Origin of the sequence: Desulfitobacterium sp. THU1, from assembly GCF_038181555.1 — a bacterium.
Taxonomy (GTDB): domain Bacteria; phylum Bacillota; class Desulfitobacteriia; order Desulfitobacteriales; family Desulfitobacteriaceae; genus Desulfitobacterium.
Genome location: NZ_JBBWUA010000018.1, coordinates 1 through 57,671 on the forward strand (window position 1 = coordinate 1; position 57,671 = coordinate 57,671).

Annotated in this window: 50 protein-coding genes and 1 pseudogene (1 of these 51 running past the window's edge); 40 read left to right on the forward strand and 11 right to left on the reverse strand. The window is 43.9% G+C overall.

The genetic code is table 11. The features are described from left to right. A pseudogene (locus AAC978_RS12775) lies at positions 1–237 on the reverse strand (hypothetical protein); the annotation flags it as partial. Between the two features lie 403 nt (positions 238–640). On the opposite strand from AAC978_RS12775, the gene abc-f reads away from it, so the two are divergent. The 4 genes from abc-f to nagZ all read left to right on the forward strand — a co-directional run bounded on the left by abc-f (position 641) and on the right by nagZ (position 4,794). Next, a complete protein-coding gene (gene abc-f, locus AAC978_RS12780) occupies positions 641–2,305 on the forward strand; it encodes a ribosomal protection-like ABC-F family protein (RefSeq protein ID WP_341548502.1) in 1,665 nt (554 codons plus the stop codon). Between the two features lie 345 nt (positions 2,306–2,650). Beyond that, positions 2,651–3,130, forward strand: coding sequence for a DUF6530 family protein (locus AAC978_RS12785; RefSeq protein WP_341548450.1), 480 nt, complete (start codon positions 2,651–2,653; stop codon positions 3,128–3,130). A gap of 4 nt (positions 3,131–3,134) precedes the next feature. Beyond that, positions 3,135–3,485: a GIY-YIG nuclease family protein gene (locus AAC978_RS12790; RefSeq protein ID WP_341548451.1), complete on the forward strand. Its 351-nt coding sequence runs from the start codon at positions 3,135–3,137 to the stop codon at positions 3,483–3,485. A 40-nt stretch (positions 3,486–3,525) separates the two neighbouring features. After that, the gene (nagZ, locus tag AAC978_RS12795) at positions 3,526–4,794 is read left to right on the forward strand and encodes a beta-N-acetylhexosaminidase (RefSeq protein WP_341548452.1); all 1,269 of its coding nucleotides are present in this window, start codon (positions 3,526–3,528) and stop codon (positions 4,792–4,794) included. A gap of 462 nt (positions 4,795–5,256) precedes the next feature. Here nagZ and AAC978_RS12800 read toward each other — a convergent pair whose 3' ends face one another. Both AAC978_RS12800 and AAC978_RS12805 read right to left on the reverse strand, forming a co-directional pair. After that, positions 5,257–6,966 (reverse strand): LolA family protein, encoded by a 1,710-nt coding sequence (locus AAC978_RS12800; RefSeq protein ID WP_341548453.1) that lies wholly within the window; start codon positions 6,964–6,966, stop codon positions 5,257–5,259. After that, entirely contained in the window at positions 6,963–7,439 is a 477-nt protein-coding gene (locus AAC978_RS12805) for an RNA polymerase sigma factor (RefSeq protein ID WP_341548454.1), read from the reverse strand. The genes AAC978_RS12800 and AAC978_RS12805 overlap by 4 nt, the downstream gene beginning before the upstream one ends. Before the next feature lie 143 nt (positions 7,440–7,582). On the opposite strand from AAC978_RS12805, the gene AAC978_RS12810 reads away from it, so the two are divergent. The 3 genes from AAC978_RS12810 (at position 7,583) to AAC978_RS12820 (ending at position 10,477) form a co-directional block, all read left to right on the forward strand. Beyond that, positions 7,583–8,104, forward strand: coding sequence for an RNA polymerase sigma factor (locus AAC978_RS12810; protein ID WP_341548455.1), 522 nt, complete (start codon positions 7,583–7,585; stop codon positions 8,102–8,104). Between the two features lie 31 nt (positions 8,105–8,135). Next, positions 8,136–9,032, forward strand: a complete 897-nt coding sequence (locus AAC978_RS12815; RefSeq protein ID WP_341548503.1) for a DUF3298 domain-containing protein — start codon at positions 8,136–8,138, stop codon at positions 9,030–9,032. A gap of 194 nt (positions 9,033–9,226) precedes the next feature. Beyond that, a complete protein-coding gene (locus AAC978_RS12820) occupies positions 9,227–10,477 on the forward strand; it encodes an MFS transporter (protein WP_341548456.1) in 1,251 nt (416 codons plus the stop codon). 259 nt (positions 10,478–10,736) lie between these two features. Here AAC978_RS12820 and carB read toward each other — a convergent pair whose 3' ends face one another. Beyond that, positions 10,737–13,982 carry a carbamoyl-phosphate synthase large subunit gene (gene carB, locus AAC978_RS12825; RefSeq protein WP_341548457.1) on the reverse strand — a complete coding sequence of 1,082 codons (3,246 nt, stop codon included), beginning with the start codon at positions 13,980–13,982 and terminating at the stop codon, positions 10,737–10,739. A 293-nt stretch (positions 13,983–14,275) separates the two neighbouring features. On the opposite strand from carB, the gene AAC978_RS12830 reads away from it, so the two are divergent. The 3 genes from AAC978_RS12830 to AAC978_RS12840 all read left to right on the forward strand — a co-directional run bounded on the left by AAC978_RS12830 (position 14,276) and on the right by AAC978_RS12840 (position 17,753). Further along, a complete protein-coding gene (locus AAC978_RS12830; protein ID WP_341548458.1) occupies positions 14,276–15,208 on the forward strand; it encodes a DUF2275 domain-containing protein in 933 nt (310 codons plus the stop codon). Positions 15,209–15,354: 146 nt separating this feature from the next. Next, positions 15,355–16,557, forward strand: a complete 1,203-nt coding sequence (locus AAC978_RS12835; RefSeq protein ID WP_341548459.1) for a M20 metallopeptidase family protein — start codon at positions 15,355–15,357, stop codon at positions 16,555–16,557. 2 nt (positions 16,558–16,559) lie between these two features. Then, positions 16,560–17,753: a MalY/PatB family protein gene (locus AAC978_RS12840; RefSeq protein WP_341548460.1), complete on the forward strand. Its 1,194-nt coding sequence runs from the start codon at positions 16,560–16,562 to the stop codon at positions 17,751–17,753. A gap of 128 nt (positions 17,754–17,881) precedes the next feature. Here the strand turns inward: AAC978_RS12840 and AAC978_RS12845 are convergent, their stop codons facing one another. Beyond that, positions 17,882–18,763: a LysR family transcriptional regulator gene (locus tag AAC978_RS12845; protein ID WP_341548461.1), complete on the reverse strand. Its 882-nt coding sequence runs from the start codon at positions 18,761–18,763 to the stop codon at positions 17,882–17,884. Between the two features lie 131 nt (positions 18,764–18,894). Here AAC978_RS12845 and AAC978_RS12850 point away from each other — a divergent pair, with 131 nt between their 5' ends. From AAC978_RS12850 to AAC978_RS12905, 12 genes are all read left to right on the forward strand, one after another. Next, positions 18,895–20,577, forward strand: coding sequence for an FAD-dependent oxidoreductase (locus tag AAC978_RS12850; protein WP_341548462.1), 1,683 nt, complete (start codon positions 18,895–18,897; stop codon positions 20,575–20,577). 51 nt (positions 20,578–20,628) lie between these two features. Continuing rightward, complete coding sequence (locus tag AAC978_RS12855; RefSeq protein WP_341548463.1) at positions 20,629–21,105, forward strand: FMN-binding protein; 477 nt, start codon at positions 20,629–20,631, stop codon at positions 21,103–21,105. Positions 21,106–21,468: 363 nt separating this feature from the next. Further along, complete coding sequence (locus AAC978_RS12860) at positions 21,469–21,696, forward strand: type II toxin-antitoxin system Phd/YefM family antitoxin (RefSeq protein WP_341548464.1); 228 nt, start codon at positions 21,469–21,471, stop codon at positions 21,694–21,696. Beyond that, complete coding sequence (locus AAC978_RS12865; RefSeq protein ID WP_341548465.1) at positions 21,680–22,093, forward strand: PIN domain-containing protein; 414 nt, start codon at positions 21,680–21,682, stop codon at positions 22,091–22,093. Before AAC978_RS12860 ends, AAC978_RS12865 begins: the two co-directional genes overlap by 17 nt. Before the next feature lie 357 nt (positions 22,094–22,450). Beyond that, on the forward strand, positions 22,451–23,086 hold the full coding sequence (locus tag AAC978_RS12870; RefSeq protein ID WP_341548466.1) for a hypothetical protein: 636 nt from the start codon (positions 22,451–22,453) through the stop codon (positions 23,084–23,086). Positions 23,087–23,293: 207 nt separating this feature from the next. Next, positions 23,294–24,901, forward strand: a complete 1,608-nt coding sequence (locus AAC978_RS12875) for a DUF5301 domain-containing protein (protein WP_341548467.1) — start codon at positions 23,294–23,296, stop codon at positions 24,899–24,901. A gap of 112 nt (positions 24,902–25,013) precedes the next feature. Next, positions 25,014–25,226, forward strand: coding sequence for a hypothetical protein (locus AAC978_RS12880; RefSeq protein ID WP_341548468.1), 213 nt, complete (start codon positions 25,014–25,016; stop codon positions 25,224–25,226). 176 nt (positions 25,227–25,402) lie between these two features. Further along, a complete protein-coding gene (locus AAC978_RS12885; protein ID WP_341548469.1) occupies positions 25,403–26,122 on the forward strand; it encodes a putative ABC transporter permease in 720 nt (239 codons plus the stop codon). Further along, the gene (locus AAC978_RS12890; RefSeq protein WP_341548470.1) at positions 26,073–26,663 is read left to right on the forward strand and encodes an HD family phosphohydrolase; all 591 of its coding nucleotides are present in this window, start codon (positions 26,073–26,075) and stop codon (positions 26,661–26,663) included. The genes AAC978_RS12885 and AAC978_RS12890 overlap by 50 nt, the downstream gene beginning before the upstream one ends. Then, complete coding sequence (locus tag AAC978_RS12895) at positions 26,656–27,237, forward strand: TetR/AcrR family transcriptional regulator (RefSeq protein WP_341548471.1); 582 nt, start codon at positions 26,656–26,658, stop codon at positions 27,235–27,237. Before AAC978_RS12890 ends, AAC978_RS12895 begins: the two co-directional genes overlap by 8 nt. A gap of 27 nt (positions 27,238–27,264) precedes the next feature. Next, positions 27,265–28,512: a methyl-accepting chemotaxis protein gene (locus AAC978_RS12900; protein ID WP_341548472.1), complete on the forward strand. Its 1,248-nt coding sequence runs from the start codon at positions 27,265–27,267 to the stop codon at positions 28,510–28,512. A 280-nt stretch (positions 28,513–28,792) separates the two neighbouring features. Then, complete coding sequence (locus AAC978_RS12905; RefSeq protein ID WP_341548473.1) at positions 28,793–29,776, forward strand: Abi family protein; 984 nt, start codon at positions 28,793–28,795, stop codon at positions 29,774–29,776. Between the two features lie 90 nt (positions 29,777–29,866). Here AAC978_RS12905 and AAC978_RS12910 read toward each other — a convergent pair whose 3' ends face one another. From AAC978_RS12910 to AAC978_RS12925, 4 genes are all read right to left on the reverse strand, one after another. Beyond that, complete coding sequence (locus AAC978_RS12910; protein WP_341548474.1) at positions 29,867–30,730, reverse strand: methyl-accepting chemotaxis protein; 864 nt, start codon at positions 30,728–30,730, stop codon at positions 29,867–29,869. Between the two features lie 43 nt (positions 30,731–30,773). Next, positions 30,774–32,780, reverse strand: coding sequence for a sigma-54 interaction domain-containing protein (locus AAC978_RS12915; RefSeq protein ID WP_341548475.1), 2,007 nt, complete (start codon positions 32,778–32,780; stop codon positions 30,774–30,776). A 130-nt stretch (positions 32,781–32,910) separates the two neighbouring features. Then, complete coding sequence (locus AAC978_RS12920; protein WP_341548476.1) at positions 32,911–34,152, reverse strand: MFS transporter; 1,242 nt, start codon at positions 34,150–34,152, stop codon at positions 32,911–32,913. 248 nt (positions 34,153–34,400) lie between these two features. After that, positions 34,401–36,410, reverse strand: a complete 2,010-nt coding sequence (locus tag AAC978_RS12925; RefSeq protein WP_341548477.1) for a sigma-54 interaction domain-containing protein — start codon at positions 36,408–36,410, stop codon at positions 34,401–34,403. Between the two features lie 414 nt (positions 36,411–36,824). On the opposite strand from AAC978_RS12925, the gene AAC978_RS12930 reads away from it, so the two are divergent. The 9 genes from AAC978_RS12930 (at position 36,825) to AAC978_RS12970 (ending at position 46,251) form a co-directional block, all read left to right on the forward strand. Further along, positions 36,825–37,976, forward strand: a complete 1,152-nt coding sequence (locus AAC978_RS12930; protein ID WP_341548478.1) for an acyl-CoA dehydrogenase — start codon at positions 36,825–36,827, stop codon at positions 37,974–37,976. An 18-nt stretch (positions 37,977–37,994) separates the two neighbouring features. Next, complete coding sequence (gene caiB, locus AAC978_RS12935; RefSeq protein ID WP_341548479.1) at positions 37,995–39,215, forward strand: L-carnitine CoA-transferase; 1,221 nt, start codon at positions 37,995–37,997, stop codon at positions 39,213–39,215. A gap of 250 nt (positions 39,216–39,465) precedes the next feature. Then, positions 39,466–40,233 (forward strand): electron transfer flavoprotein, encoded by a 768-nt coding sequence (locus AAC978_RS12940; RefSeq protein WP_341548480.1) that lies wholly within the window; start codon positions 39,466–39,468, stop codon positions 40,231–40,233. A 13-nt stretch (positions 40,234–40,246) separates the two neighbouring features. Then, positions 40,247–41,173: an FAD-binding protein gene (locus AAC978_RS12945; protein WP_341548481.1), complete on the forward strand. Its 927-nt coding sequence runs from the start codon at positions 40,247–40,249 to the stop codon at positions 41,171–41,173. A gap of 134 nt (positions 41,174–41,307) precedes the next feature. Then, positions 41,308–42,849, forward strand: coding sequence for a class I adenylate-forming enzyme family protein (locus tag AAC978_RS12950; RefSeq protein ID WP_341548482.1), 1,542 nt, complete (start codon positions 41,308–41,310; stop codon positions 42,847–42,849). A gap of 2 nt (positions 42,850–42,851) precedes the next feature. Further along, positions 42,852–43,838: an MBL fold metallo-hydrolase gene (locus tag AAC978_RS12955; RefSeq protein WP_445900309.1), complete on the forward strand. Its 987-nt coding sequence runs from the start codon at positions 42,852–42,854 to the stop codon at positions 43,836–43,838. Positions 43,839–44,060: 222 nt separating this feature from the next. Then, the gene (locus AAC978_RS12960) at positions 44,061–45,356 is read left to right on the forward strand and encodes an FAD-dependent oxidoreductase (protein ID WP_341548483.1); all 1,296 of its coding nucleotides are present in this window, start codon (positions 44,061–44,063) and stop codon (positions 45,354–45,356) included. Beyond that, complete coding sequence (locus tag AAC978_RS12965; protein ID WP_341548484.1) at positions 45,353–45,643, forward strand: ferredoxin family protein; 291 nt, start codon at positions 45,353–45,355, stop codon at positions 45,641–45,643. Before AAC978_RS12960 ends, AAC978_RS12965 begins: the two co-directional genes overlap by 4 nt. 167 nt (positions 45,644–45,810) lie before the next feature. Further along, positions 45,811–46,251, forward strand: coding sequence for a MarR family winged helix-turn-helix transcriptional regulator (locus AAC978_RS12970; RefSeq protein WP_341548485.1), 441 nt, complete (start codon positions 45,811–45,813; stop codon positions 46,249–46,251). A gap of 136 nt (positions 46,252–46,387) precedes the next feature. Here AAC978_RS12970 and AAC978_RS12975 read toward each other — a convergent pair whose 3' ends face one another. Continuing rightward, on the reverse strand, positions 46,388–46,615 hold the full coding sequence (locus AAC978_RS12975; protein WP_341548486.1) for a DUF1659 domain-containing protein: 228 nt from the start codon (positions 46,613–46,615) through the stop codon (positions 46,388–46,390). Between the two features lie 170 nt (positions 46,616–46,785). Between AAC978_RS12975 and AAC978_RS12980 the strand changes: the two genes are divergently transcribed. Continuing rightward, entirely contained in the window at positions 46,786–47,514 is a 729-nt protein-coding gene (locus AAC978_RS12980; protein ID WP_341548487.1) for a DUF3102 domain-containing protein, read from the forward strand. A 179-nt stretch (positions 47,515–47,693) separates the two neighbouring features. Here AAC978_RS12980 and AAC978_RS12985 read toward each other — a convergent pair whose 3' ends face one another. After that, positions 47,694–48,677: a LysR family transcriptional regulator gene (locus tag AAC978_RS12985; RefSeq protein WP_341548488.1), complete on the reverse strand. Its 984-nt coding sequence runs from the start codon at positions 48,675–48,677 to the stop codon at positions 47,694–47,696. Positions 48,678–48,822: 145 nt separating this feature from the next. Here AAC978_RS12985 and AAC978_RS12990 point away from each other — a divergent pair, with 145 nt between their 5' ends. From AAC978_RS12990 to AAC978_RS13025, 8 genes are all read left to right on the forward strand, one after another. Then, the gene (locus AAC978_RS12990) at positions 48,823–50,001 is read left to right on the forward strand and encodes a pyridoxal phosphate-dependent aminotransferase (protein WP_341548489.1); all 1,179 of its coding nucleotides are present in this window, start codon (positions 48,823–48,825) and stop codon (positions 49,999–50,001) included. A gap of 39 nt (positions 50,002–50,040) precedes the next feature. Next, entirely contained in the window at positions 50,041–50,937 is an 897-nt protein-coding gene (gene dapA, locus AAC978_RS12995) for a 4-hydroxy-tetrahydrodipicolinate synthase (protein ID WP_341548490.1), read from the forward strand. 26 nt (positions 50,938–50,963) lie between these two features. Beyond that, entirely contained in the window at positions 50,964–52,172 is a 1,209-nt protein-coding gene (gene thrC / locus AAC978_RS13000; protein ID WP_341548491.1) for a threonine synthase, read from the forward strand. A gap of 15 nt (positions 52,173–52,187) precedes the next feature. Next, positions 52,188–52,646 (forward strand): RidA family protein, encoded by a 459-nt coding sequence (locus AAC978_RS13005; RefSeq protein ID WP_341548492.1) that lies wholly within the window; start codon positions 52,188–52,190, stop codon positions 52,644–52,646. Between the two features lie 115 nt (positions 52,647–52,761). After that, positions 52,762–54,003 (forward strand): MFS transporter, encoded by a 1,242-nt coding sequence (locus AAC978_RS13010; RefSeq protein WP_341548493.1) that lies wholly within the window; start codon positions 52,762–52,764, stop codon positions 54,001–54,003. Between the two features lie 58 nt (positions 54,004–54,061). Beyond that, the gene (locus tag AAC978_RS13015) at positions 54,062–54,907 is read left to right on the forward strand and encodes an enoyl-CoA hydratase/isomerase family protein (protein WP_341548494.1); all 846 of its coding nucleotides are present in this window, start codon (positions 54,062–54,064) and stop codon (positions 54,905–54,907) included. Between the two features lie 112 nt (positions 54,908–55,019). Continuing rightward, positions 55,020–56,477 (forward strand): amidohydrolase, encoded by a 1,458-nt coding sequence (locus AAC978_RS13020; protein ID WP_341548495.1) that lies wholly within the window; start codon positions 55,020–55,022, stop codon positions 56,475–56,477. 2 nt (positions 56,478–56,479) lie between these two features. Next, a protein-coding gene (locus tag AAC978_RS13025) for an MFS transporter (RefSeq protein ID WP_341548496.1) crosses the window boundary here: on the forward strand, positions 56,480–57,671 show its 5' portion. The gene runs 32 nt beyond the window's last position; the window shows 1,192 of its 1,224 coding nt (coding positions 1–1,192); its start codon is at positions 56,480–56,482; its stop codon lies off the right edge, out of view.

Sequence of the window (57,671 nt, forward strand, 5' to 3'; positions counted from 1 at the left end):
AATATCACTCTTCATGGAAGAGATATCGTCCTTCATAGAGACAACATCATGTTGGAGTGAGGAAATATCACTCTTCATGGAAGAGATATCGTCCTTCATAGAGACAACATCATGTTGGAGTGAGGAAATATCACTCTTCATAGAAGAGATATCGTCCTTCATGGAGTGGATATCTTCACTCATCGCCGATTGACCATGAAGTATCTTGTTTAGGATTTCGCGTATTTCCGGATCCATTTCGTTTCACCGCCCTGTTAATAATATAACATATTTTGGATGATATTCAATAAGAATGTGTTGGATTGACATGGCGATAGGGTGGCTTATATAATATGAACAGAGGCCTTTGTTGGGCCTATCTTAATGAAAGGTAAGGTATCTGCAGAAAATGAAGTAATTCACTTTGCAAGAAAAATATGCTTTGAGAAAAGTCGTAGTAACGGCTTTGAAACGCATGCATTTTTTGACTGTGAGTGGATAGTGATTGTTCTGTGGATAGCTTTTCATACAACGGCACGTTGACTGTATATTCTATATGTCCTATGACTGAAAAGGGTCTTAGGACAGGTGGAATTATAGTTGCTGTGGTTGTAATCTGGAATGACACTATCCTCTCCGCTAACAATAGGAGGGGTTTTTTATTTTATTAGTCGAGTGCAGCAATGTTAAAAAATACTATGGAGACCGCCTGGTTATTGATATCAAAAAGCTGAGTCTTTACTCAGAGGATAGGATCGGCATCGTTGGCACAAATGGGGTAGGGAAAACCACCTTGCTCAACTTACTCAGCCAAAAGCTTCTGCCCGACGAAGGGTGGGTGAAGCTCTATAGTCAATCTTCAACGATTTCTCAGCTTGAACCGCCTGAACAGGAAATGATCAGTCAGGAAATGGCGTCGAAATTCAAAATTCCTACGATCTACAGCGAGAAGTTGAGCGGCGGCGAAAAGACTCGTTTTAAGCTGGCGGTTTGCCTAAGCCAAGACAGCGCTATGATCTTTGCTGATGAGCCCACCAGCAATATGGATATGGAAGGAATCGAGCAGATTGAGCACTACTTTGCGGAGTATGACGGTGGTCTATTCCTTATTTCTCATGACCGCAGCCTCCTCGATGGTTTATGCAATAAGATTCTGGAGCTAGAGGATGGTCAAGTAAAGATTTATTCGGGTAATTACAGCAGTTATTGTGAACAGAAGGCTCGTGAAAGAGAACGAGCTCAGTTTGAATATGAACAATACGTTTCAGAAAAAAAGCGCCTGGAGCGAGTCGTGATTGAGACCAGCGAAAAGTCAAAGTCGGTACGCAAGACTCCTCGCAGGATGGGAAACTCAGAGGCCAGACTGCACAAGATGGGGAACCAAAAAGCTAAAGCCACCCTAGATCGAAATAAGAAGAGTGTCGAGACTAGAATTGAGCAATTGGAATTCAAAGACAAGCCCAAGAAGATCGAGAAAATCAAGCTAGACCTTGCAGAGATCCAAAAGCTGCATAGTAAAGTGATCATTGAAGGAAAGAACATCAATAAAGCCTTTGGTAATCGCCTTATATTTCGCGAGGCAGGATTTCAGATTGAAAATGGAGCAAAGGCAGCCTTAATCGGGCCTAATGGGTGTGGAAAAAGTACCTTACTGAAAATGATCATGGAGGGAGAGGAGTCCGTAAGGATTGCCCCCAGCGCCAGAATCGGTTATTTCAGCCAGGATTTGAGCATCTTAGAGGAGCAGAAAAGTGTCTTGGATAATGTTATGGCTGAAAGCATCTATGCTGAGAGCTTTGTCAGAAGTTTATTAGCTCGGTTGCTTTTTAAAGGAGATCAGGTGTATAAGAGGGTCAGTGTGCTGAGCGGGGGAGAGCGGGTGAAGGCTTCCTTTGCTAAAATCCTTTGCCAAGATTATAATCTCTTGGTGCTCGATGAACCAACCAACTACTTGGATATTAACTCTCTGGAGGTCATTGAAGAGGCACTACAGAATTATGATCGATCTTTGCTTTTTGTTTCCCATGACCGCCACTTTATTAGTTCTGTGGCAAACTTCATTCTAACCATCGAGGGTCATAAGATTGTCAGTTTCAAAGGAAGCTATGTTGAATTCCTAGCAAACCTGAAGAAGGTTCCGAATAGCGATAAGCAAGATAGCGGAGAGGAAGAAGTCGCCAAGAAAATCATTGTGCTGCAAAACCGCTTAAGTGAGGTGGTGGGCAAAATTTCCCTGCCCTCGAAGAAAGACAACCGCGAAGCCCTAGACCAAGAGTATGACGAAATACTCGCTGAGTTGAAGCGACTCAGGGCCTTGCTAGAATAAGATGTAAGATCATCTCCATATTAATATTTCAGTTAGCGAAAAGCAGACTCTATGACAGGGTCTGCTTTTCTTATAGTGTCATTGTTACAAATGTTTGTTTGACAAATACTATTAGTGCAGGTATAATTAACTAGTAAGTTACTAGGCCAGTAAATTAGTAAATTAGTAAATTAGTAAATTATCAAATAATAAATGACTGGGTTGGTAAGCGCAAATCAAGCATGAGTCCATATCCATAAAAGTAAATGGAAGAAACAAGAAGAAAAGTGAATCCGGAAAAGCAAATCAAGATAAGCAAATCAAGATAAGCAATATTATTAAAAGCAAATGTATGGAGGTTAAGCCATGAAAATTCCTACAAGTTTAAAACATAAACCTGTCATTGTATCGGAAAACTATGAGAATGTGGATGGCCGTTACGCTTATGGGTCAGATGCCAAAGGCCTTTCCTTGGGTCTAGCTCAATGGAATGATCGGGGGAAGGTCGATATTTCTGCTAAAGTTTGGCGCTATACAGGTGAAAAGTGGTCAAGGCAATCGGAGGAACTACCCTTGCACAGGGTGCTCGATCTAGCGATTCTCGTCTGCCGAACCAAGCTCCACTTCCAGGAGGCTTATCGGTATGAAAAGCTCTATGACCCAGAAAACCCTGTTATTGACCGAGTCGGTTTGCAAGGGGATGCCATGACAGTGGCTGTTTGTACTGATAATGATAAGATTGATGAAGATATCAAGCTATTTAATCAAGCTCTCAGTAATGACGATGAGCTCATGGGTGAGCGCTTGCGGACGCTTTCTAGACTTCTTAAGGAGATGGGATATTAAAGTTATGGATAGAAAGAAGGAGCTTAAAGAACAATATAAGCAGATGAGATCAGATATGGGCATCATGGGCATTCGCTCCAAGCTCGATGCTTGGTGTTATATTGAAGGAAGTCAGAATCTGCGTGCTGTCCTCAACGGAGCCCGCTTCAAACTGGAAACGAATTACCATCCAAGTCGCGAGCTATTGAAAAAGTGGCAAGAGTTGGGAGCGGAGAATTTCACATTTGAAGTGCTGGAACAGCTAGAGTATGATAAAGATGAAACGAAAACCGATTATACTGATGACCTGGAAATTTTGTTGCTCGAGTGGGAAGAAGAATTAGTGAGTCAAGGCATCACCGTGGTGAAAAGATAACTACACCGAATTATCACATAGCAAAGGTCTGATGTGGAAAATGCACAAACGAAGAATAATCACCTTGGCTATTGCCATCCTTGCCCTTGTCTTGGGAATTCTCTATGCCCTCTACCAAGGGGGAAATTCAAACAATAACAGCGCCTTGCCTAATCAACAGGGAGGTAATAATTCCTCCATGCTCCCGAATGCTCCACCCAAGGTTGACCCCATCGCCGAACAGCTGAAAACCATGTCCTTAGAGGAAAAAGTAGGGCAACTGGTGATTGTCGGGACTGATGGCTATGAGATCAATGAAAATACCCAGCGGCTGATTCAAACCTATCATGTGGGTGGGTTTATTCTTTTTCAGAAAAATATCAGGGATACTCAACAGATGTTAGATCTCGTTAACTCTTTGAAGAAGACGAATGCCATTAATGAGACTCCGTTGTTTTTGGCTCTTGATGAGGAGGGCGGAAGAGTATCCCGGATGCCTGCTGACTTGCAGAAGATGCCTACCAGTCAAAAGGTGGGAAAACAGAATAACCCTGATTTAGCGAACCGTGTAGGAGAAATCCTGGGGCAAGAACTAAAGGCTTTTGGTATGAATGTTGATTTCGCTCCAGTTTTAGATATTTTTAGCAACCCTCAGAACACGGTCATCGGGGACCGAGCCTTTGGAAGTACATCTGAGCTGGTTAGTGAGCTGGGCATTCAAACGATGCAGGGAATCCAAGCGCAAAGCATCATCCCAGTAGTCAAGCATTTTCCGGGACATGGCGATACCACGGTGGATTCTCACGTGGGTCTACCCAAAGTTGAATATGACCTTGAACGCTTAAAAAACTTCGAGCTCATTCCTTTTTCTAATGCCATAGCCCAGGATGCGGATGCCATCATGCTGGCGCATATCCTGATACCACAGCTTGATCCTGATTATCCCGCTTCCTTTTCGAAAACCCTGATCACCGACATTCTACGTGATGATATGGGGTTTGAGGGGGTCGTCATCACAGACGATATGACCATGGGGGCTATCCTAGAGAATTATGAGATCGGCCAGGCGGCGGTAAAATCCTTGCAAGCCGGGAGCGATATCGTCTTGGTTTGTCATGACTTTGCCAAAGAGGAAGCGGTGCTGCAGGCAATCCTGACAGCTGCCCGAACCGGTGAAATATCGACCGGTAAAATCGATAAAAGTGTGTATCGGGTGCTGGCCTTGAAGAAAAAATACGCCCTCTCTAATCAGTCCGTGGAATCAGTCGATGTTCAAAAGATCAACGCTAAAATCGCAAAGCTGTATGAGGATTATCCTGCGCTGAAGTAGGAGAGCGTGTTTCACACCAACGGGTTCCGTTTTGAGGTGCAAAACGTCAGATTAGCATCAGAAAAGGTAGATGAATTAGCAATAATTTCGTCCACCTTTTTTGGTTCTATTTCAGGCTTTCGGTCATTTTGAGTGCTATAATTGGTAACGAATTGGTAAGCATGTTTAAGTCCCCATAAATTAGGTGGATAAAAAATAAATTGCATTATTCTTATTTTGCGACAAAGAGATTCCATACAAAAAGGGCGGCTAATTGATTACCAATAAGCCGCCCTTTCGTGCTAATTTTATATCTAAATTAGGTCTAATTTTAGTGCCAATTCGTATATGATTTCAGTAGTTTGCACCTCGAAAGAGAACCCATTGGTTACACATGTCCCTTCTAACTACCAATAGTCAGCCCATTTAGTCTTCTGGGATAGAAAACTAAGGAACGGAAAATATCACTAGAGTGCAGCAATGCTAACGAGCAAGATAACCGGTTACGGTCCAAATGCCTGTCTCATCTTGACGGATTAAGCGTTCCAGATATACGGTTCTTACCGGACCCTCCGAGGCTTGGATGACTGCTCTCTTGCCATCATTTTCAGTCATCCTCAGGGTATCATAGTCCAGAGGCGGCTCGCCAACGATCCCTTCGGGGGAAATCTGCAGGGCGATGAAGGTGAAAGCGACTTGGACAGGATCAAGCTGCCAAGGGCTGCTTCCCGAATCCACCTGTTGTTGGTTGTTTTTCACGACTTCCAGATCAATAGGGACCTTGTTGATGGTCTCTTCGGGAGGTAGTGGCCTGGCTTGAGGGGTGAGGTCTAGGGTGGGGTTTAATTGTTGGGCCAGCTCTTTAAAGCGCTTACCTTGAACTTGAATTTCCAGATCCTTTTGCTGCCAGCGTAGGCTACTGGACAGGATTTCCAGAGGCCCACCTTCGGCTTGGCCTAGAGCTGCTTGGGGATCGATAACCAGCGCCCCAGTAGCTTTTGTTTGGACGATGATCGTATCTTCGAAGTCAAAGACAATACGCTGTGGTGCCGCAAAAATACGCCGTGGGGTAGCAGAGAGTTCTAGGGGAGCTAAGCCACTGACTCGGATGGCTTCCTCAAGGCTAGCAACAAGTTGGTCGTTCCTGTTGTCTACCACTCGGTAATCTGGTGGTGGATTATAAGTGAAGATTTCTTCGGAAATGGTGGTATTGGTTTCTAAGCTAATATAGGTGTAGGTGGTTTGCAGAGATTTCTGCATTGCAGTTTGAAGTTGGATAGGCAAATGAGTTTCTTGGTCAATCCAGAGAGAATAGGGCAGTCCGCCGGGAGGTTGAATCTCGAGATGGGTGGCAGCTCGTCCGGCAATAGTTTCCTCGCCGAGGATTTTATGGGGATAGCTTAAGGCTTTGGCGGCCTCACTCCGAAGATCGAAGTCATGGGGGTCTGCATAAATGGGAAGAAGGGAGATTTCTTTGGTAGTGAAGTTGGTGCGCCAACGGGTCTTGCCGTTGTTTACGGTAAGAAAACCATCTTGGTTTTGCGTCGCATATTTTTCTCCGTCAGACCAGATCTCGGTGCGGATCTGGAATTGACGCTCACCTGCTTCGTTGGTGGTGATTTTTTCTAGGATACCATGGTAATTCTCAAGCTTTTTAACTGATTCCTCCATGGCGAGGACGATGTTTTGCGAAGAGCCTGACCAAGTCGAGAACAAAAAGAAGAAGACGAGGATGCTTGCCACAAGTCCGGCCCAGGGGAGGAGTTTTTTCTTCACCGGGAGTGGGCTGGGGTTTCGTGAGGGGTTATTATTTGCACCCAGTGAGCTAGCATGATGTTTTTTTCCTTGGACGTTTTCGAAGGGCTCAAGCTTTTGCCAGAGGTTAGCTACGAAATCTTCACTCGGTTCTTGTATAGATGAGGATCCCTTTTTTATGATTTGGGCGATGGCCGTGAGCTCTCTTACTTCAGTGTTTGCATCTTTAGATGCTGCATAAGTCATATCATCAGGCACATCTTTAGTTGTTTCATTAGTCCCTTCATCAGATGCCTCATAAGCGTCTTCAGGCATTTCTCTGGTGTCTGTTGCAGACATATCCGTCTCTAACCATTGCCCTTGATTGAGATCATTGATGAAGTCATCCACGAGAGCTTCTGCCGAGAGCGAATTTCTTTGCTGATTGTCGTTGGTCACGATGCTCCTCCTTTCTGTTCGTTGTTCCGCATCAAATCCCGTAAGGCTTGCAGGGCTCGATATTGAAGACCGCGAATGGCATCCTCACTGCGTCCCAAAAGAGCGGCAGTCTCCTTGCGCGAGTAGCCTTGAATAATGCGGAGTTCAATGGTCTGCCGATAATCGGGGGGGAGTTGTGCCATGAGTTCTTGGATTAGGGCCTGATTCAACCAATCTTCTTCAGGAGAGGGGGACTCTTGGCTGGGTGCTTGGTCGAGATGGCTTTGGGCTCGGCGTGTCGTTCGAAAACGATCAGTGATGAGATTGCGCGCAATTTGCTTAAGATAAGCATAAGGGGGAAGGTTTTCTGGATGCTGCCTCAAGCAACGCAGATAGGTTTCTTGAGTAATATCTTCAGTCTCTTCGCGATTTTGGACTTGGGAGTAAATGAATCGATACAGCTTTGTTACAGTTTCCCGGTACCAGGTCTCCACATCTTCACCTCCTTACTAGCTAAAACGATCAATAAAACAAAATGTCACGCGAAAATTTAAACTTTCCTCTGGGGGTTGTGCGTCTATACTATAGGAGAGGATAATTATCCAAGAATGAAGTGCACTACAAAGGAGTAGGAGTTATGTTACATAAAAAGTCCGCTCGCGAGCTTGAGGACTACTTATTAGCGAATCAAGAGTACATTTATCGGCTGGCTTACAGCTATGTTAAAAACCCTGAGGATGCTCTGGATCTCGTCCAAGAGTCCATTATTAAGGCGATATCTTCAGCCGAATTGCTGAAAGATCCTCAAGGGATGAAGAGTTGGGTCTATCGCATAGTGGTCAACACGGCGCTGGACTTTCTGCGCAAGCAAAAGCGTACGGTGGTGGTCGATCAGGAGACACTTAATTCCTATACTGAGTCTGTGGCTGGTGTGGATGATTATTCCGATCTCGATTTAGCTAAGGCCATCGAGGAATTAACGCCCACGGATCGGACTCGGGTCGTGCTCCGTTATTACGAGGACCTAAAAATTGAAGAGGTTGCCTTTATTTTAAAGGAAAATGTAAATACCACAAAATCTCGTCTTTATGGGACTCTAAAAAAGCTTCGATTGCAGATGGAAGAACCTATCGATGTACAATCCCTACAGGAGGTGTAGTATGAGCGAGAAAAATAGAAAAGAAAACAATATGAACGAGAAAAAGTTTGATGAACTCAAAGAAGAATATGAGAAGGTGGCTATCCCGGAAGAATTAGACCAAGTTGTCCGCAAGGCGATCCAGTCCGGCAAAAAAAGTCGGAAGAATCGTCAATGGTTGCATCGTGTGTCAGCAGTGGCCGCTGCCATCGTCATCTTTGTGGGGGGCATTAATATCAGTCCCACCATGGCTAGTGTTTTAGCTGAGGTGCCGGGTATGAAGAACTTGGTTCAAGTGTTGACCTTTCGGGATTATCAGTTTGATGATGGGTTGCATCAAGCCAACATTGAAGTGCCGGCTATTACCGGCCTCGAAGAATCTGGCTTAGGTGATGCCTTAAACCAGAAGTATCTTGAAGAGAACCAAGCGCTTTATGAGCAATTCATGATCGACGTGAAAGAAATGGAAGCACTGGGGGAAGGCCACTTAGGGGTGGATAGCGGTTATATGATCAAGACAGATAATGAACGTTTGTTATCGATTGGCCGCTACGTAGTCGAAATGGTCGGTTCTTCGTCTACAGTAATCAAATATGACACCATCGATAAGGTGGAACAAGTCCTCATTACTTTACCCAGTCTTTTTAAAGATGATCAGTATGTGGCGGTTATCAGTGACTATATCGTTGACCAGATGAACCAAGCCATGGATAAAGATCCGAACATGATATATTGGGTTGAAAGAGAGGGTCAAGAGGAAGTGTTGTATTTTGAGCCCTTCCGACAGATTTCCCCTGAACAGAGCTTCTTCATCAATCCGGATTACAAGTTGGTCATATCCTTTGATAAGTATGAAGTCGGTCCCGGGGTTATGGGGGTTCAAGAATTTGTGATTCCGACCGAGGTCATAGCTGACCTGCTAGTCAGTAATGAGTATATTAAACCTTAAAAACAACTATAGCCACTCTAATGAAAACCCAGTCTTCTGTGAAGCTGGGTTTTCTTTTATATCGGTTGATAGTATAACTCAACGAAGGTAGCTGCCTTCGTTCAGAAGGTATCGTTCAATAATAGTAGAAGTGATAACGGAGTGAATCTATAGTATAATGATATGGCTTGTAGTTTAGTTAAGAATTTTCGAGTATGGGAGCGGTTTTTCTGGATAGTAAGCAAGGTTGGAAAAAGAATATAATTTTGTTCTTAACAAGTCAGACCATATCCCTTTTTGGCTCATCATTGGTGCAATACGCTATTATGTGGTATATCACCTTGAAGACCCAATCGGGAGTCATGATGATGGTCTCTATTATTTGTGGTTTTCTCCCCACCTTTTTTCTTTCGCCCTTTGCCGGGGTGTGGGCAGATCGGTATAATCGTAAAACCCTGATTATCTTGGCTGATTCCATGATTGCTACCTGTACCCTTATTCTTGCGCTCTTGTTTTATGCTGGATATGAAATGATGTGGCTGCTCTTTGCCATGTCAGCGATTCGCGCTCTGGGAGCAGCTGTGCAAATGCCTGCCATTGGAGCCTTTCTTCCCCAGTTGGTTCCTGAGGAGCAATTGACTAGGGTGAATGCGGTCAACGGCAGTATCCAATCGGCGGTTATGCTGATTTCGCCCATCGTAAGTGGTGCCCTAATGAGCGTGGCCTCTCTCGAGATGATTTTCATGATCGATGTGCTGACGGCCACGGTTGCCATTGTATTCCTGCTACTGTTTTTGCACGTGCCTGCCCACCGCAAAGCTCAAGAAAAGCAGCCTGTAAGCTATTTTGGCGATATGGTTGAAGGAATACACTATATCAACGATCATGCATTCTTGAAGAAGTTTTTTATTTTCTGCGCAGGGTTCATGATTCTAGCGGCTCCGGCAGCTTTTCTGACACCTTTGCATGTAACGCGAGCCTTCGGGGTTGATGTCTGGCGCTTGACAGCACTAGAAATGACCTTTTCCGTAGGTATGATGGCAGGTGGAATCCTGATGGCGGTCTGGGGAGGATTCAAGAATCGGGTGTATTCCATGACGCTAGGCACACTCATGTTTGGAGCCTGCACCGTAGCTCTTGGGGTGACTCCGAATTTTTGGATATACCTTTTGTTTATGGGTTTGATTGGAGTAGCCATGCCGATCTTTAATACGCCTTCTTATGTCATGCTTCAGGAGAAGGTTGAACCGGATTTTCTCGGGCGAGTTTTTGGTGTGCTTTCCATGATTTCCAGTACTACGATGCCCTTAGGTATGCTGGTTTTTGGACCCTTAGCAGATGTTATTCCAATAGAATATATGTTGCTCGGAACCGGAGTGTTGATATTTATTGAAAGCTTTTTCCTTATCGGTAGCAAAGTGCTGGTGGAGGCAGGGAGACCGAACATTAAGGCTGATCCGTCGTAGTGAATGAAAAGTGGACAGATGAGTGCAGGATAGGTTCAGGAGGATTGGCAGAGGAATGATGACTCAGAAGGAAGGATTGACTCTGAAGAGGGTTGATTTTAGAGGATAGACTCAAAGTGACAGTGTGAAATTATATTCTTCACCCTGCCACTTTTGCTTCGCTTACATATTTGCTTTTTTTACTTACTTACCTACTTACTTACCTACTTACTTACCTACTTACCAACTTACCTACTTACCTACCTGCTTACTCACTTACTTACTTTTCTTCGATAGTCGGGTTCAACTGAGCATGATATTCCTGCAAAGATTTCACAACGGCTTTGATGTCGGCTGCCTCGCGATGAGCGGCAATTCCTTTGGCACTGGCTAAGGCAGCGGCTGTGGTAGTGATGTATGGGATTTTGTGTTTAATAGCTGTCTTGCGGATATAGGAGTCGTCTTGTAGACTGCGCTTGCCGGTGGGTGTGTTAATTACTAATTGAATCTTGCCATTCATGATTTCATCAGGGATATGGGGTCGGCCTTCAAAAATCTTATAGATATACTCTGCGTCGATACCATGGTCTTGTAGATATTGCCTGGTTCCTTGAGTTGCTTTGATGGTAAAGCCTAATTTCAGGAACTCTTGGGCTGTTTCGGCGACGATGGACGAACGGTCCTGCTCAGCGATGCTCATGAGCACGGTTCCGGCAGAGGGGAGAGGGGACTGGGTTGCTTCCTGAGCCTTATAATAAGCCAGACCAAAGGAGTCGGCCATGCCTAGGACTTCTCCTGTCGAACGCATCTCCGGACCAAGCAGAGGATCGACCTCTGGGAATTTATCGAAGGGGAAGACCGCTTCTTTTACGCCAAAGTGCTGAAGCCCGCTGGGTTTAAAGTTGGTCACCGTGTCGGTTTCAATGCCGGCATAATCAGCCATTACTAACTCTGTGGCTAAGCGGGCCATGGGGATATTGCAGACCTTGGAAACCAAGGGCACAGTACGGGAGGCGCGCGGATTGGCTTCCAGTACATAGACTTTATCATCGGCAATAGCGTATTGAATATTCATCAGCCCAATGACATGAAGCTCTTGGGCAATTTTTTGGGTGTAATCGATGATGGTTTTCAAGTGGTTTTCCGGAATGCTTATAGGCGGAATGACGCAAGCAGAGTCTCCCGAGTGAATTCCCGCCAATTCGATATGTTCCATGACAGCAGGGACGCAGGCATGCTTGCCGTCGGAAACCGCGTCGGCTTCTGCTTCGATGGCATTGACCAGGAACCTGTCGATGAGAATCGGATTCTCCGGTGTCAGATCTACTGCCGCGCTTACGTATTCTTGAAGCTGTTCTTTATCGTAAACAACTTCCATACCTCGCCCGCCCAGGACAAAGGAAGGGCGGACCATGACGGGATAACCGATACCTTCTGCTGCTTCCAGTGCTTCCTCTAGGTTGGCAGCCATACCGGCTTGGGGCATAGGGATGTCCAATTGCTCCATCATTTTGCGGAACTGATCCCGATCCTCGGCTAGATTAATAACTTCCGGAGGAGTACCCAGTATTTTTACACCTGCATCCTGTAATTGGGTGGCAATATTTAAGGGGGTTTGACCGCCAAATTGGACGATGGCGCCGAGGGGCTGCTCTTTTTCGTAAATACTTAAGACGTCTTCCACGGTAAGGGGTTCAAAATAGAGTTTATCTGAGGTGTCATAATCTGTGGACACAGTCTCCGGGTTGCAATTGATCATGATGGTCTCGTACCCTAAATCCCGTAAGGCAAAGGCAGCGTGGACACAGCAGTAATCAAATTCGATCCCTTGACCAATGCGGTTCGGGCCACCGCCCAAAATGAGGACTTTTTCACGGTTGCTGGTGCTTACTTTGTCCGGAGCGTTATAGGTGGAGTAGTAATAGGCAGCATTCTCCACCCCGCTTACCGGGACACTATCCCAGGCTTGAGCTAGGTTTAAGGCCAGACGTTGCTTGCGAATTTTGGCTTCCGGCACATGTAAGATGTGCGCCAGATAGCGGTCTGCAAATCCATCTTTCTTGGCTTGCAGCAGTAGATGACCGGGAAGCTCTTGATCTTGATAAGTTAAAATCTGTTCTTCCAGATCCACGAGTTCTTTCATTTGCTGGATAAACCAGAGTTTTATATAGGTGATTTGGCTTAAGACTTCAGGATCGGCACCCTTGCGCAAGGCTTCATACATAATAAATTGACGCTCACTGGAGGGTTCTTGCAGCAAAGAGAATAGCTCTCCTAAGCTTTTGTTGTGGAAATCCTTAGCGAAGCCCAAGCCGTAGCGGCCGATTTCCAGAGAACGGATTGCTTTTTGCAGAGCTTCCTTGTAGTTTTTGCCGATGCTCATGACTTCCCCGACAGCGCGCATTTGCGTGCCGAGCTTGTCTTCCACCCCTTTGAATTTTTCAAAAGCCCAGCGGGCAAATTTGATCACAACATAATCGCCGTAGGGTGTATATTTATCCAAAGTCCCGGCGCGCCAGTAAGGTATCTCATCGAGAGTGAGTCCCGCAGCCAGCAGAGCAGAGATTAGGGCGATGGGAAAGCCGGTAGCTTTGGAAGCCAAGGCTGAGGACCTGGAGGTCCGGGGATTGATTTCAATGATGACGACCCGCCCTGTGGCTGGGTTATGTGCAAACTGAACGTTGGTTCCACCGATGACTTCGATGGCTTCCACAATAGAATAAGAGTATTTTTGTAAGCGGTCTTGGAGCTCCTTGCTGATGGTCAGCATCGGTGCACTGCAGAAGGAATCACCCGTGTGAACGCCGACGGGGTCAATATTTTCAATGAAGCAAACGGTAATCATCTGGTTCTTGGCATCACGAACCACTTCCAGCTCCAGCTCTTCCCAACCCAGCACAGATTCTTCAATCAGAACTTGCCCAATCATGCTGGCGGCAATACCACGGTTGCAGACGGTTCTTAGCTCTTCTACATTGTAAACCAGGCCGCCACCGGTGCCGCCCATGGTGTAAGCAGGACGTACAACGACAGGAAAACCTAGCTCCTGAGCGATTTTTTCTGCTTCCTCGACGCTGTACGCGGGGCTGCTCTTTGGCATGTCAATGCCTAACTTCTCCATGGTCTGCTTAAAGGCGATGCGGTCTTCGCCACGCTCGATTGCGTCTAACTGAACCCCAATGATCTGCACCCCATATTGATCGAGGATACCTTCCTTAGCTAGTTCGGAACTGAGATTTAAACCCGTCTGTCCCCCTAAATTAGGTAGGAGGGCATCGGGGCGCTCTTTTTCAATAATCTCGGCTATTCTCTTGACATTAAGTGGCTCAATATATGTGGCATCAGCCGTGGTAGGATCAGTCATAACGGTGGCAGGATTGGAATTCACGAGGATTACTTCATAGCCCAGCTGTTTCAGTGCTTTACAGGCTTGGGTTCCTGAATAGTCAAATTCTGCTGCTTGTCCGATCACAATAGGACCCGAACCAATAATCATAATCTTATGGATATCATTTCTTTTGGGCATGTGTATGATCAACTCCTTGTTTAAGTAGTGGGGAATTCCTCAGGAAATTTCTAAGAGCTGGTATTGTATAATTATACATTGAAGAGCATAAAAATAACAATACCTTTTTCGTTACTTTCGGATAAATTTATATTGTAGGCGGTGCCTTCGGTTGTCGGTAAACTTTCTTTGTTGACAGGGCAAGAGGGTATTCAGGAATGAACATAGAAGATAGTATTCCAAAGTGACTTAACAAAATTCTTGACATCAGGCCGACTATTAATTGCGAAGAGTTTTCAAGGGGAGGCGGGAAAGTGATAAAGAGATCGATAAGGGGTTTGCGGATGGGCGCCTTTGTGGCTCTGTTATTTATTGCTGTGGGTGTGATTGGGGTCAGTATGGTAAATAATCGAGCAGGGACATTGACAGATCAGGACATTTTTAAGACGAAAGATGTGGCAATGGTTCTGAAAGAAGCCGGGCTTGATCTTAAGATCTCTAGAGAGCCAGCTTTAGCCCCCAGAGAGTGTGCTCTTGGGGGTGTGGAACCGAAAGTTTTTGATATGGGTGATGGTCTTAGCCAGTTGTATATCTATGAATTTGCGTCTGCTTTGGACAGGCGAAATACCCTAGATGAACTATCCGGAAGGGGAGAGACTAATTTCCAAGACCCCTTTTCTCGTGATCCTTTTGCTAAGGCGCAGAAGTTGAGCCGAGCTTATGGTGCTAAGAATATGGTGATGGTCCTAGTCTATAATATCACTTTTGAAAATATGGAAAGAGAAAATATTAACCTAACCCCTATCACCTTAACAGTGGGAAGAACAATCTTTTACGAGTTAAATCAAGGGAGGAAATTTGTCCTTCAGGGTGAGGGAGAGCACTGGGAAGGTAAGCTTGTGGTGTCAGTCTACGAAGAACAGTGGACTGATGAGAGAGGGTATGCAAGAACACAAAGGAATTCGATTGAATTGCCTTTAGTTCGCTATAAAGGTAACCCAGAAGAGGTACGTGATTATACCTATAAATTTGAATGGCCTGGTGGGGCATCTGGGGTAACATCTGAAGATGGATTTCGTCAAGGCAATTTTGATGACGAGCGGTCGAGTGTCTATGGAGGCTCAAACCTATGGTGGGGGAATTTTGGATTCGGCACAGGTAGTGTTCCGAAGGAGGACGATACCTGTGACTTCTCAGCTCAATGGAATGGGGGAGCAGAAGAACAGTTCACTTTGAAAGCGCAGTAAAGCAAAAGGTTGGGTAAGAGGAAAGTCTCTGCCCAGTTTTTTTGCACCTATTGTGAGGTGAATTCAGCTACCTATGTATGGTAATATTACAGAAGAATGAGTTAGAATGATCTATTCTAATTGATGGGCATAAAGGGGGAAGCGTATTGCTGGCAAAAGTGATGCAGACTGCACAAGCCATTGAAGACGTACTTATAGCCATAAGACGAGATATTCATAGGCAGCCCGAATTGGCACTGCAGGAAGATAAAACGGCAAATTATATAGCAGATAAACTTAGAGCCTTAGGGTGTGAGGTCACTGAGAATGTCGGAAAAACTGGGGTCGTCGGGCTTCTCAAAGGGAGTGAAGCAGGGAGGACCCTAGCCATTCGTGCTGATATGGATGCATTACCTATTGAAGAGGAGACGGATCATGGGTTTTGTTCCGCTGAAAAAGGAGTCATGCATGCCTGTGGTCATGATGCCCATATAGCTGTTGTTTTGGGTGCTGCGCAGATACTCTCCGGCATGAGGAATTCCTTTGCTGGTAATATCAAGCTGATTTTCCAACCCAGTGAGGAATCGCCTATAGGGGGAGCGGACGAGATGATTCGCGAAGGGGTGCTGGAGAATCCAACAGTTGATGCAGCAATGGCACTTCATGTCAATCCGGGTTTAGCCACTGGTCAGATCGGTTATAAAGAAGGTCCCTTCTTTGCCACGGTGGCTTACTTTACCATTGAGATTTTAGGAAAAGGCGGCCATGGAGCATTGCCCCATCAATCGGTTAATCCGATTCTGGTGGCTGCCGAATGCATTCAAGCCCTCCAAACCATTGCTTCAGCTCAAGTAGATCCTATGGAGCCTTTTGTCTTGAGCATAGGCTCGATTCATGGGGGACAAAAATCCAATATTATCCCTGAAAAAGTCTCTATGGAGGGAACGGTACGTTGCTTTGGGGATGACTTGATGAATCGTACAGGCGAGATTATGGAGAACATCCTGCGTTCCATCACGGCGGCTCACGGGGCCGGGTATACATTAAAGTTTAAATCAGAAGTAAAGACATTAATCAATGACAAGGCCATGATCGAGCTCATCAAGGAGGCAGGGGAGGAAATCCTGGGAAAAGAGAATGCTCTGGCTGTTTCGCCGGTTCTCTTGGGCGACGATTTCGCGTCCTTTAGCCAGCTTGTTCCATCAGCTTATGTTTATTTAGGTGTTGGATTCCCCTGGCAACCGAATTTCGCCCTTCACCATCCGAAATTTGACCTGAATGAGAGAGCATTGCCCCTTGGAGCAGCCTTGCTTAGCTACACTGCTCTCAAGTTTCTTGGCGCCTCTGATTTGATCGTTAAGGGAGTATAGTTATGAATTATAATTTTGATGAATACATTGACCGCTACGGAACAGAAAGCTCCAAATGGGATGGCTTCGAACATCGCTTTCCAGGCTTAGATGCTCAGGGCAGTATTCCTATGTGGGTTGCGGATACGGATTTTCGTGCACCCCAAGAGGTCATCGATGCTATCGTAGCGAAAGCTCAGTTCGGTATCTTTGGTTACCCTAAAAGCAAGGGCGAAGCCTTTGATAAGGCAGTCATTGACTGGATTTTCAAACGGCATGGTTGGCAGCTTGATCCAAAATGGATCGTGCCTACGGCTGGGGTAGTTCCTGCTATTACCCATGCTATTCAAGCGTTTACCGAGGAAGGGGATGGGGTTCTCATTCAACCCCCGGTCTACTATCCCTTTAAAAAGACAATCCAGAATAATAAACGCAGGGTCATTGAAAATCCTCTACTATTGAATGAAGAAACAGGGCAGTACGAAATCGATTTTGAAGACTTTGAGAATAAGCTTAAAGACCCTAACACAAAAATGTTTATCCTATGCAATCCTCATAACCCTGTAGGGAGAGTGTGGTCTGAAGAGGATTTGCGAAAAATCGGCGAATTATGTCTCAAACATCACGTCCGGGTGTTTTCTGATGAGATTCACTCTGACTTGATTTTGCAGGGGAGCCGTCATCTTCCTCTCGGAATGTTGGATGAACGGTTTAATCAACATGTCATTACGGCCTATTCAGCCAGTAAGACCTTTAATCTCGCGGGATTACAGACTTCGGTGATCATCCTTCCCGAAGAGGAAAGCCGCAAAAGGTTTATTGAACAATTGGATATTAATCAGGCACGAGACATCAATATTTTCGGCACCATCGCTTTAGAGGCTGCCTACACTTATGGTGAGGGCTACTTGAAGGGATTTATTGAGCAGATTGAGAGTAATATCGATTATGCTACCGCTTTTGTTGAGGAAAATCTCCGAGGCGTTCGCATTATTAAACCTCAAGGGACCTATCTGGTATGGTTTGATTTCCGAGGGACAGGTCTCACGGCTGATCAAATCGACGCCCTGATCATTGAGAAGGCCAAGGTGGCAGTGGACTTAGGGCGCTGGTTTGGGGAAGAGGGAGCAGGCTTTTTACGGTTTAACTTTGCTTGCCACCGCTCAACACTGGTAAAGGCCCTTGATCAAATCAAGGAGGCTATGAGTTCTTTGTAAGATCTAGCATCTCCATATAAGGACTCGATAGAAAGATCCTCGACAAAAAAGATCTCCTAATCGCCTGATGGGCGAAGAGGAGATCTTTTTATATAAGCAGAGTGATGCATTGATGCTTTTTCTTGAAGTTAAGACTGATAGATTCTCGAAGCCATAGAAATAAAATCCCTCATTACTTTTGAAGCATCTTTATTGGCCGCTATTCCGAAGTTTATTGTAATATCGCTTTGGAAAGGTATCGACATAAGGCCTGGGCGTTTTGGTGCGGAGGAATCGGGAACAATTGCAATTCCCATATATGAGTTAATAAGACCAATACAACTTTCCGGATCAGATACTTCTAACAGCCTAAAATCTTTAACAATATTTGTAATGAAGGATCTAAGTTCCAAATTGTAAGGGGGGGCAGCTTCTTCGGGAGGGAAAATAAGATTACAATTGTATAAATCACGGGTAGTAATAATTTTTCTACTGGCTAGGGAGTGATTCTCATGCAAAACACAACAGAGATTAGCCTTATATAAAAAAGTAAAATCCACATCGTTCATACCAATAATAAAATCTTCCGGAATAATCAGAAGCGAATTTTTTTCTTGTATAACATTACTTAATAGTTCCAGTGGCGGGCTGATTTGGGATAAAATTACATTTATTTGGGGGTGCTTCTCTCTATACTCTTTTACCAGCATAGGTGCACAGTCTTCTTGCAGAGTTGCAAAAAACTTAACCTTTAAGGTAATTCTTGAATTATGGTCGATTAACGTGGTTTCCCTGATTGCAATTTCCGCCATATCCACAATTTTTATAGCATAGTCATAAAAATGTCGACCGGCATCCGTTAACTCAATTTTCCTATTACTACGGTTAAAGAGCTTTATATTCAATTCTTCCTCTAACGCATTCATCTGATGGGATACTGCAGGTTGTGTAATATAAAGCTTTTCCGCTGCCCGAACAAAACTTTTATATTCAGCTGCTAAAACAAAGCATTTTAATTGCCTAATATACAATTAATGCCCCCCTTTTGTAGTTATAAGATAAACAACGTTTATCTTATAATAAAGCATTGTGAATATGCCTTCAATCCCAAGTTGATATAATTATGGCATAAAGAACTTACAAAATTCAAAGGAGGATTAACATGTCTAAAAACTTTACGAGGAGAGATTTTCTAAAAGTTGGTGCTGGTGCACTTACCCTTACCACTATGAGTGCCTTAAGTGGTTGCAGTTCCAATGAGGCTACATCATCTTCAAGTTCCTCTGATACGTCTGGTGTAACGTATAATATGCCCGAATCATGGGATTACACTACAGATCTTGTGGTAGTAGGTACAGGAACAACAATGTATGGAGCGATTAAAGCGGTAAAATCTGGTTTAAGCGTCATTGCCCTTGAAGCATACTCAAGCCCGGGAGGCGCAACTGGTTTCTCCGGAGGTGCTGCATGGCTTCCACTGAACCGATTCTCCATTGAACAGGGAGACACTAAGGAAGCTTGCATGACCTATTTGCGCAAAATTGCCAGAGAAATTCCCATCGAGGATAAGGTGCTTGAAGCTTATGTAGACAATTCCAATCCAATGTTTGAATTTATGGAAAGCCATTTTAAGGACTATGGAATAGTTGGCAACTCAGGTGGAAAAAATGGTTTCGGCGATTATCATGCCGAATGGAAAGGTGGGCGAGCTGATGCCTATCGCACTATAGGCTGGCGCAAGTCTGATGGGGCCATGGACGTCGCTGCCTGGAAAGATGCTTATACCAAAGGATTCGAGGAAATAGGTGGGAAAATCCTGCTATCAACTAAGGCCACAAAATATGTCTACAAATATGATGAGATGGGTGTGCCTGTGGTGCTTGGTCTTATTGCTGAACAGGACGGGAAGGAAATCTCTATTCAAGCCAATAAGGGAGTCCTTGTGGGAGCTGGAGGTTTTGAATGGAATGAAAAGGTTAGGAACTCTTTCCTAGCCGTTGAAACTCCTTATGCCTGCTCACTTCCCACAAATGATGGGACAATGCTTTTGTCGACGATGGGACTAGGAGCAGACCTTATTAACATGTCGGAATGCTTCGGTATGCTTACCTTCCGGGAAAAGGCTGATGAGCAGAAAAAGAATGGCCAGCCATGTAATATTATTTTTGAACGTTGGTTCCCGCGTCAGATTATCGTTAACAAATATGGTAGGCGCTTCATGAATGAATCAGTAAGTTATGACGATGCCTGGTTGCCTTTTGCCACCTACGATACTTCTGGACAAAATGAAAAAATAAACGTACCTGCTTGGCAAATCTTTGATAGAAAGTTTGTAGATGAAACCGGTTTTAAAAAGTCATACTTTATCGGTGCCGTGGATAAGCGCGGAGTACCTCCCTATTTCAAAGAGGCAAACTCTTTAGAAGAGCTTGCCGACATCATCAAAGTAGATAAAAAGGGTCTGGTTGAAGAAGTTGCAAAATGGAATGAGTTTTGTAAAGCGGAAAAAGACCTGGATTTCCATCGAGGCGAAAATTATATGGATCAAATGTTTGCCAGAATGCGGGATATGAGCCTGCCCTTGATGCACAATTTGGGACCTATTGATACAGCACCCTATTATGCTGCAGAAATCGCACCGAATACTCTCGGTACCAACGGTGGTCCAAAAATCAACGAAAACGCTCAGGTTATGCATGTCAGCGGAGTTCCCATTCCCAATCTTTATGCATGTGGCAACTTCGCAGGTTTTGGAGGACCTGGGCGTGGCTATCCAGGTGCTGGCGGTACAGTTGGCCCAGGACAAGTTATGGGATTCGTTGCCGTAAATCATATTATTGGCTAATAAGACAAACCCAGAATCACCCTAGATATTAGATAAAGAGGAGATCGTGAAATGATGAAAAGTTACTTTAAACCACTATTGATTGCTATTCCCTTATTATTTATTACATTCACAGGCGTTGGATGTGGAGCTTCACAAACGAATCAAGCAAAAACTCCCTACGAAGCTGCGAATCAACCAGCCACTGCTCCAGTAGCTTCACCAGTCCCTGAAGCGTCTTCTACTCCTTCACCTGAACTGGCCTCTCAAACAGCTATAACTTATAAGGATGGCACTTATCAGGGTGAAAGTTTGAACGGGATCAATGGCGCTGTAAAAGTTGAGGTTAAAGTAGCCCAAGGTAAAATTGCCGAAGTTACAGTCAGTGAACAACATGAAACAGAAGATATTGGGGGTAAGGCGGTCAAGGAGCTTGCGGTTGAAGTAGTTAAAGCTAAAACGACAGAGGTTGATGATATATCTGGAGCAACTATTACATCCAAAGCATTTAAAGAAGCTATTGTAAAGGCTCTGGAACAAGCGAAGTAGTTCAGTCTATTAGCTATATGGAATAAAAACTCTCAAAGTTTAAACTAAAAACTGTGCCCTGTAGTTGAAGACTGTAAAAGCTGTGTTCCAACTATAGGGTACAGTTTTGTTTTGTACGTAGAATTCACTACAAATTTATACAATCATTACCAATGTAAAGATTGCGAAGTTGAGTATTTCTGATCGTTCACAGTTGGTGGATCATATGATGGGAAAGCATTGCCAGATCATAGTCAAGGATGTACGAACTTTATCAGATAAATTGTATGAAGAATATCTAATTATTTCGTGCGAAACATGGTATAATAAAGTTGATGGATGATCAAAGTGAATCGTAGATTTTTTGAAAAGGGAGCGTTGTGTATGCTGATTACAGCAACCGAGCTTAAAGAAAATATGGGGAAGTATTTAGCTTTGGCCGCAACAGAGGAAATCATAATAACTAAGAATGGTAAGAGTATTGCTATGCTAACTTCTGCTTACGAAGATAAAGTAGAAGTAGCCAAATCGCTCTTTGGTATTCTCCCTGAAGAGGCTTCATTAGGGCAGACTAGAGAGGAGCGTTTAAGTAGGCATGAAAGTATTGATTGATACGAACGTAATTCTCGATGCTCTAGTCGGACGTGTTCCCTATAGCGTTTCGGCTGAAAAACTCTTTTTACTGGTTGCTGAAGATAAATTAAGTGCTTTCATTACAGCAAGCTCTGTTACTGATATATATTATTTATTACGCAAATATCTCCATAATGAAAACCTGTCTAGGGAAGTGCTTCTCAAGTTGTTTAACCTATTTGAAGTAATTGAGGTTACGGGAAGCGATTGTGAGAAAGCAATGAGCATACCTATCAAAGACTATGAAGATGCCTTGCTTGCAACATGTGCACGAAGAAAAAAGCTTGATTTTATTATTACGCGCAATACTAAAGACTTTATTGGCTCTCCGGTGAAAGCAGATGAGCCAGATGGCTTCTTAACGCGGTATTTTTAAATAAAGAGACCTTTGCTAGGTGATTTTCCCCAAGCAAAGGTCTCTTTATATATTTGTGCTTCTACGTTATCCGATTCGTTTTAATAAATCGCAGCGCTTAGCTAGGTGTTCGTTATCAATCTCTATCAATTTTTGTGTGGTTTGTAATGATATCTGGAGTTGTCGCGCGACTTTCTCCAACTTTCTTCGTTTTCCATTTTGAAAGTTCCTTCGAATTCCTATTATTTACATCCTAACAAAGCTTGTTCAATACGACAATAAATCTTTTGACGTCAGAATCAAACATCTTACCTCGTCTAATAGAGCAGTTGTACAACTAAATAATGCTGAGAGGTATATAACTGGAGGGGATTCAATATGGTAAAATTAAAAATTGCAAAGTCATTAGTTTTGGGAATATGCTTAACTTTAGCTTCTTCGGGAGCTGTTTATGCAACTGACGATAAAACTGCTGCAGAAGCTGCCGGACAAATTCAGCCCGCGGCCGCGAGCACCATGCTTGCTCCTGATACAGCTGTCTCAAGTCCTGCTAACCCGGGTCCAGAGATCCCGGCGGACCTACTCAAACTACAAAGAGAAATTGATCAGTTTGTTTTTGATCAGCATCGCGGGGAGTTTGCCGAGAAGGGCTTTTCAGTGACTCATACCGGCCCAATGGCAGATTATGTGGAGATCGGTATCCAACCTTATAGCGAAGCAAATGCCATATATCTTTATGGCATGTTTGGTAAGGAGAAGGTCAAAGTCGTGGAAGGTCAATTTGCAGTCACTTTAGCCGCAAATACGGGTGGAGCCGAACCAGCAATGGATACCCCTCTCTCAGCACCTGTTGGAGAGATTGCTACTGACGCAAAAATTACCTCCGCTGAAAGTGACAATAAAGGAGCGGAAGACAATGCGTCATCCAATACCTTGCTTTACGGAATCGGTGCTGTTGTAGTCCTTGGGGCGGGAGCCTTTGGGATTAAGCAGATGCTTCCCCAGAAAAAGTAAATAAATTAACACGGTTGCAGCGATTCACGTTGATATGGTAGGTTTACTGCGATAAACTTGTAATGAGTTTATCGCGGTAAACCTTTTTGATTTGTTGGTATTATATTTCAAAGATAAAGAACATCTCTAATAGTATGTGATTCATAAATGGGAGGGATAGACAACGGAAGCCGAGCAAATTAAGAAGATGATCGAGGAGGCGACGAAATGAGTGGGAAGAAGCCTGTTGTTTGGGTTATGATCGCTTTGGCTATCGCTATAGGCGGTATGGCATTCACATTAATATCTAATCCTGCTAATAAGGAGCGGGATCTATCCTTTCTCAATCCGGATAATCTAGCAACTCTTCTTATGCAAGGGGAAGGAGTACAGATTGACGAAGCAGGCTATCCTTATCCCATCGTTGTGTCCGGTGTGGAGTTAGGAAAATGGCTGTATTCGGCGACAGATGAATGGAAGGGAAAAAAGGTCTCTTCACCCTATGAGCTTACGCCTTCCCTCTCGATTAAAGTTAATGAGGATAACGAAATCCGTTTCTTTGCAGCGGAACCAACTCTGGCCATGATCCAATCCGGGGATCAATATCGATACTATGTTATACCTAAGGAACATTTCCGAGTTATCCAAGAAGTCGCATTGCTTGGCTATCCAAAAATGCAAAGCTTGACCCTTACTGAGTGGAAAGGGGGAGAACCGACTACTCCCGTTACCATTACTGACAGTTCAATTATGGAAATGGCTGTGCTTTTGGCGCAAGGAGAGGAGAATTTCCTTGCCATGAAATATTCCAGCGTGAACGATACCCCTATTGTCGATGAATATATCCGAGTGGACCTGCTAGGTCAGGAACCTTCTCAGACTTATTACATTTATACCAAGGACGGGAAGAACTATTATATTGAAAGGCCCTATCAAAGGATCAATAGAATCAGTTCGGATACTGCCCATACAATCCTCAGTATTATTGCAAAGGCTGGAAGCAAGCCAAAGGAAGCCTCCACTTTTGATGTAGAACATAGTCTTACAATCATTTTGTCATCACCACTAAGCTCCTCCAACCCACAGGATTATATCCGTGCTCATGAGGATGAATATGAAAACATCCTGAAATTAGGTGGCGAAGAGGCCATGCAATATATGCTCTATCAGTTCGAGCAAGGGAATGGTGAGGGGCTAAGGGGACAGATCATGATGCGCCTTTGCAAAGATATCTTAGGAACGAGAAATACCATTATTGACGAATCACTTTCTCCCCAAGAATGGTATACCGCCTATTCCAAACAAGAAATGATGATGCTCCCGGATTATACCTATGACGGTGAGGATGAGCTGGAAAAGCTCGTTTATACTACTGAAACAGCACGCTATTCCCAACCTCAACGGGGCTTTACGGTGGTTGCACCCAAAATATTTAAGAGTTCTGAGGAAGGGGATTTACTGAAGGTATTTGTGACTACCTATAGCGCAACCTACATAATTAACGCTACTTCTAATAATGCTTCTATCAGGGAAGTAAGTGGGGGTATTATTCCTTCGGCTATTACTTTTAAAAGGAATGGGGCCAGAAACTACGAGTTGGTCAGCTATGAGCAGGCCAAGGATGGTTCCGAATGGCTCCCTTCGATTCGCAGATACTGCACCACCCCTGTATCAGGAAAAGAAATCTCCGGCTTAGCCGATGAAATCATTAGTCATTATGGAGATTATGAGGATCTTCATAGGCTGCAGAACGAAAACCTGCTCAGGCACCTGCAGAAAAACGGGGTTAAGAATCCGGTTATCGTTAAGCCATGGGGTAGCGTAGGTAATAGTTAAAAAGAGTAGGAGCGATTTGTCGCTCCTACTCTTATTTGGGAGGATAATTTTTCTTCAGTGCCTCGTTTTTATCTTAAAGCAATTACATCCCCGGCATTCCTGCAATCTGATCATGCATAACACCGTAGCTATAAGCAAGATCAGCATAGATATTCGTTCCGGTAACGATCTAGGAATCGTCGAAGACCAAGAACAATATGGAACCGGCCACTTCCTCTGGAGTAGCCAGTCGTTTGGCCGGAGCAGTAAGATTTGCAATGGATTCATACGCCGGATTGAGGGATTTTACTGCGGTAGCTTCGCAAGTAGCCCAGGCATAGTTTAGTAGCGAAGAAACCTTTGAATTGGGTTTTCGAATACAAAAGCTGAAGCGACTATGGAAGTTATGCTGTTAAGAATTGACTTTCTAGTCGCTTAATGTTAATATTGATTTCGGACGGACGTCCGAATTATTCTTTTCTTAAGACAAAGGGCTGTGTAAAAAGAAAGGAAATAGGAATTATGAATAACTTGGATATCTTTTTGCACTTCGCTTGCTATTCCTTTTTAGGATGGATTTTGGAAACGATCTATGCCACTATAATTCACAAGAAATTTGTCAATCGGGGATTTTTACACGGATTCTTTTGCCCCATCTATGGTTTTGGTGCCGTTTTAATCATCTTATGCTCAACATGGGTGAAAACAGTCGTCCCTGATACATTGACAGCGGTTATCGTCAGCATTGTGGTGGCAGTTATCCTCGTCACGACTCTTGAATACATTACTGGTTTTATGCTGGAAAAAATATTCCGTTGTAAATGGTGGGATTACAGTGAGGAGTTTGCCAATCTCCACGGCTATATTTGCCTAAAGTATTCGCTTTTGTGGGGGGGACTGGCCCTGGTTCTACTGCAAGTCGTTCATCCTATGATCGCCGAGCGGGTTCTCTTAATACCGCTCAGCATCAAAACAGCTCTAGCGGCTTTGCTCCTTCTTTATTTCCTTATCGACACTATAGTATCAGTAACTGCTACTATGGATTTACGCAATGCTATACTCAACTACAGTAGTCTTCCTCTACTTAAATACTATGAGAAGATTTTTCGCTATCGACGCATCTTTCAGGCTTTTCCACGCCTGCTCATTTTAAATGCCGACATATTCAATCGTGATGTAAGGAGCATCCTCAATGAAACAATGGATAAGATCAAGACTGAGCTCAAAAGCAAATTTCAATAGTCTGGATGAATATAAAGGGTGCCTTGAGGATTTATTAACTCATGAAGCTGTCCTTATGATGGATCGCTTTCCCCAGCATGGTCGGACAACCTGCCTGGAACACAGTATGTTTGTATCTTATACCGGGTACAAAATCTGCAGGGTGCTGGGACTTGACTGGCGTTCAGCAGCCCGAGGTGGAATGTTGCATGATCTTTTCTTGTATGACTGGCATACCACTAAACCCGCTAAAGGCCTGCATGGATTTACCCATCCCCTCACCGCTCTGGAAAATGCCCATGAATATTTTGATTTAAATGATCGGGAGAAGGACATTATCCTTAAGCATATGTGGCCATTAACGGTGAAACCACCTAAATATAAAGAAGCATTCATCATTGCTCTTATCGATAAATATTGGGCGCTACTGGAAACTCTTCAGTTGGGGGAAGACATAAAATTAGGCAGACTTAAAAAGAGAGTATATGATCAATGGGAAGTTTCAGCAAGGCAAAGCCATGTGACCAATAATAAGATCTTGGGAGTGGAAATTTATGAGTGAGAATAAAGAAATCGGTCAATCAGAAAGAATCCTCAATGCGGCCATCCATTGTATATCGACAAAGGGCTATGCCAGTGTTTCATTGCGGGATATAGCTGATGAGGCGGGAGTCGTGTTAAGTCAGGTCAATTATTACTATAAAAATAAAGAAGGGTTATTTATTGAGGTCATTAAAGTTTTAGCTCGGCATTACTTGCAGGAATTAGAAGATAAATTGAGCCAAGGCAAATCGGAGAAAGAGAAATTGGCATGCCTGATTGAGTTTTTTCAGGAGATGCTTCTAGAAAACCCTGGCTTGTTTAAATTGCTATTTGATATGACCAGCATGGCCTTTTGGTCCGATACGTTTAAGGAACCTCTTCGTCAGCTTTTCGACGATTCAACGACATTAATTGAAAAATACATGACAAAGGGTTATTCCCAAACAGGAACCATGGGTAATTATTCTTATTCACCGTCAATATTATCGAGAATTACTCTGGGTGCCTTATTTGGCACATCTATTCAAATCATGCTGGGGGAAAACCAAAAAGAAGCCATAGAATCATTATCAGCTATAAAATGTCTTTATTAAGCAATGAATCGTGAAAGGAAAGTTGAAATGAATTTAAAAAAGTTGGGTAATTTAAAATTTATCTCCTTCATGCTCAATTTCTTGTTGAGTCTGGGTTTAGGGATTATCCTTTGGAAAATCCTCGACATTTGGTACGTTGTCCCGTTGCTTTTGTTGATAGGTATCGTTGGTTATTGCATTATTTCCATCTTCTCGGGGTTTGCAAACAAGAAGTTGTTAGCCAAATTTGAAAAGCGAATCCTCCAGTTCAAGGAAGGGGATTATTCCAGCCTTGCGGAATTCAAGGATCTTGGCTTTATCGGCAAAATCTCCTCATCATTTAACGATATTATCACAGACATTCGGAATTTGATCACCAGCTTTGTCAACGTTTTTCATTCTATTATTCAGATTTCCAAGGAAACCAGAAGCAAAGCTGAAGAGGCTTTGTATTCAGTCGAACAGATTTCGGAATCAATTGAGGGAATCGCCAAAGGGGCTTCTAGCCAGGCTGATGAGGTTCAGCATGGGGTAGAAAAGATGGAAAACCTCTCCCTAGAAATTGAATTACTATCAGAGCGTTTCAGCGGTGTAAATGAAGATACACAAAATATCACCCAACTGAATACCATCGGTCTTCAGTCTGTCCATCTTCTTCAGGAAAAGTCCCTGGAAGCCAATGATGCTCTGGCCCAGATTTATCAAACCATCGAGACTCTGACCAATTCCACTAAAAATATTGAAATGCTACTGGAGTCCGTGCAAGGTATTGCTGAACAGACTAATTTGCTAGCCTTAAATGCTGCGATTGAAGCAGCTAGGGCAGGTGAATCTGGGCGGGGATTTGCCGTAGTGGCAGAAGAGATCAGGAAATTGGCCGAACAAAGCCGGGTATCCACGGTTGAAATCGGCAGTCTGGTACAAACCATTCAGAATCAGTCAACCCTGACCATCGCCTCCATGGAGCGGGTTCAGGCAGTTACCCAAGAACAGAATGAAGCCGTTTTACATACAAATGACGCTTTCCAAAATATTACTGAGGCAACAGAATCAATTAGTTCGAAGATCGGAATGATCGAGCAAGGGATGCTCACTATTCAGAATCATCGCCATGAGGTCTTAAGTGTTATTGAGAATATTTCTGCAGTCACCAAAGAGGCTGCCGCCTCAAGTGAAGAGATCGCTGCAGCCGCCACCAGTCAAGTATCCATCTTGGAAGATATGAATGAAGTTACTCATAGATTAGATGAAATTACTCAGGAACTTGAGGTGAAACTGAAGAAGTATAAGCTCTAGTGCTGGAATCATGAGTATTTGAATTATATTCTGGATATTCCACGAGTACCATGATCGACATCTGAAAAAAGATGATAAGAGAGGAGATTGGCAGGCTTGAATATCCGCTTGACGTAAAGAATAACAACAAGTATAATGAAAAAGGTACATCGAGTATCTAGTGACAAAATTGAATTTCTATGTCATAATTGATGTATAGAATTCGATTTTGCGAATAATAATATTGTGATCATGCTCCGGTGACCTAAGGGCCCGGGGTTTTTTATTTGGAGAGGTGGAAATGGATAAAGTTTTTAAAACTACGAATTCACAAATGAAAAAGCTACGCTCTAGAGGTCTTAATATAAGTGGCAGCAGGGCAAAACGAATTATTGAAATGGAGAATTATTATAATCTTATCAATGGCTATAAGGATCTTTTCCTCGATCAAACGTATACCGGGGTGGATGAAAAGTATCTTAGGGGTACCAACTTCTTTGAACTGCACGCATTGTATTTGTTTGATAGAGAACTGAGAAATATCTTTATGAGATATATTTTAGAAATTGAAAACAATGTAAAGAGTGTTCTATCTCATGAGTTTTCCAGGAATTATGGCCATGATAACTACTTAAAAATCGGTAATTTTGATACAGTTCTAAAACCACATGAATCAAATAAAACCAAGGCACAGAAGATTGGTGAAGTAACTGAGCTAATCGCTAATCTCCAAAAAGAGATTTCAAGGCAGCTTTCAAAGAATAATCCTATGATTTCTCATAATATGCTTACTCATGGATATGTGCCCCTTTGGGTTTTGGTAAACACGCTGACCCTGGGCACTATAAGCACATTCTATAGCTATATGGTTCAGAAGGATCAAAATCAAATTGGCAAGAAGTTCAATCTTAGGCCCGATGAACTGACCTCCATCCTGTTTATACTCTCTATTTTCAGAAATGCCTGTGCACATGATGAGCGGTTTTATGGCCTTAAATCGGTAAATAAAAAGGGCAGGCCTAATATGATAAAATCGAATCCGCTTCATGCAAAGCTGGCAATACCAAAAGATTCAAGCGGAAATTATATTTATGGTAAAAATGATTTATTTGCTGTGGTAATAATATTAAAGCTTATGCTTCCTAAAAATTCATTTAATAAATTCCATTCCGCTTTGAAAACTGAAATTGATAAGCTAGATAAGCAATTAAATACGATATCAGTAGAAGATGTGTTGGATAAGATGGGATTTCCAAGGAATTGGATAACCATTAAAGGTATGTGACATAAAACGATGTGACGTATTGCGTTTTGTGCACCCCAAATGTTGCATCGATGCACCATTTGAACTACACTCAAGGGCTTGGCACAAAGGTTAGGCTTTCTTGCCCCCCTCGGCCAATGTTTCTTTAGATACCAAGCCTTGTGCCATTGTTGAAATATGTTCTAAGGCATTTCTTAATTCACTCATGCCCAAAGCTTGCCCCTTCATAAAAAGGTCTAACTCGCGGATAGCTTCTGTAATAGAGTTCACCTCATCCTGAACTTTTCTAATTCTATTATCGATATCTGTAACAGAAGATTTTGTACCCGCTGCCAGCTTACGCACTTCTTCGGCTACAACTTTAAAACCCCGTCCTTGTTCGCCAACTCGTGCGGACTCAATTGCAGCATTAATACCTAGGATATTAGTTAGTGATGAGATCTTTTTAATCTCATCAGAGATATTTCCAATGTCTATCGTATCTTCCTTAAGCATCATTATTTCCAAGTTCATCCGATTGGACATATCCGATAACACTTGCCCCTTGGTCGTTAGGCTATCCGCAGTTGCATAGAGCTGTTGCAGCGTAGCCATGATTTCCTGGCCGATATGGATCAGGTTATCGGTTTTTTCAGTCGATGTCATAACACCTAGACTTCCAATAACCTGCTGCTGGTCATCGTCGTAGATTGGAATAGTTATGGAGATTATTGGGAAAGAGAGACCATAGGCTCCTATAGGTAGCCTCACGTGGACTCTTTGCCCGGACATAATAGTTTTAAAGGTTTGAGATTCACGAAAGGCTTCAGGCAGTTGATCACCTTCTTTGACTGGACTTGGCAGTTGAGGATGTGGTACAGATTTCAATACAGTAAAGTCAATATAATCACTGACAGATATTGAGGTTGGTTCGACAAAGATTTCTGCCAGAAAAGGCAAGGTTTCCGCAATTCTATTAAGATTATCCTTTTTCATGGACGCTCTACCTCCAATTTTTTTGATTGTTATTTATGATAGTTTAGCTTTTAGGTGATGGATTAATAGTCTCCAATTTTCTATAAAGGGTAGTTCGCGATATTCCTAATTCTTCTGCAACCCGGGATTTGTTTCCGGAGTATTTTTTCATAAGGTTCATGATTTGATTTTTTTCATTGATTTTTTCAGCAAGTTCGTGCACTATTTTGTGTTTGAGTCCGGCTGCATTAGGTTGCTGAGTGAATGTGGAAAAACCAATATCCACGACCTCCTTGGGCAGATGATTAATGGTCAGCTGGCTGGAACGGCAGATATTCATACTTCGTTCAATAATATTTCTTAGTTCACGAACATTGCCCGGCCAGGAATAATACATTAGGAGATCCATAGCCTCCGGTGTTAGGTTGCTAATATTTTTGTGAAGAATAGAATTGAATTGGCTGATAAAATGCTGAATGAGCAAGGGGATATCTTCCTGCCTATCTCGAAGCGGGGGGATATCTATTTTTATAACATTGAGACGATAGTAGAGATCAAGCCTAAACTCCTTAGTCTTAATCGATTCCGAAAGGTTTCTGTTGGTTGCTGAAATAACTTTGACATCAATAGGGATGGGTTTGCTGCCGCCAACTCTGGTCACTATCTTATCTTCTAAAACTTTTAATAACACAGATTGCATTTCAAGGGGCATCTCGCCGATTTCATCAAGAAATAGGGTGCCTTTATGAGCAAGCTCAAATTTACCGGGAGCACCGTTTTTGCGGGCTCCGGTAAAAGCTCCTTCGACATAGCCAAATAAGTCGCTGGCAATAAGTTCTCTGGGGATAGCAGCACAGTTTATGGAAATAAAGGGACCCCTATGACGGCTGCTTGCATTGTGAATGGACTGAGCAAATAATTCTTTACCGGTCCCGCTTTCACCGATGATTAGAACATTGCTGGCGCTTTGAGCTGCATCTTCAGCCATACTTTTTGCCGCAGTAAAAGCTGAACTAGAGCCAATCAAGTCTTTAAAAGTAAAGTAGGCATGGGATCTGGATAAGGTATTGACCACTTTATGGATGCGTCGAGAATCTGTTAGGCCAATAGCGATTCCGGTTTGTTGACCGTTTTTGCTGATGGGGAGGATATCGACAAAAAAGGTTTTCGTTAGACCATCCCTGTTCTGAATCTGAATCTCTTCAAATTGAATAGATATGCCTGTATGATGTGATTTGTTGAATAGAGGTACAAGTTCAGGAAAGATCTGGGCTAAATGTTTACGGTGCAAACTTTTTTCCTCAAGATGAAAAGTCTGAATGAGACATTCATTAATCCGGAGAATAGTCCCACGTTCGTCAAGAAGGATAAGTCCTTTATCTTGTTGATCAAAACTCAATCTCAATAATTCGTTGATCATATTTAATTCTAATTCGCGCAGCTTAAGACTTGTGTAAGATTGACCGGAGATAGCGAAGTATTTGAAAACTTCAAATTCTAAAGGTTGAAGAGCATCTAGTTTTGTTATCAGTAAACTAAAGGACATAATATCGCCAAACTCATCAAAGTTTGGCAATGAAGTGCAGGCAAACTCTTGAAAGGCATCAATATAATGTTCGGCACCGATTACAACACTTTGCTGTAGAGTTAAATTGGCCAAGGCCACGGCGTTGGTGCCTACTGCATTTTCGTTTAGATTCGTACCGATTCCGATATGAATTGAGTTCAACAAGGCCAGAAGCTCAGCGTTGCCTCTTTGTATAACTATGGTAAGATTCTTATCTGTATAAAAAATTACGGACTTGGTGGTACTTAATAAGTTGTAATAAGAAAAAACATTTTCATGATTTAAATCCCGTTGATAAATCCAGTCGTCAGTTACCGCTTGGGTCGCGATTTCTTTTGGCATGGGTATGGGCAAAAGGGACATGCGGGGATTAACATTTGATTGCTTTGAGCGTTGCCATGACTCGATAATTTCCCGCCTGACAGCCTCACCGGCCACATGCCCCTCGTAAATGAAGGATTCCCTGTTACGCAGGAGTATAGAATGGTTATAGAAAGTATTCATTTACTCACCCCGCTTTTCAATACAGCATTTTGACAGGAAGTTTGGATTATTTACCATAGCATAGCTAAAGCAGCATTTAAGGTGCTTTAGCTATGCTTGTGCTTCCTTAAGTAGACAAAATGGGGAAAGATCAGGCCTGCGTGAGTTTCTTGGCATTATTGAAAGCCAGAAGTATTAAAACAGCGGTGAGTGCAAGAATGCTTAGGGTGACAATGAAGGTCGTCGCAAAACTTCCGGTTAACTCTGCAATAAAGCCGATGATGGGCATTCCAAAAGCACCGATCAAAGATTGCCCAATGGAGAGGTTGGCAAAGAGAACAGGGTAATCTTTGGCACCGTAGGCACCCCTAACCAGCAACGGAGAAACGACAGCAGTCATGGACAGGGAGAATCCATAGAAAAATGAAGCGGCGAGAATTACAGTTGTATTGCCTTTAGCCAATAGCAAGAGAATAAAGCTGACTGCGACGATGCTCAACCCAAAAAGACTTGTTTTGAGGGCCCCAAACTTATCATTGATAACCCCAAGGCTTAATTTGCCAACAATATTTCCGATCATGGCCATTGAAGCCATGGTTGCTCCGATTGTAGCTGCAAAACCGATTGATTTAGCATAGGTAGGAAGTAATTGTGAGAAACCTGCTGAAAAGGCAATTAATCCAAACACACAGAATAAAAGGATGAAAGATAAGGAACGCATGGCTACATTGGCGGGCACACCTGTTGCAGCCGATGCTGCCTGTGCGGCAGAGGCGGCGGCGTTTTCCTCATAGCCAAAAGGTTTCAGCCCCATATCGGCCGGCTTAAATCTCAAGACAAACAAAGTGAAGGGCAGAACAAGAATTGCTGTCACACCTGCAGCAAGCAAATAAGCTGCCCTCCAGCCGTTGGCTTGGATGAAACCGGCGATAATCGGATTCATAATAGCGGCGGAAATTCCGGAAAAGGCCATAGCGATACCAACCGCAAGACCGGTTTTCTTGGCGAACCATTGGGATAAGATGACCGGAGCTGGGATCAAGAAACAGAAGGCACCGGCGATACCAAGCACAGCTCCGGAGATATACCAGCCCCAGACTGATTGGTACTGTGACATAGCGGCGATAGCTAAAATAACCGCACTATAGCAACCTGTCAATAATAAGCGTAGGTTTACTTTAGGCAGTAATTTACCGACAAAAGGTGCAGTAAAAGCCATGCATAAGCCTTGTACAGTGAAGTAGAGGGATAGTGTACTGACACTGATATTTAATTCCTTAGTAACAGAGACAAACCACTGTCCACCGGTGTTTAGCAGTATTCCCATACCAGCTGTTAGGGCGCAGCAGCCAGCCAAAATAAACCATGCATAATGGAGTTTTTTCTCGCTCACAACATTACCTCCTAAGAGTTCTATTTAATTCTATTGATATTTTTTAGTTGGACAAATACGCACATTCACATGTGATGTTTGCTTTAGTGCTATTCCTCCTCTCTGAACGGATTTACTGTTCACTCTTCACCTCCTCAGGTCTATTTGATGCAAGATTCATGCCATCAACTTAAAAGCATAAAAGCACAAGACATGCAGCGATTCCAGCGCTGCATGTCTTGTGCTTAGTTTTTAAGTGATATCTGTCCTTATGGTTTTAATGAAGATTCCATTTCATCAAGTTTTCGATAAAGGGTGGTTCGGGAAATCCCCAGATCCTTTGCTACCCTTGATTTATTCCCGGCATACCGATTCATAAGCTCGAGTATCTTATTCTTTTCATTGACCTTTTCCGTAAACTCCTGCAATATCTTGTCCTTGTAAACTTCTGAGGGAGCGTTGTCTGAGACTAAAGAAGAAAAGTTTTTGCTCATGATTTCCTTGGGGATATTTTCGATAACAAGTTCATTAGTGCGGCAGATATTCATGCTTCTTTCGATAACATTCCTAAGCTCACGAACATTTCCAGGCCAAGGATAGTTCTGAAGGAGTTCCATAACCTCCGGCGTTACATTAGCGATGTTTTTATGAAGAATTACATTAAATTGGGCGACAAAATGCTCGACAAGCAAAGGAATATCTTCCGGCCGCTGTCTGAGTGGAGGAATATCGATTTTTATCACGTTGAGCCGATAGTAGAGATCCAGCCTGAATTCCTTGGCCTTAATAGATTCCAAGAGGTTTTTGTTTGTGGCGGTGATGACCTTAACATCCACTGGGATAGGTTTGCTTCCCCCAACCCTAGTTATCATTCTTTCTTCCAATACTCTTAATAATACTGACTGCATCTCCAGAGGCATCTCCCCGATTTCATCAAGGAAAATAGTGCCTTTATCGGCAAGTTCAAATTTCCCGGGTGCTCCGGATTTACGGGCACCAGTAAATGCCCCCTCCACGTAGCCAAATAATTCACTGGCAATCAGCTCTCTGGGGATGGCTGCGCAATTTATAGAGACAAAAGGTCCCTTGCGGCGTTTGCTTGCGTTATGGATGGACTGGGCAAATAACTCCTTTCCTGTTCCGCTTTCACCAGTTATCAAGACATTGCTGATGCTTTGAGCGGCATCCTCCGAAATAGATTTCGCAGCGGTAAAAGCAGAACTAGAGCCGATCAAGTCCGCGAAAGTAAAGTAAGCGCTGGAATGGGTAACCTGATTGATCATTTTGTGAACACTACGGGAGTCTTCGATACTAATGGCGATGCCAACAATCCTGTCGTCTTTATAAATGGGGAGGCTGTCAGCAAAAAAGGCTTTGTGCATTGAGCCCTGGGAAGTAATTTCGATTTCCTGCAGCTGACTCGGCTTGCCTGTGGCAAGCGTTTGCTGGAATACCTTCAGGAGTTCAGGAAAAACCTGATCTAAAGATTTGCGGTGCATACTTCTTTCATCTAAAGCAAAGGCGTTGACAAGCCATTGATTTGTGCGAAGAATGATGCCACGCTCATCCACAAGGATGAGACCTTTGTTTCGTTGATCAACACTTAGGCTAAGCAATTCATTAGTAATTCCTAATTCTAACTCCCGAAGCTTTAAATTAACTTGGCTTACGGCGGATATTGAGTAATATTTCAGGATCTCAAATTGAAAAGGAGTAAAGTTATCCAGCTTGCAAACGAGAAGTCCTATGCATAGGAAATTACCCTTATCATCATAATTGCAAAAGGCAGTACTGAAATAATCCTGGAGGGCGTCAATATAGTGCTCGGCACCTATGACAAAACTTTGTTTGCCAGTGGATTTGGCGAGAGAACCGGCATTTGTTCCTATGTTGCTTTCATACAGATTGCACCCGATGCAAAGGTTGATCGCATTAAGTTGTCTTAATAGAGCCTCGTTTCCTCTTTGGATAACAATCGTTAAATTATCATCGGTAATAAAGTAAGCTGACTGAGTCGAGCTGATCAATTTATAAAAGTCAAAAACATTATCATGGGCCAAGTCACGTTGATAGATCCAATCTTCTGTAACTGCTTGGGTAGCGACTTCTTCAGGAATGGGGAGTGGTAAAGCGGCCATTCTGGGGTCAATTTTGGCTGCTTTGGAGCGTTGCCAAGATTCAAGAATTTCTGAACGAACACTATTTTCAGCTATACGTCCTTTATAAATAAACGCTTCGCGGTTACGGACCGTCAAGTCATGATTATACGAAAAATCCATGTTAATCACTCCTCATTGTCTACTCCACCATGTTAACAGATGTACCAGCCTGTCTTTAGTATATTTGTATTTGTAAAAATACTCAAGACACGATTAAAGAAAGTGAACACAAGTGTACTATTTGCGAAATCTGTAACACGAAAGTGGACAATTATAAATAATAGTTTTTAGGATTTTCTAAGAACAGCTGTCCAATAAATAGTGCAATATATTACAAATGTGTAACGATAAAAGTTGCAAATAGAACATTCAGTAACACAACGAAAATACATAAAAGATGTTGAATTTAGCACTTTCCTTATTGGCATGCAATTTGCAATTAAGATGGGTGAGTGGCGAAACCAGAATTTAAGGGTTGCCAAGTCAAAACATTGTGGGTACAATCTCAAAAAATTACGAAACGGAGGACGGACAATGGATTTCAAAAAAACGGAAGAGCAGGAACTGCTCCTGGAGGGACTCAGCGAATTAATAGCGCGGGAGTGCCCGGAAGATTATGTAAAAGAATGCTATGAAAAGCATGAACTCCCGACAAAATTCAATAAAGCCTTGATTGACAATGGCTTTGGTTTACTCGGTATCCCGGAAGAATACGGCGGTACACCCTGTGATGTATTGACATTAATGTTGGTTGCGGAGGAAACGGCTCGTCTCACAGGTGCGCCCTTTGGTGTAGGCGGAAATGCTCTGCAAGTGGATGATATGCTGGCCTTTGGCAACGATGAACAGAAGAAAATTACCATGGACTACTTGATGCAAGGGAGAATGGCCTTCTGCTTGGGCATCTCCGAACCCCAGGCCGGTTCCGACAACAATGCCATCGCCACCACAGCAACTCGCCGGGACGGTAAGGTTTATATCAATGGCCACAAGACCTGGATTACTGATGCCACCCGGTCCCCTTATATGCTCTGTGTAACCCGCGATTTTGACAGCCCCAAACCCCCTGCCCAAGCCATGTCCATGTGGTGGTTACCAACGGATGCTCCGGGGGTTAAGATGGAACCCCTCCATAAAGTCGGCCATGTAACCAGCAGTTTAAGTGAAGTCTATTTGGAAGATGTTGAATTAGAAGAGAAAGATCTCGTCGGGAGAGAAGGCAATGGATTCTTCCAGTTGATGAAGAACTTTGAGATCGAGCGTATTTTGATGGCAGCAATGTCACTTGGCCTGGCTGAAGCAGGCCTGGAGGACGCTGCCAAATATGCCAATCAGCGGGTTCAATTCGGACAAAAAATCGGCAACTTCCAACAGATTCAAGAAAAATTATCTTTCATGGAAATCAAAGTTCAAAACATGAAGAATTATGTATATAAAACTGCTTGGGAAAAGGATAACGGCCTGGATGTTCAACTTTCTTCTTCCCTAGCTAAACTCTACTGCGCTCAGGCAGGCTTTGAAGTCTTAGATGACGCTATGCAAATCATGGGCGGACTGGGTTACATGGAAGATTGCCGAATCGCTAGAATGTGGAAAGATTCTCGTATGCACCGCATTGGTGGTGGAACAGACCAAATTATGGTTCATATTGCCGGGAGACAAATTCTGAAAAAATATAGTAAATAACCGAGAGGAGCAAGGAAAATGGCGAGAAAAGCAGATGTTCCCCAATTTGGACCCCTTGCGGGAGTAAAGGTTGTTCATTCCTCTTTATCTGTGGCAGGTCCTTTTGCGGCCGAGATGTTCGCTGAATATGGCGCAGATGTCATTTGGATTGAAAATCCTATGGGACCGGATATCTCCCGGGGCGGAACCGCAACAACCATAAAACAGGACCGCCGCAACCAAAGAAATATTGCTCTCAGCATTCCTACCCCTGAAGGCCGGGAAGTATTTTTGAAGCTTATTAAGGATGCCGATATCTTTATCGAAGCCTCTAAAGGTGGACAATATGAAAAATGGGGCCTTAATGATGAAGTGATGTGGGAAGTCAATCCCAAGCTAGTCATCGTTCACATTTCCGGATTTGGTCAAACAGGGTTGCCGGAATATGTTTCCCGTGCCTCCTATGATCCCATTGCCCAAGCCGCTAGCGGCTATATGAAATTGAATGGTTATCCGGACCGCCCTCCGATTCCTGCCTTCCCAGTAGCTGCTGATTATTTTACGGCGCTTTTTGCGACGACAGCAGCTCTGTCTGCAATGCATCGAGCAAACTTAACCGGTCAAGGGGAAAGCATTGATGTTGCCCAGTATGAGGTTATGCTGCGGGTTTCCTCCTTGAATCCAATGGAATACCTCCTTTATGGCAAAGAACCCAAACCTGAAGGCAATCATAGTCAGTACTGCGCAGGATATGGTAGCTTCCCCTGCAAAGATGGTAACGAAATCTATACCTTGTTCCTGGGTCCCGGCGTTTTGAAGAATGCCTTGCCGCTTATCGGACTGGAATATGGTTCGGAAATGTTCCCCAAAGGAAGTCCCATGGCCTGGATGGGTACCCCAGCTGCCGATTTGCTCGAAGAAAAGCTTAAAGAATTCTGTGCCAATCATACCGCTCTGGAAGTAAGTGATATTTTCAATAAGCATTCTGTTCCCTGCAGCGCCATTTATGATTATGAGATGGCAGCCAACGATCCCCATTATCAGGCTCGTGAGGCATTTACTGAATGGGAGGATATCGACGGCAAGACCGTTAAAGGAGTCAATATTGCCCCTAAATTTAAGAATAGCGAAACAAAGATTTGGCGCGGTGGCCCTAACATGGGACAAGATTCGGTTGACATTCTAAAAGATCTTGGCTATGGAGATGAGGATATCCAAAAGTTGGCCGAAGCTAAGTCCGTTTTTCTAGGTAAGCAGTAAGTATTATTTCTGAGACGACAGTCCCCTTACCGCGGCCCCTAAAGGTTTGAGTAAAAAAGCTGTAACGATTCACTAGGTTAACAGGTTTTTCGCAACGTTCCTGTTAACCTAGTTATGGTTATACTTGTCATTACTATTAATTGCCAAAAGTGAAGGGGTGGTTCAAGCAAAAAACTAGTATATTTAATTAAAATTTGTATTTTCTCTTAACTTCTTAATTAATATTACTAATATTACGAGGTGAAATAACTTGAAAATAGTAGCTTGCTATAAAGTGGTGCCTGAAGAACAGGATATTGTGGTCAAAGGGGATAGAACTTTGGCCTTTGATAAAGCAGAGTGGAAGATTGGACAGTATGACCTGAATGCCATCGAAGCAGGAATGCAGCTGGCTGAGGCAGCGGGCGGAGAAGTGAGTGCCCTCAGCATTGGCGGCAAAATGGTCGATAACTCCAAACTCAAAAAAGCAGCCCTCTCCCGGGGACCAGAACAACTTTACCTTGTGGCGGATGATGCTCTGAATGCTGCCGATTGTTATTCTACAGCTGCTACTCTAGCTGCTGCCGTGCGGAAAATCGGCGGCGTTGATCTCGTACTTTGCGGTGAAGGTTCCGGGGATATTTATGCTCAACAGGTGGGCGCAGTGCTGGGTCAGATGCTGGGCTACGCCACTTTGAACGCTGTCAGCAAAGTCACTGCTCAAGGGGACAACCTCATCGTCGAGCGGACTCTGGAAAACGAAGTAGAGGTGCTGGAAGTCGCTCCTCCCGCTGTAATTTCCGTGACCACGGATATCAATAAACCAAGAATCCCCTCCTTAAAGGAAATCATGGCTGCTGGGAAGAAACCGGCAACCACCTGGGGAGTGGGGGATATTCAGACCGAATTGGGCAATAAAACAGAGATTCTCAGCACCTTAGCGCCTGTGGAAGCAGACAGAAAGATGATCATCCTTGAGGGAGACAGTGACGATAAGATTGCCGAGCTGTACGAACATCTGCGCAGGGTCTTGGCATAGGAGGGCGAAATAAATGAGCAAATTAGCAAATGTATGGATTATCGGCGAGGAAATCCCCGCCATTAACGAATTGACAGCCGGCGCCAAAACCTTAGGTGGGCAGACTGCGGTAGTTTTTACCGGGGATGAGGAGCAAACAGCACAGATCTTAGGTGTTAATACCATCTACTACTTGGGCACTTTAGCGGATAAAATCCTGGAAACCTACACTCCGTCTATCATAAAGCTGGTAATGACCGAGAAGCCGAACCTGATTCTGGTCAGTAACACCAGAAAAGGACGTCTACTGGCCGGGACTTTAGCTGCAGCATGCGGTACCAATGTTCTCACCGATATCACAGAAGTTGTGGCAGTGGATAACGGAGTGCAGAGCCAACGCATGGTTTACGGCGGAGCTGCTTTCCGGACCGAAAAGTCAACCAATACTATCAATATCGCTTGTGTCGGGGCGGGAGTATTTGAGTGTTCAGAACTGCCAGCATCCGAAAAAGTGGTTGAGGTGGAGTTTGTCGCACCTAGTGTATCGATTAAATGCCTGAAAAAAAGAGCGAAACTCGGGGAAAAAGTTAATCTAGCAGCAGCTAAACGGGTAGTCGGGGTCGGTCGGGGCTTAAAAGCAGGGGAAGACCTCAAGATGGTGGAAGCGTTTGCGGCCGCCATTAAAGCTGAAATGGGCTGCAGTCGTCCCATTGCCGAAGAAGAAAAATGGATGGCTAAGGAACGCTATATTGGCGTATCCGGCGTCATGCTCAAACCGGAAGTCTATCTTGCCCTCGGCATCTCTGGGCAGATTCAGCATACGGTGGGTGTCAATCAGGCCAAAACCATTATTGCGGTGAACAAAGATAAGAATGCAGCTATATTCAAGCAAGCCGACTACGGCATTGTTGGGGATATGTATAAGGTCATCCCGGCTCTAACGGAAAAATTCCAGAAGTAAACTAAGCCCATAACTTCAGTTCGCTTGTAATTTAAAGCAAGGTTTTTATAAGGTGAATAAGCTGGAGCTGCAGTCTATGCCTCTGGCTTATTTGCTTAAATACTGCTGATTGCACGAAACAGGGGGAAAATGAAGTGTATAATGTTTATCATTTGCTCCAAAGCAATACCGCTCATTATCCAGATAAGCCAGCGCTTATTTATAAGGGTCAGCGAATTTCTTACCGGGAACTGGGAGAACGCATCAATAGCCTTGCCCATTCCTTATCTCAACTAGGCGCAAAATTGGGCAGCAGGGTAGGCCTGCTGATGCCTAACTGTGCAGAGTTTGTGGAAGCCTTTTATGGTGCCCAGAAACTAGGGGCAGTTGCGGTGCCCTTTAACTATCGGCTTAAAGCTTCTGAGATCAAAGAGTTGGTTGAAGCAACCCAGTGTGAGTACTTTATCTATGACCAGAAGTATGCAGACATTATCGCTGAATTAAAAAGTCAAGTGTTCTGCATCAAGGAATTTATTTATACAGGAGATATTGAAGTAGACCATGAACATTCCTATGAAGAACTGTTGAAAAGGGGAGACCCTCTTTGGGATTTTGTCCAGCCTGTCTGTGATCAAGATGATGCCTTATTTATATTCACCGGCGGTACCACCGGGGTTTCCAAGGCGGCCAGACATACCCAAGAGGCTCTGTTATTAAAAGTATCTCTGACATTGATGGGGGAATGGCGTTTTAACCCGCAAGATGTGTTCCTGAATTATGCCCCCATGTTCCACGTCGGTGGCCTTTCCTTTGTTTTGTTTGTGCTTTCTTCTGGAGCATGTATGATCATTGCAGATAGATTTGACGTTGACGAATTACTGCGCACCATAGATAGAGAAAAAGTGACTCAAATGTTCATCATTCCACCTTCGATTTTTAAGGCGATGAAAGATTCGCCATTGATCAATGATATTGACACATCGTCAATGCGCTATCTTATGTTTAGCGGGGGTGATACCTCCGACGAAATAGTGAAATCAGCTTTCGAACTTTTTCCTAAAGCCTCAATTCTTAATGGATATGGGCACTCAGAAAATGCGGCAATTATTAATAATATTCTAACCCGTGAACAATATGGGAAAAAACCGGGTTTAATCTGTTCGATTGGTAAGCCAATGGCTTTTTCGCAAATAAAATTAGTAAATGATCAGGGCTACGAAGTGAAAAAGGGTGAATGTGGGGAAGCTTGGGCTAGAGGACCTGCTCAGATGAGGGGATACCTCAATCGCCCGAATCCCTTTGTTGATTGTTGGTTTCCCACCGGAGATATTTTAAGACAAGATGAAGAGGGATATTTTTATTTTATGGAACGGAAAAAAGATATGATTAAGTGCGGCGGGGAAAATATCTTTGCTAATGAGGTTGAGTCGGTTGTTTCATCACACCCGGCAGTCTCATCATGCGCGGTGGTGGGACTTGCTGATCCTTTATATAGCGAAATCGTGGCAGCTGCAGTTGTCTTGAAAAATGATAAACGAGTCACCGAAGAACAGCTTATCGAGTATTGCAAATCTAAGCTAGCCAGTTATAAGAAGCCGAAAAAAGTTTTCTTCCTAAAGGAACTGCCCTTAAGTTCAGTTGGAAAGGTTAAGAAGTATACATTGAGAGAACAGCTTGATCGGATGCAAGGGTGTTAAGAATGATGAATAGAGGTTTTGACATGGTAAGAGAAGTATTGCCAAACATTTATATTAATGAGATTCCCCTTCCCAATAACCCGCTTAAGTCCATCAACAGCTATGTATTCTTGTCAGAGAAAAGAAATCTGATTATCGATACTTGTTTTAATATGGAGGATTCCAAAAAGGCTTTTTATAGCGGAGTAAAAGAATTGGGAGTTGATCTAAGCAACACGGATCTGTTGCTGAGCCATATGCATCCGGATCATATGGGATTAGCTCACGAATTAAGCACATTAGGATGCAAGGTTCTGCTTGGCAAAAAGGATGGCGAGATTCTTGATTTAGCAAGGAACGCAAGTAGGAAGACTTATGTGGAAATGCATAGGGCCCTAGGCTTAGGGTTGGACACTTTGACCACAAGCAATCAGGACTTTGTTATGAATACTCTTGAATTTCTAGACTATCAACTCCTTGTCGAGGGAGATGAAATTGTAATCGGAGATTATGCGCTTACCGTAGTGGATACTCCCGGTCACTCCCCGGGACATATCTGCTTATACGATAAGGAGAAGAAGCTTTTTATTTCCGGTGACCATATCCTAGGTGATATCACACCCAATATTAGCTTTTGGGGTTATGAAATAGATAGCTTGGGTGCTTATCTGGACAGCTTGAAGAAGGTACATGAATTGGATATTGAGTTGGTCCTGCCTGCCCACCGCAACCTTATTCATGATTGTCGGCAGCGTATCGAGGAGCTGATAGCTCACCATCAAGAACGCACCGAAGAGATATTGGTGATTGTTGGCGATGGCAGAAAAACGGCGAGTCAGGCAGCTGCTGAAATGCACTGGGACAACAAGTTTGGCCCGTGGGATGAGCTGCCAGGTGTGCAAAAATGGTTCTCTGCCGGTGAAGCCTTGTCTCATTTAGAGCATTTGGTATGGGAAGGTAAACTGATTAGGATTACCAATAAAGATAGTGTCTGTTATGAATTGGTGTAGAAGCTAAAACATCTTTTGTGCAAGATTGTGTAACCATCAATACAAAAGGTTACACTTTTGTACTGATGCTTTATACATTATTGATTTTAATAACATTAAATCTGAGGGTTTTTACGATATATTTTGAGATTAATTATTGGCATGTAATTTGCAATATTTATTCAATGAGGTTGAAGGTCTTTTAACATAAATTCTAAAAGTATTTTTGGAAGAGGTGCACAAATGAGCGATAGTGAAAGATTTGATGCCATCGTGGTCGGTGGCGGTGTAGCGGGAGGGGTAGCCGCTTATGTCATGGCCCAAGCCGGCCTCCAGGTCCTTTTAGTTGAACGCGGTAACTCTGCCGGAGGCAAGAACTGCACAGGCGGTCGACTCTATTCCCATAGCCTGGAGAAGATCATCCCCAACTTTGCCGCAGAGGCTCCAATTGAGCGCAAGGTAACCAAAGAGCGTGTCAGTATGACGACGGAAAGTGGCGCTGTAACCTTGGACTATAGCTCAGATCGCTTAGGGGAACAAGGCAAGGATTCTTATGTGATCTGTCGTGCTTTATTTGACCGCTGGCTGGTGGACAAGGCCGAAGAAGAAGGAGCAATGGTGGCCTGCGGTATCCGTGTTGATGATCTGATTGTTCGTGACGGTAAAGTATGTGGTATTATCGCCGGCGGTGAAGAGATGGAAGCGGAGGTTGTAGTTTTAGCAGATGGTGTTAACTCTCTGTTAGCGGAGAAAATCGGCTTGAAAAAGCCAGTCACCCCTCATCAAGTGGCCGTAGGTGCTAAGGAAGTTATTGAGTTAGGGGAAAAAGAGGTTGAATCCCGCTTTGGTTTAAACGAAGGGGAAGGTATGTCCTGGCTGTTTGCCGGTTCCGTGTCTGACGGTGCTATCGGTGGGGGATTTCTGTATACCAATAAGGATTCCATATCCTTAGGTGTGGTTTGTACCCTAGCTGATTTGGAGAAAGCAAATAAGACCATACCCCAGATGCTGAATGATCTCAAAGAGCATCCGGTTGTTAAGCCTCTTATTAAGGGCGGCAAATTAGTGGAGTATTCAGGACACCTGGTGCCTGAAGCGGGTATCTCCATGATCCCCACTCTCTATAGGGATGGGGTTGTTGTCGTCGGTGATGCAGCAGGGTTAGTCATTAACATCGGTTACATGGTAAGGGGGATGGACTTAGCTATCGAGTCGGCTAAGTTAGCAGCAGAAACCATCATTGAAGCTAAAGCGAAAAACGATTTTTCGGCCAATGCTTTATCTTCATATAAGTCTAAGCTGGATAACAGCTTTGTCATGAAGGATCTGAAGCAGTATCAAAAGTTCCCCCACTTCTTAGAGGAGACCCCAAGAGTATTCAAGGGGTATCCGGAGATGCTGGACGATATGATGGCAGATATGTTTATCGTGGACGGAACACCGGCAGCGCCCTTGATGAAAAACATGCTGGGTCATGTGAAAAAAGTCGGTTTGATGACCCTGGCCAAAGACGGGATAAAGGGAGTGAAAGCACTATGATCGAACGAGTGGATGTGGCAGAAAAACTAGGTGTGGACAAATTTACCGTGAATGAGGAAGAGTCCCATATCCTTATCGACAAAGACTATGCCGATGATAGGGAACTGGAAAAGCTCATCAAGGCTTGCCCGGCTGCTTTGTACGATAAGGGCGATGACGGCAAAATCACTTTCGATTATGCCGGATGCCTGGAATGTGGGACCTGCCGTGTTCTTTGCCGAGGGACCATTGTTAAGGATTGGAATCATCCGGTGGGGACTTACGGGGTAGAATTCAGGTATGGCTGATCACGGTTCATTATGAAACGGATTGGACCTAAAGAAGAAAGCGCAAATTTTGCAAGGATGCAAGATTTGCGCTTTCTTCGAGAGCAATTTTGGGAGGGTGCAACGGTGAAGTGGCTAATAAATATCAGGTCGAAAATGAGTACTGTACAAGGTGAGGTCGAAGAATTATGACGTCTTTCGATGAATATACCAGTCGTTCATTTGGTCATAAAGTCAATAAATCTGCGCGTCTGATCACTCAAAAGCTGGCCAAGAATTTCAAGGAGAACGAAATAGGAATATCTACAGAACAGTGGAAAATTCTCCTTTACCTATACCGTGAGGATGGACAGACCCAGAGCAGTCTTGCTGAAAACACTGGAAAAGATGGACCTAGTATTTCCCGAATCATCGATACATTGGAAAAACAAAATATGGTATTCCGAATTCGTCAACCCAATAATCGCCGCAATAACTTGATTTATCTGACTGAAAAAGCCAGAAATATGAAGGAAAGTCTTATGCTCATGGGACAAAAAACAAACGAAGAGGTGACGCAGGGCATTACTCGGGAGGAAATTGTAACTTGTATAGGCATCCTCAATAGAGTCATAGAAAACCTTTCATGATGAGTGTCCGATTGGCTGCAAATACAAGGAGTACGACTTTAACCCGGAAATTGAATCCAGAATGCAAAGGATAAGGATACCGGGAACCAAGGGATATATACCTTAGCTCCCGGTGATTCTTGAGAGGCTATTGTTCCTACGGTTCTTCCACTAGCTCCGTACTATCGCGCAAAATCACGGCTGTGAGCTGGTGATCAGTGAGACTGAATAGAGCTAAAGCAATCTCATGGAGGTCTGCATGATTTACATCGGGCTTTACATAGTTTAGGCTTTTTTGCTTGATTCGGGGAGCGCCGGCAGGCGTTAGCCCATCTTCGTACTTCAACACTAAGGTTGAAGTCAGCGGCTTATCAATAACAGCCATCTCCTTTTCCCTCCCTTCTTGACCAGAGGCCAAGAGCTTGGCATGGTTGTATATAGTATGGATTAGCATGTATGTTGGTTACAGCAGCCATAGCATACACCTTGTCTGAGGGTTCCGCATAGCTTATAGGAGTATCTGAAAAGAAATTCCGAAAGGGCGGAAAGACGGGCATGCGAATGGGAGATGGCAACAGAACACCTGAGCAAATCGCGTTCGAGATTAACACGATCAGGGAACAAAGCGGAAAAATGCTACTCATAAATGCCGTTGAGATCGGACGGCGTTTGACGGAAGCTAAAGAGCTGGTTCCCCATGGGGAATGGCTCAAATGGCTCACAGAGTCAGTAAGTTACTCCCGGAGTACGGCCAGCAGACTAATGAAAGTCTTCAGGGAGTATGGTCCTAAACTCATGTCTGATGATGGCGAAGAGAATCCAAATGTTGCATCGATGCACCATCTGAACTACACTCAAGGGCTCATCCTCTTTGGGATTCCGGCGGAGGATCGAGAACAATTTATTGAAGAGCAAGGTGTTGAGACCATGAGTCAGCGGGGGCTACGGTTGACCATTAAGGAAAGAGACCCAGCTAAGACATCGGCTGGACCTATGGAGTCGATCCCGGTAGAAAGGATAACTGTTAGGCCAAAAACTGGATCAGTTGAGCGGCCAGTGGAGAAGAGCCATGGCGATAGTATGAAATATGACGCTCAATACGCCATGCATCGAGACAACATGCTTAAATCCTACGAGGAATTGCTGAAAACCCTCGCCGCCCTAAACAGGATAGACCCAGTCAGGAAAGAGGCCAACAGGAAAGAAGCGTTAAAGATAGCAAGCAACATGACGGAGACTCTGAAGATATACCCTCCTCAAATTAAGACAAATCTTAAATATTAAAAAGGACGGAGCTTAAGACAGGAGTTTTACAATCAGATATCCTTCCAAGGCCGATGCACTATAGAACGAGTACAGATTAAAGCGACAGAAAAAACAAAAATGGTTGACAGCCTACTGATTGGCTGCAACCATTTTTTATATTGTGGAAATATAGGAAAATTGACGTTCGAGATAAAGTTCTACTTTCCTTGCTGTAAAGATGAGACAGTAGTAATACCGCCAATGCTTATTGTCTCCATCATCCGGATAAATTCGCGCATAGGTCTGGATACATAACGGTTCAGTTTATGGGTGAGGTTGATATGGCGGGCAGTCTGTTCGTCGTCAATCTTATAAAAGACAACGTTTTCTCCCACGTTGCTCAACTTCACAATAGTATCCGTTACAAAAGATACGGCCAGTTGCTGATTAACCATATTGTAGACGGTCATCAACTGATCCAAAAACATAAAAACCCTAGGCTCAAAGCCACTGCTGCGGAATAAGCGCATTGCCCGTCCATGCATATCATATCCTTTCTTCAGCATCAGGAAGCGATGACTATGAAAAGAACAGAGAGATATGCATGGCCAATCCGGACGCATATGTAAATCAGAACGTATATCCTGCATACTTAGGCAGCAATCCTTTAATTCCTCGTTTATAGGGTCGCTGAGGGGGACGGCCAACAATACGTGTTCCTGGAAGAGGGGATAACTTTGAAATAGTGTTTCGTCAAATTGGTTGCTTTCTATAAGTAAATCAATTTCACCGTTCAGCGTCATCTCTTGCAGGGTCAAGAAGTCTGTTTCGACCAAGCGTATTTCTACCCCGGGAAAGCTTTTGGAAAACTGAGAGATTAATGCTGGTAATAGATAGCTTGAAAACATATGAGGTGCACCCAAAGTGAGGCTACCGGTTTTTAATTCCTTGTAGTCGTCCAGATAGGTTGCAAGATCATTTTCTATGGCCAGGATTTGCTGAATCCCCTCCATATATACCTTGCCCGCTTCTGTGAGTTGTATGGGATTCGTGCTGCGATCAAAGATCTGTATGCCGATTTCCCGTTCAAACTTTATTATGGTCAGGCTCAGTGAGGGCTGAGATAGGAAGAGCTTCTGGGCAGCACGGGAAAAACTTTGCTCCTTATTGACCTCATTAATATAGTGAAGAGTGCGGAACAAGGTATATTCACCACCTTATTTATATTTATAAATAAGTATTTTAATATAATGTGTATTTGATTATAAGCAACCTTTGCCTTATTGTCAATATAGAACGAAATATCAGATTAGTCTCTGTGTCCGAACACTTGGGAGGGAATAGTCAGTGAAAGCAATAATCGCAGAACGAATGGATAGGCTAGTTGCTTCAGGGGTACGTAAGATCAACGAAAAGGCAATGGCCATGAAACAGGCCGGGGAACAGGTCCTGCACTTTGAGTACGGCAGACCGGATTTTGATACCCCCGGATACATAAAACGGGCGGTAATCGAGAGTGTTGAGGCGGGGGAAGTGTTCTATACCTCTGGTCCTGGTATGAGCGAGCTACGAGAAGCAATAACTGAAAAGCTGCAGAGGGACAACAATATCTCCTATGACAAATCAGAGATTCTCGTAACGGTGGGCTTATCCGAGGCGATATTTCACGTTTTAAGCACAATTTTGGATGAAGGTGACGAAATCCTGATTCCCGATCCCGTGTGGATGAACTACCTCAATGTCCCCAGGTATTTGGGAGCTGTGCCTGTATCTTATGGTTTGAGGGAGGAAAATGAATACCAAGTAGATCTGGAGGAAATTCGCAGTAAGATTACAGCAAGAACGAAAGCCATGGTAATCGTGACCCCCAACAATCCTACTGGAGGAGTTCTCTCCGAACAAACCTTAAGAGGGATTGCGGATATGGCAATCAGCAGAGACATTTGGGTGATTTCCGATGAAATCTACGAGAGACTGATTTACGATAACGAAAAACATATCAGCATTGCTTCCCTTCCCGGGATGAAGGAGCGCACCTTCACTATGAATGGTTTTTCCAAGGCCTATTCTATGACCGGTTGGAGAATTGGCTATGTCGCAGCCCCCCAAGAAATGATAGCCACCCTCAATAAGATTCACGAGTATAACACTATCTGCGCTCCCTCTTTTGCGCAAAAGGCATCGGTGATAGCATTGCAGAACGAAACCGACGAAGTAGCTGATATGGTAAAGGAATACAAAAGGCGCCGCGATTACGCGGTAAAGGCTATCAATGAGATTGGAGGGTTAAGCTGTCTCTGTCCTAAAGGGGCGTTCTATATCTTCATCAACATCAAACAGTTGCCTATGACTTCTGCTGAGTTCGCGGAATATTTGCTGGACACCGCCAAAATGGCCTGTGTACCCGGAGAAGTATTCGGTGAGGGGGGCAAAGGATATCTCCGTATGTGTTTTGCCAACAGCTACGAGAACATTGTGGAAGGGTGCCGACGTCTGAAGGAAGCCGTTGACAGCTTGCGCGAGTAAAAACCTGAAACAGTATGAGATTATTTTAATTTGAATGGAGTGAGTGAGTTGAAAGGAATCTATACCCCAATCGTCATTCCCTTTGATCCTGATGAGCAGATTAATTACGAATATCTGAAGCACAATCTGGACAGATGGGGAAAAACAGATCTGGATGGCATAGTGGTTCTGGGTTCCAACAGTGAATTTGTTTATCTCAATACTCTAGAAAAGTTGCGACTGGTGAAGTTTGCCAAAGAATGTTTTAATCCAGACAAGAAAATCATTGTGGGTACATCCTGTGAATCTACAAAGGAAACGATAGAACTTTCCAGAGAGATGTACGCGCTTGGAGCGGATGCGGTATTGCTATTGCCTCCTCATTATTTCAAAGGTGCCATGAAGGAGGAAGTATTGTATAAGTATTTTACCGATGTAGCGGATGCTGTACCCATACCGGTCATGCTCTACAATATGCCGGGTAACACCGGTATCAACCTTTCCTCCGGTCTGGTTGCTAGGTTGGCCAAGCATCCCAATATCGTGGGAGTGAAGGATACCTCCGGTAACATTGTTCAGATCTCGGAAATTGTTCGGGACACAGATGACGATTTCGCTGTCTTTGCCGGTAATACAGGATACCTATTGCCATCCTTGGTAGTCGGGGCCAGAGGAGCGACCCTGGCTCTGGCCAATATTATGCCGGAGGAATGCTGTAGGCTGGTATCCTTGTTCAGGGAAGGGAAGTTGGCTGAAGCAAGAGAACTGCAGCAAAAAATGTTAGAAATAAATTTTACAGTCACAGGGAAATTTGGCATACCGGCTTTAAAATATGCAATGGACTTGCTGGGCTATAAAGGCGGTGAGCCGAGAAGACCTCTGGAGCCACTTAGTAGTGAGAACAAAAAAGAAGTAAAAGAAATCTTAGATAAATACGGCGCATTGAACGCAAGTTAAATTAGATAGCATAGAGGGAGCTTTCGATGAAGAATACAAAAATAATTTGTACGAAATGTAACAAGGTTTATCCGGCCGATATTCTCCAAGATCGTTGTGATGATTGCCATGAACCGCTGGAAGTGGAAATAGTAAAAAAGGGGAAGATTCGGGAAAGTAATTTCTTGGGACAGACTGTGTTAGAAAGATATGCTGACTTTTTCCCCTATTTCAAAGAGGTAGATGATGTCTCGATGCGTGAAGGCTTTACGCCTTTACAGGAATCAAAAAAGCTTGCTCAAGAAATGGGAATTGCAAAATTGTATTTCAAAAATGAGAGCACAAACCCAACCTGGTCCTTTAAAGATCGAGGGACGTTAACCGGGGTTTTGCATGCAATCAAAATTGGGTATAAAAAGATTGCCACTGTTTCCTCGGGAAATATGGCAGCGTCCGTAGCCGCCTATGGAGCTAAATCGGGCTTAAAGACTTATGTGTTTGTCAGTAGTCAGATACCTGCAGAAAAGATCAATCCGATTGCGATCTACAATCCCATCTTAGTTACAGTTGAGGGAAGATACGATCTAATTCAAAGGGAAAGTCTTAGATTATGTAAAAAATATGGAATTTACATGATTAACTCAGACGCTCCTTTTCGAGTTGAAGGCTACAAAACCCTTGCATACGAAGTGTGTGAGCAAACCAATTTTGATGTGCCGGATTATGTCTTGGTGCCTAATAGCTCAGGTGGGCATATCCGGGGCATTGAAAAAGGCTTCAGGGAATTTAAAGAATGCGGTCTTATAAAAAAGGTGCCTAGGATGGTCTGTGTGCAGGCCGCCGGATGTTCACCCGTTTATAACGCCTTTATTACAAGAGCGGATCAAGTTGAAAGAATTGAGAATCCCCATACCTTAGCCCATGGCATTGAAAATACATTACCACTCAGTGGCAACCAGGTCTTGAGAATGTTGAAATGGAACAAGGGTTTTTGCGTATCGGTTACCGATGATGAAATAATTGATGCCCAGGCAACACTTGCCAGTACGGGCTTGTTCCTGCAGCCAGAGTCTGCAGCAAGTTTAGCTGCAGTCAAGAAATTAAAGCATGAGAAGTATTTCCGTGGTGATGAAAAAGTTGTCTGTGTTTTAACGGGAAGCGGCTTAAAATACACTGCGGCGTTTGAACATCATAAGCTGACACATTATACCTGTAAATTGGATAAATTGGACGATTTTTTGGGCTCTCAACAATAGAAGAGGTGGTTAAATATGACAGCAGAACAAATATTGATTGAAAAATATCAGTTAGAACTACCAAAGCCTTCTGAACCGGGAGGGCTGTATACCCCGGTAGTTCAAACAGGCAATTTATTATTCGTTTCGGGTCATACACCCAAAAGAGATGGAAAGTTGGTCTACCAAGGAAAGCTAGGACGAGATTTTACAATCGAACTGGGACAGCAGGCGGCAATCCTATCCATCCTGAATTGCCTGGCGGCAATCAAAGGGCATATCGGAGAGCTTGACAAGATCAAAAGAATCGTCCAAGTAGTGGGCTATGTCAGCAGTTCTGAAGGATTTCATGATCAAGCTAAAGTGATTAATGGGGCATCAAAGCTGTTGACAGAGGTTTTTGGTGAACGGGGCAATCATGCCCGGGCGGCACTGGGCACCAATGAGCTGCCAGGCGGAGCCCCAGTTGAAATTATGTGTGTTGTTGAAGTTTGACATGGAAAAGAACTTATGAGAAGGGGAGGGATGAAGAGTAAAAAAACAAAACAACGAAGCTTGAACTAGAAACAGATTCAATTTGTGTTGTTAATGAATGAAAGGGGTGTTCAGCTTGGAACAAAATGTTTCGAAAAGCTACAAGTATTGGGTGTTATTTACACTTTTCCTTGGGTGGTTAATTGCCAGTATGGATCGAGCAGTTATGAGTATTGCGCTGATACCGTTAACTGAAGAGTTTGGTTTGAATCCAGCCACAACGGGCATCGTAATGAGTTCTTTCTTCCTGGGATTTATTATCATGCAGTTCCCCGGCGGTTTTTTGGCTGATAAATACGGTGCCAAGAAGGTTTTGCTTATTGCTATTATATCCTGGTCGCTCTTTACTGGTTTAACAGGACTTGCCTGGTCTTTAACCGCTTTATTAGTTTTTCGCTTCCTTTTTGGTATTTTCGAAGGGTTCTTTCCCTCTGCCAGCTCAATATTAGTTGCTCAAAACTTTCCTTTAACCCAAAGAGCCAGGGCAAAAACTATTGTGTTGTTGGCGAGCGGAGTTGGGGGGATTCTGGCTGCTGTGGGGGGCGCTGCTTTGGTTGAATCCCTGGGCTGGCGAGCAATGTTTTGGATTCTTTCTGGATTTGGAGTATTGATTTTCTTGTTATTCGTATTCAAAGTCCAAGACCATCATAAGGCGAAAAAACAGGATGACATCGTGACCAAAGAGCCAGTGCACAAAGTACCTGTACGAGAAGTGCTAAAAAATCCTTTAGTTTGGAGCTTGCTTGTAACCTCCCTGGGAATCTATATCGTCAATTGGGGAATATCCTCCTGGATGCCGATTTATCTAGTCCAAGCTCGTGGTTTATCCATGATGGAAATGGGGACTTTAATTGCCATCAGCGGGCTGATCATGATGGTAGTTGCATTACTTGTAGGATATATACTGGATAAAATCACCGGCAAGGAAAGGTATGCCGCCGCAGGTGGCGCAGTCTTTGCAGCACTCTTTCTGTATCTATTAGCTAATGCCCCGACTCCGGTCATGGCAGTGGTTTATCAAACTTTAGCCCAAGCAGCCTGCTCATTTGTGACCTTCACAGTACTGACCCAGCCTTTAAAAAGATTTCCTGTCGAAGCTATTGGTACCGCCAATGGGATTATCAATACTGGGGGGCAGATCGGTTCTTTCGTATCCCCGATGGCCATGGGCTTCATTATTCAAGCATCCGGTGGCTCATATACTAGTGCTTTTATGTTCCTCGCTGCCTGTACGGTTATTTCGGCAATAGCAGGCGCAACCATTCCAGTTGTCAAAACACCGGCTAAATCTGGGCCGGCGGCTGGTGCCGAAGCATAGTGCTTAAATTAGTGTTCGCCCATAGCGAAAAATATTATAATTGAGAGGATGTGTAAAAATGGTAAAGGAAAATTTACCGGAATGGTTTCAAAGATTTGAGGAATCACAATTTGAGGTGTACTCGAAGAAATACGCAGACATCATGAAGATGACCCGAAAAAATGGGATTATTGAAGTGAAGATGCACACCGACGGCGGGCCCTTGAAGTACGTTTGGAGTGTTCACGAAGCCTGGGGTCAAGCTTGGCGAGAAATCGGAGCAGACCATGAGAATCAGGTAATTATCATCACAGGCTCGGGAGACAAGTGGTTGGAGGGGGATCCCGATGCATGGAAAGTCCCACTTATCAAGTGGTCAGCCGATGGGAAGCTCAAAATGCGGATGGAATCACAGAAGTTGATGGAAAACTTTGTATTCGGCATTGATGTTCCGGTTATTGCAGCTGTCAATGGCCCGGGAGTACACGTTGAGTTTAGTGCCTTAGCCGATATTACCCTGGTTACAGAGGATGTGGATTTTTGGGATCCGCATTTTCTAGCCGGAGTAGTTCCGGGAGATGGTATGGGACTGGTGCTGCAAAGGACGATAGGCATCAAACGGGCTGCTTATTACGCTATGACCGGTAAAAGGCTAGACGGCAAAACAGCTGTTGAGCTTGGACTGGCCAATGAAGTGGTGCCGCGTGAGAAAATTCTTGAACGCGCTTGGGAACTTGCAGAGTTCATCATGGATCGGCCGCGTGCTGCCCGATATTTGACCCATGGTGTTCTCATGCGTCCTTGGAAACAAGCGCTTGTCGAGGATCAAGTCATGCATGGCACCTCCATAACCTTGGGATTATGCATGGATGAGGTTGGCGCCTTAGAAAGGTTAAAGGAACTGAAGAAGCAGGGTCGCATCTAAGCTCGATACAAAGCTATTGCACATCTGCGGTCTATCCGCTGATGTGCAGTAGTTAATAAACTTTTAGACCACCTTCTGATAGGAAAATCTAAGACTATGGTGGGATTACTACATGGTAATTAAAGAAAAAATACTACCTTATATTGAAGCGAAAAGGGAGATGCTCCTCAATATCAGTGACAGCATCTGGGAATATGCAGAGCCTAAATTCGCAGAGTATAAATCTTCTGCACTTTTGTGCCAGGTTTTAGCCGAAGAGGGTTTTGCCGTAACCAAGGGCATAGCGGGCATGGAGACGGCTTTTGTAGCCAGTTATGGCAGCGGGAAACCGGTAATCGCTTTTTTGGGCGAATATGATGCTCAGTATGGACTAAGCCAGGAAGCGGGGGCTGCCGAAAGAAAACCTCTTCTTGATGGAGGCCCAGGCCATGGCTGCGGGCACCATACTATTGGTGTTGGTGCATTGGCAGCCGCCTTTGCTGTTAAGGAATATATCAAAGAACATGAGATTAAAGGAACAGTGAAATACTTTGGTTGCCCAGGGGCGGAGGGCGGTTGTGGTAAGGTCTATTTAGCCAGAGCCGGCTATTTTAACCATGTTGAGGCAGCCCTAACCTGGCACCCCTTTACCTCAAGCAATATCATGACCTTCAACGTTCTGGCGACCATTAGTGCCTATTTTAAATTTCAGGGTGTAAGCTCACATGCCGCTGGCTCGCCTCATCTAGGCAGAAGTGCTTTGGATGCCGTCGAATTAATGAACGCCGGCGTGAATTTTTTGAGAGAGCATGTTGAACAGGATGTACGTATGCACTATGCCATCACCGATGCCGGAGGATGTTCTCCAAATGTGGTTCAGGCGAAGGCCACGGTCCTGCAGCAAATACGCGCCCCTAGGCTTTCTCAGGTCAGGGACATCTACGAGAGGGTCGTCAACATAGCCAAAGGCGCGGCTTTAATGACCGATACTAAGCTAGAAGTTGTTTTTGACAAAGCAAGCTCTAATGTGCTTCTTAACAATGTCCTAGGTGCCTTGGTACATGAAAAATTCCGGGAATTAGGTCCTGTGCCTGTAAATGAACAAGACTTAGAATATGCCCGCAAGATTAGGAAAACCATGAGCGAAAAGGAAAAGCGTCTTGATGAATTTATCGCCACCAATATGTTTGGAGAAGCAGGCAAAATGGTCGTCAAGGAGATCGAAGGCAAGGAAATAATTGATTTAATCTATCCTTACAATTCTAAGGAAATTGTCTCCAGCGGCTCCAACGATTTGGGGGATGTCAGCTGGAATGTGCCCACTGTAGCATTTCAGACAGTTACCTTTGCCAAGGATACAGCCCCCCAATCCTGGCAGATGGTGGCTCAAGGGAAATCAGATCTTTGCCATAAGGGCCTGCTCCATGCAGGTAAAGTGCTAGCTTTGGCTGGTGCGGAGTTGCTGGAAAACCCTAAACTATTTAGAGAAGCTAGAAATGAATTTGATCAAAGGCGAGCTGGGGAGACCTATCGATCTCCTATTCCTCCTGAGGTTAAACCTTCAACCTTATATAAAAAGGAAGTGCAATAAAAATGGAAGAAAAAAACTCCAACAGATATTGGGTGTTATTTATTCTTTTACTTGGATGGGTAATTGCCAGTATGGACCGGGCGGTTATGAGTATTGCGGTGATACCCATAACCAGCGATTTTAATCTAACTGCATCTTCCACGGGGATAATTCTAAGCAGTTTTTTCCTCGGCTACGCTCTCTCCCAGATTCCCGGCGGTTATTTAGCAGACAGATTTGGTTCAAGAAGAGTGCTTCTGGTCGCAGTTATAACATGGTCAGTTTTTACGGGTTTGACTGGCCTTGCCTGGTCTTTAGCTTCCTTATTAGTTTGTCGTTTCCTCTTTGGGATTTTTGAAGGATCCTTCCCCGCGGCCAGCTCCTTATCCATCGCTGAGAATTTCCCTCTCAAGCAAAGAGCAAGGGCTAAAACGATTATGTTGTTGGGAAGCGGCATTGGGATGATCGGAGCTCCAATTATTGGAGCGGCTATGCTTGAGGCCATTGGCTGGCGTATGATGTTTGGAATTCTCGCCTTATGTGGAATCTCAATGTTCATATTATTCTGGTTCGTAATCAAAGATAAGACTAAAGATCCGGGGTCCAACCAGACTACTAAAAAGGTCCCGCTTAAGACGGTGATAAAAAACCCTTTAGTTTGGAGTTTGTTCATTACCTATGTGGGAATATATGTTGTTAACTGGGGATTAATGTCCTGGATGCCGACCTATCTGGTCAAAGCTCGCGGCTTATCGCTGATGGAAATGGGTGCAGCTACGGCAGTCGTCGGATTAGTGCTGTTGGTGAGTGCGCCTTTGGTAGGAGTTTTACTTGATAAAATCACTGGCAAGGAAAGATATCTCGCTTCCGGTGGTGCTATAGGGGCTGCAGTCTTTCTTTATTTCATGGTTAAGGCCCCGAGCCCGACTATGGTTGTGGTCTTTCAAGCTTTAGCCCTTGTTAGTTGTTCTTTTGTTTCCCTTACCACAGCCACTCAACCAATGAAAAGGTTTCCCCTTGAAGTTGTCGGAACTGTCAGTGGGCTGGTCAATACAGGGGGACAAATCGGCTCCTTTATTTCCCCTTTGGTTATGGGATTGATCATTGATGCTTCCGGCGGTTCATATGCCCCTGCCTTTGCGTTCCTTGGGGTATGTGTTCTCGTTGCTGCCGTCGCGGGCGCAACTATACCTGTCATCAAAACGCCGGATGACC

What these genes read in the sequence shown, in the direction of transcription:
- AAC978_RS12785 (WP_341548450.1), top strand. Translation starts at nt 2,651, where the DNA reads ATGAAAATTCCTACAAGTTTAAAACATAAACCTGTCATTGTATCGGAA.
- AAC978_RS12790 (WP_341548451.1), top strand. Translation starts at nt 3,135, where the DNA reads ATGGATAGAAAGAAGGAGCTTAAAGAACAATATAAGCAGATGAGATCA.
- nagZ (WP_341548452.1), top strand. Translation starts at nt 3,526, where the DNA reads ATGCACAAACGAAGAATAATCACCTTGGCTATTGCCATCCTTGCCCTT.
- AAC978_RS12810 (WP_341548455.1), top strand. Translation starts at nt 7,583, where the DNA reads ATGTTACATAAAAAGTCCGCTCGCGAGCTTGAGGACTACTTATTAGCG.
- AAC978_RS12815 (WP_341548503.1), top strand. Translation starts at nt 8,136, where the DNA reads ATGAACGAGAAAAAGTTTGATGAACTCAAAGAAGAATATGAGAAGGTG.
- AAC978_RS12820 (WP_341548456.1), top strand. Translation starts at nt 9,227, where the DNA reads ATGGGAGCGGTTTTTCTGGATAGTAAGCAAGGTTGGAAAAAGAATATA.
- carB (WP_341548457.1), bottom strand. Translation starts at nt 13,982, where the DNA reads ATGCCCAAAAGAAATGATATCCATAAGATTATGATTATTGGTTCGGGT.
- AAC978_RS12840 (WP_341548460.1), top strand. Translation starts at nt 16,560, where the DNA reads ATGAATTATAATTTTGATGAATACATTGACCGCTACGGAACAGAAAGC.
- AAC978_RS12850 (WP_341548462.1), top strand. Translation starts at nt 18,895, where the DNA reads ATGTCTAAAAACTTTACGAGGAGAGATTTTCTAAAAGTTGGTGCTGGT.
- AAC978_RS12855 (WP_341548463.1), top strand. Translation starts at nt 20,629, where the DNA reads ATGATGAAAAGTTACTTTAAACCACTATTGATTGCTATTCCCTTATTA.
- AAC978_RS12860 (WP_341548464.1), top strand. Translation starts at nt 21,469, where the DNA reads ATGCTGATTACAGCAACCGAGCTTAAAGAAAATATGGGGAAGTATTTA.
- AAC978_RS12865 (WP_341548465.1), top strand. Translation starts at nt 21,680, where the DNA reads ATGAAAGTATTGATTGATACGAACGTAATTCTCGATGCTCTAGTCGGA.
- AAC978_RS12870 (WP_341548466.1), top strand. Translation starts at nt 22,451, where the DNA reads ATGGTAAAATTAAAAATTGCAAAGTCATTAGTTTTGGGAATATGCTTA.
- AAC978_RS12875 (WP_341548467.1), top strand. Translation starts at nt 23,294, where the DNA reads ATGAGTGGGAAGAAGCCTGTTGTTTGGGTTATGATCGCTTTGGCTATC.
- AAC978_RS12880 (WP_341548468.1), top strand. Translation starts at nt 25,014, where the DNA reads ATGCATAACACCGTAGCTATAAGCAAGATCAGCATAGATATTCGTTCC.
- AAC978_RS12885 (WP_341548469.1), top strand. Translation starts at nt 25,403, where the DNA reads ATGAATAACTTGGATATCTTTTTGCACTTCGCTTGCTATTCCTTTTTA.
- AAC978_RS12890 (WP_341548470.1), top strand. Translation starts at nt 26,073, where the DNA reads ATGAAACAATGGATAAGATCAAGACTGAGCTCAAAAGCAAATTTCAAT.
- AAC978_RS12895 (WP_341548471.1), top strand. Translation starts at nt 26,656, where the DNA reads ATGAGTGAGAATAAAGAAATCGGTCAATCAGAAAGAATCCTCAATGCG.
- AAC978_RS12900 (WP_341548472.1), top strand. Translation starts at nt 27,265, where the DNA reads ATGAATTTAAAAAAGTTGGGTAATTTAAAATTTATCTCCTTCATGCTC.
- AAC978_RS12905 (WP_341548473.1), top strand. Translation starts at nt 28,793, where the DNA reads ATGGATAAAGTTTTTAAAACTACGAATTCACAAATGAAAAAGCTACGC.
- AAC978_RS12910 (WP_341548474.1), bottom strand. Translation starts at nt 30,730, where the DNA reads ATGAAAAAGGATAATCTTAATAGAATTGCGGAAACCTTGCCTTTTCTG.
- AAC978_RS12915 (WP_341548475.1), bottom strand. Translation starts at nt 32,780, where the DNA reads ATGAATACTTTCTATAACCATTCTATACTCCTGCGTAACAGGGAATCC.
- AAC978_RS12925 (WP_341548477.1), bottom strand. Translation starts at nt 36,410, where the DNA reads ATGGATTTTTCGTATAATCATGACTTGACGGTCCGTAACCGCGAAGCG.
- AAC978_RS12930 (WP_341548478.1), top strand. Translation starts at nt 36,825, where the DNA reads ATGGATTTCAAAAAAACGGAAGAGCAGGAACTGCTCCTGGAGGGACTC.
- caiB (WP_341548479.1), top strand. Translation starts at nt 37,995, where the DNA reads ATGGCGAGAAAAGCAGATGTTCCCCAATTTGGACCCCTTGCGGGAGTA.
- AAC978_RS12945 (WP_341548481.1), top strand. Translation starts at nt 40,247, where the DNA reads ATGAGCAAATTAGCAAATGTATGGATTATCGGCGAGGAAATCCCCGCC.
- AAC978_RS12955 (WP_445900309.1), top strand. Translation starts at nt 42,852, where the DNA reads ATGATGAATAGAGGTTTTGACATGGTAAGAGAAGTATTGCCAAACATT.
- AAC978_RS12960 (WP_341548483.1), top strand. Translation starts at nt 44,061, where the DNA reads ATGAGCGATAGTGAAAGATTTGATGCCATCGTGGTCGGTGGCGGTGTA.
- AAC978_RS12965 (WP_341548484.1), top strand. Translation starts at nt 45,353, where the DNA reads ATGATCGAACGAGTGGATGTGGCAGAAAAACTAGGTGTGGACAAATTT.
- AAC978_RS12970 (WP_341548485.1), top strand. Translation starts at nt 45,811, where the DNA reads ATGACGTCTTTCGATGAATATACCAGTCGTTCATTTGGTCATAAAGTC.
- AAC978_RS12975 (WP_341548486.1), bottom strand. Translation starts at nt 46,615, where the DNA reads ATGGCTGTTATTGATAAGCCGCTGACTTCAACCTTAGTGTTGAAGTAC.
- AAC978_RS12980 (WP_341548487.1), top strand. Translation starts at nt 46,786, where the DNA reads ATGCGAATGGGAGATGGCAACAGAACACCTGAGCAAATCGCGTTCGAG.
- thrC (WP_341548491.1), top strand. Translation starts at nt 50,964, where the DNA reads ATGAAGAATACAAAAATAATTTGTACGAAATGTAACAAGGTTTATCCG.
- AAC978_RS13005 (WP_341548492.1), top strand. Translation starts at nt 52,188, where the DNA reads ATGACAGCAGAACAAATATTGATTGAAAAATATCAGTTAGAACTACCA.
- AAC978_RS13015 (WP_341548494.1), top strand. Translation starts at nt 54,062, where the DNA reads ATGGTAAAGGAAAATTTACCGGAATGGTTTCAAAGATTTGAGGAATCA.
- AAC978_RS13020 (WP_341548495.1), top strand. Translation starts at nt 55,020, where the DNA reads ATGGTAATTAAAGAAAAAATACTACCTTATATTGAAGCGAAAAGGGAG.